The organism is Erwinia sp. QL-Z3, from assembly GCF_004551645.1.
GTDB classification, from domain to species: Bacteria; Pseudomonadota; Gammaproteobacteria; order Enterobacterales; family Enterobacteriaceae; genus Erwinia; species Erwinia billingiae.
In genome coordinates this window covers 1,959,192-2,015,428 of the sequence record NZ_CP037950.1, presented here as the reverse complement: position 1 = coordinate 2,015,428, position 56,237 = coordinate 1,959,192, and the positions used below count along the sequence as shown (strand labels likewise).

The 56,237-nt window shown below is 56.1% G+C and carries 57 protein-coding genes, 1 other RNA gene and 1 pseudogene (2 of these 59 cut by a window edge); 26 read left to right on the top strand and 33 right to left on the bottom strand.

What is annotated here, in order from left to right; genetic code table 11:
* On the top strand, positions 1-1,046 hold the 3' portion of the coding sequence (gene sstT, locus E2F51_RS09870) for a serine/threonine transporter SstT (RefSeq protein WP_041692199.1). It extends 187 nt beyond the left edge of the window; 1,046 of the gene's 1,233 nt are visible here — the last part of the coding sequence; its start codon lies off the left edge, out of view; it ends in the stop codon at positions 1,044-1,046.
* A gap of 48 nt (positions 1,047-1,094) precedes the next feature.
* Here the strand turns inward: sstT and E2F51_RS09865 are convergent, their stop codons facing one another.
* Together E2F51_RS09865 and E2F51_RS09860 are read right to left on the bottom strand one after the other, a co-directional pair.
* Positions 1,095-2,585 carry a UxaA family hydrolase gene (locus tag E2F51_RS09865; RefSeq protein WP_134823341.1) on the bottom strand — a complete coding sequence of 497 codons (1,491 nt, stop codon included), beginning with the start codon at positions 2,583-2,585 and terminating at the stop codon, positions 1,095-1,097.
* A gap of 11 nt (positions 2,586-2,596) precedes the next feature.
* Positions 2,597-4,045 carry a tagaturonate reductase gene (locus E2F51_RS09860; protein WP_134823340.1) on the bottom strand — a complete coding sequence of 483 codons (1,449 nt, stop codon included), beginning with the start codon at positions 4,043-4,045 and terminating at the stop codon, positions 2,597-2,599.
* A 458-nt stretch (positions 4,046-4,503) separates the two neighbouring features.
* Between E2F51_RS09860 and E2F51_RS09855 the strand changes: the two genes are divergently transcribed.
* From E2F51_RS09855 to E2F51_RS09820, 8 genes are all read left to right on the top strand, one after another.
* Positions 4,504-5,181: a DedA family protein gene (locus E2F51_RS09855; protein WP_013200547.1), complete on the top strand. Its 678-nt coding sequence runs from the start codon at positions 4,504-4,506 to the stop codon at positions 5,179-5,181.
* Entirely contained in the window at positions 5,181-5,567 is a 387-nt protein-coding gene (mzrA, locus tag E2F51_RS09850) for an EnvZ/OmpR regulon moderator MzrA (protein WP_013200546.1), read from the top strand. The genes E2F51_RS09855 and mzrA overlap by 1 nt, the downstream gene beginning before the upstream one ends.
* Positions 5,568-5,724: 157 nt before the next feature.
* Positions 5,725-6,099: a DUF1090 domain-containing protein gene (locus E2F51_RS09845; RefSeq protein WP_013200545.1), complete on the top strand. Its 375-nt coding sequence runs from the start codon at positions 5,725-5,727 to the stop codon at positions 6,097-6,099.
* A gap of 37 nt (positions 6,100-6,136) precedes the next feature.
* A complete protein-coding gene (locus E2F51_RS09840) occupies positions 6,137-6,442 on the top strand; it encodes a YqjD family protein (RefSeq protein WP_013200544.1) in 306 nt (101 codons plus the stop codon).
* 2 nt (positions 6,443-6,444) lie between these two features.
* Positions 6,445-6,837, top strand: coding sequence for a phage holin family protein (locus tag E2F51_RS09835; protein WP_134823339.1), 393 nt, complete (start codon positions 6,445-6,447; stop codon positions 6,835-6,837).
* Entirely contained in the window at positions 6,837-7,118 is a 282-nt protein-coding gene (locus tag E2F51_RS09830) for a YqjK-like family protein (RefSeq protein ID WP_013200542.1), read from the top strand. Before E2F51_RS09835 ends, E2F51_RS09830 begins: the two co-directional genes overlap by 1 nt.
* Before the next feature lie 247 nt (positions 7,119-7,365).
* Positions 7,366-7,758, top strand: a complete 393-nt coding sequence (locus tag E2F51_RS09825) for a DoxX family protein (RefSeq protein ID WP_013200541.1) — start codon at positions 7,366-7,368, stop codon at positions 7,756-7,758.
* 143 nt (positions 7,759-7,901) lie between these two features.
* Complete coding sequence (locus tag E2F51_RS09820) at positions 7,902-8,888, top strand: glutathione S-transferase family protein (RefSeq protein WP_134823338.1); 987 nt, start codon at positions 7,902-7,904, stop codon at positions 8,886-8,888.
* Between the two features lie 82 nt (positions 8,889-8,970).
* Here E2F51_RS09820 and E2F51_RS09815 read toward each other — a convergent pair whose 3' ends face one another.
* Positions 8,971-9,873 (bottom strand): LysR family transcriptional regulator, encoded by a 903-nt coding sequence (locus E2F51_RS09815; RefSeq protein WP_013200539.1) that lies wholly within the window; start codon positions 9,871-9,873, stop codon positions 8,971-8,973.
* A 125-nt stretch (positions 9,874-9,998) separates the two neighbouring features.
* Between E2F51_RS09815 and E2F51_RS09810 the strand changes: the two are divergent.
* Positions 9,999-10,703 (top strand): annotated as a pseudogene (locus E2F51_RS09810) (pirin family protein).
* A gap of 82 nt (positions 10,704-10,785) precedes the next feature.
* Here the strand turns inward: E2F51_RS09810 and E2F51_RS09805 are convergent.
* Together E2F51_RS09805 and E2F51_RS09800 are read right to left on the bottom strand one after the other, a co-directional pair.
* The gene (locus E2F51_RS09805; protein ID WP_134823337.1) at positions 10,786-11,355 is read right to left on the bottom strand and encodes a UPF0149 family protein; all 570 of its coding nucleotides are present in this window, start codon (positions 11,353-11,355) and stop codon (positions 10,786-10,788) included.
* A 107-nt stretch (positions 11,356-11,462) separates the two neighbouring features.
* Positions 11,463-12,272 (bottom strand): shikimate 5-dehydrogenase, encoded by an 810-nt coding sequence (locus tag E2F51_RS09800; RefSeq protein ID WP_106381827.1) that lies wholly within the window; start codon positions 12,270-12,272, stop codon positions 11,463-11,465.
* Between the two features lie 143 nt (positions 12,273-12,415).
* Between E2F51_RS09800 and E2F51_RS09795 the strand changes: the two genes are divergently transcribed.
* A complete protein-coding gene (locus E2F51_RS09795) occupies positions 12,416-12,880 on the top strand; it encodes a hypothetical protein (protein WP_134823336.1) in 465 nt (154 codons plus the stop codon).
* A 364-nt stretch (positions 12,881-13,244) separates the two neighbouring features.
* Here the strand turns inward: E2F51_RS09795 and rnpB are convergent.
* Positions 13,245-13,741: RNase P RNA component class A (gene rnpB, locus E2F51_RS09790), an RNA gene on the bottom strand.
* Positions 13,742-13,773: 32 nt separating this feature from the next.
* A complete protein-coding gene (gene rsmI / locus E2F51_RS09785; RefSeq protein WP_134823335.1) occupies positions 13,774-14,631 on the bottom strand; it encodes a 16S rRNA (cytidine(1402)-2'-O)-methyltransferase in 858 nt (285 codons plus the stop codon).
* A 62-nt stretch (positions 14,632-14,693) separates the two neighbouring features.
* On the opposite strand from rsmI, the gene E2F51_RS09780 reads away from it, so the two are divergent.
* Genes E2F51_RS09780 through dolP form a run of 4 tightly spaced genes read left to right on the top strand, consistent with a single transcriptional unit; the run spans position 14,694 to position 18,328 of the window.
* Positions 14,694-16,772 (top strand): penicillin-binding protein activator, encoded by a 2,079-nt coding sequence (locus E2F51_RS09780; RefSeq protein ID WP_134823334.1) that lies wholly within the window; start codon positions 14,694-14,696, stop codon positions 16,770-16,772.
* On the top strand, positions 16,730-17,122 hold the full coding sequence (locus tag E2F51_RS09775; RefSeq protein WP_134823333.1) for a YraN family protein: 393 nt from the start codon (positions 16,730-16,732) through the stop codon (positions 17,120-17,122). Before E2F51_RS09780 ends, E2F51_RS09775 begins: the two co-directional genes overlap by 43 nt.
* 32 nt (positions 17,123-17,154) lie before the next feature.
* Complete coding sequence (diaA, locus tag E2F51_RS09770) at positions 17,155-17,745, top strand: DnaA initiator-associating protein DiaA (protein WP_013200532.1); 591 nt, start codon at positions 17,155-17,157, stop codon at positions 17,743-17,745.
* A 10-nt stretch (positions 17,746-17,755) separates the two neighbouring features.
* On the top strand, positions 17,756-18,328 hold the full coding sequence (gene dolP, locus E2F51_RS09765) for a division/outer membrane stress-associated lipid-binding lipoprotein (RefSeq protein ID WP_013200531.1): 573 nt from the start codon (positions 17,756-17,758) through the stop codon (positions 18,326-18,328).
* Positions 18,329-18,387: 59 nt separating this feature from the next.
* Here dolP and E2F51_RS09760 read toward each other — a convergent pair whose 3' ends face one another.
* From E2F51_RS09760 to pmbA, 12 genes are all read right to left on the bottom strand, one after another.
* Positions 18,388-20,298: a transcription antiterminator gene (locus E2F51_RS09760; protein ID WP_134823332.1), complete on the bottom strand. Its 1,911-nt coding sequence runs from the start codon at positions 20,296-20,298 to the stop codon at positions 18,388-18,390.
* A 59-nt stretch (positions 20,299-20,357) separates the two neighbouring features.
* On the bottom strand, positions 20,358-21,503 hold the full coding sequence (locus E2F51_RS09755; protein ID WP_134823331.1) for a lactonase family protein: 1,146 nt from the start codon (positions 21,501-21,503) through the stop codon (positions 20,358-20,360).
* 21 nt (positions 21,504-21,524) lie between these two features.
* Positions 21,525-22,310 (bottom strand): KDGP aldolase family protein, encoded by a 786-nt coding sequence (locus E2F51_RS09750; protein ID WP_134823330.1) that lies wholly within the window; start codon positions 22,308-22,310, stop codon positions 21,525-21,527.
* 2 nt (positions 22,311-22,312) lie between these two features.
* Complete coding sequence (locus tag E2F51_RS09745) at positions 22,313-23,428, bottom strand: DgaE family pyridoxal phosphate-dependent ammonia lyase (protein WP_134823329.1); 1,116 nt, start codon at positions 23,426-23,428, stop codon at positions 22,313-22,315.
* Complete coding sequence (locus E2F51_RS09740; protein WP_134823328.1) at positions 23,412-24,545, bottom strand: amidohydrolase/deacetylase family metallohydrolase; 1,134 nt, start codon at positions 24,543-24,545, stop codon at positions 23,412-23,414. The genes E2F51_RS09745 and E2F51_RS09740 overlap by 17 nt, the downstream gene beginning before the upstream one ends.
* Positions 24,546-24,621: 76 nt before the next feature.
* On the bottom strand, positions 24,622-25,266 hold the full coding sequence (locus E2F51_RS09735) for a DUF4310 family protein (protein ID WP_013200525.1): 645 nt from the start codon (positions 25,264-25,266) through the stop codon (positions 24,622-24,624).
* 12 nt (positions 25,267-25,278) lie between these two features.
* Positions 25,279-26,055 (bottom strand): DUF4311 domain-containing protein, encoded by a 777-nt coding sequence (locus E2F51_RS09730; protein ID WP_134823327.1) that lies wholly within the window; start codon positions 26,053-26,055, stop codon positions 25,279-25,281.
* 67 nt (positions 26,056-26,122) lie between these two features.
* A complete protein-coding gene (locus E2F51_RS09725; protein ID WP_013200523.1) occupies positions 26,123-26,419 on the bottom strand; it encodes a DUF4312 family protein in 297 nt (98 codons plus the stop codon).
* Positions 26,420-26,422: 3 nt separating this feature from the next.
* Complete coding sequence (locus tag E2F51_RS09720) at positions 26,423-26,785, bottom strand: SFCGS family glycine-rich protein (RefSeq protein WP_013200522.1); 363 nt, start codon at positions 26,783-26,785, stop codon at positions 26,423-26,425.
* A gap of 55 nt (positions 26,786-26,840) precedes the next feature.
* Entirely contained in the window at positions 26,841-27,158 is a 318-nt protein-coding gene (locus E2F51_RS09715; protein ID WP_134823326.1) for a glycine dehydrogenase, read from the bottom strand.
* A gap of 444 nt (positions 27,159-27,602) precedes the next feature.
* Complete coding sequence (cybC, locus tag E2F51_RS09710; protein WP_013200520.1) at positions 27,603-27,986, bottom strand: cytochrome b562; 384 nt, start codon at positions 27,984-27,986, stop codon at positions 27,603-27,605.
* Between the two features lie 110 nt (positions 27,987-28,096).
* Positions 28,097-29,437 (bottom strand): metalloprotease PmbA, encoded by a 1,341-nt coding sequence (gene pmbA, locus E2F51_RS09705; RefSeq protein ID WP_134823325.1) that lies wholly within the window; start codon positions 29,435-29,437, stop codon positions 28,097-28,099.
* 164 nt (positions 29,438-29,601) lie between these two features.
* Here pmbA and yjgA point away from each other — a divergent pair, with 164 nt between their 5' ends.
* On the top strand, positions 29,602-30,147 hold the full coding sequence (yjgA, locus tag E2F51_RS09700; RefSeq protein ID WP_013200518.1) for a ribosome biogenesis factor YjgA: 546 nt from the start codon (positions 29,602-29,604) through the stop codon (positions 30,145-30,147).
* Between the two features lie 79 nt (positions 30,148-30,226).
* On the opposite strand, the gene mpl is transcribed toward yjgA, so the two are convergent.
* Positions 30,227-31,582, bottom strand: a complete 1,356-nt coding sequence (gene mpl, locus E2F51_RS09695; RefSeq protein WP_013200517.1) for a UDP-N-acetylmuramate:L-alanyl-gamma-D-glutamyl-meso-diaminopimelate ligase — start codon at positions 31,580-31,582, stop codon at positions 30,227-30,229.
* Positions 31,583-31,751: 169 nt separating this feature from the next.
* Here mpl and fbp point away from each other — a divergent pair, with 169 nt between their 5' ends.
* Entirely contained in the window at positions 31,752-32,750 is a 999-nt protein-coding gene (gene fbp / locus E2F51_RS09690; RefSeq protein WP_013200516.1) for a class 1 fructose-bisphosphatase, read from the top strand.
* A 71-nt stretch (positions 32,751-32,821) separates the two neighbouring features.
* Here fbp and E2F51_RS09685 read toward each other — a convergent pair whose 3' ends face one another.
* Complete coding sequence (locus E2F51_RS09685; RefSeq protein WP_134823324.1) at positions 32,822-34,384, bottom strand: methyl-accepting chemotaxis protein; 1,563 nt, start codon at positions 34,382-34,384, stop codon at positions 32,822-32,824.
* Between the two features lie 171 nt (positions 34,385-34,555).
* Between E2F51_RS09685 and E2F51_RS09680 the strand changes: the two genes are divergently transcribed.
* Entirely contained in the window at positions 34,556-34,957 is a 402-nt protein-coding gene (locus E2F51_RS09680; protein WP_134823323.1) for a lysozyme inhibitor LprI family protein, read from the top strand.
* 154 nt (positions 34,958-35,111) lie between these two features.
* Positions 35,112-35,642 carry an inorganic diphosphatase gene (ppa, locus tag E2F51_RS09675; RefSeq protein WP_013200513.1) on the top strand — a complete coding sequence of 177 codons (531 nt, stop codon included), beginning with the start codon at positions 35,112-35,114 and terminating at the stop codon, positions 35,640-35,642.
* Positions 35,643-35,704: 62 nt separating this feature from the next.
* Here ppa and E2F51_RS09670 read toward each other — a convergent pair whose 3' ends face one another.
* From E2F51_RS09670 to E2F51_RS09660, 3 genes are read right to left on the bottom strand one after another with little or no spacing between them, the layout of a single operon-like run.
* The gene (locus tag E2F51_RS09670) at positions 35,705-36,058 is read right to left on the bottom strand and encodes a gamma-glutamylcyclotransferase (RefSeq protein WP_013200512.1); all 354 of its coding nucleotides are present in this window, start codon (positions 36,056-36,058) and stop codon (positions 35,705-35,707) included.
* 2 nt (positions 36,059-36,060) lie between these two features.
* The gene (locus E2F51_RS09665; RefSeq protein WP_134823322.1) at positions 36,061-39,834 is read right to left on the bottom strand and encodes a translocation/assembly module TamB domain-containing protein; all 3,774 of its coding nucleotides are present in this window, start codon (positions 39,832-39,834) and stop codon (positions 36,061-36,063) included.
* Positions 39,831-41,546, bottom strand: coding sequence for an autotransporter assembly complex family protein (locus E2F51_RS09660; RefSeq protein ID WP_209215507.1), 1,716 nt, complete (start codon positions 41,544-41,546; stop codon positions 39,831-39,833). The genes E2F51_RS09665 and E2F51_RS09660 overlap by 4 nt, the downstream gene beginning before the upstream one ends.
* A 536-nt stretch (positions 41,547-42,082) precedes the next feature.
* On the opposite strand from E2F51_RS09660, the gene E2F51_RS09655 reads away from it, so the two are divergent.
* Entirely contained in the window at positions 42,083-43,414 is a 1,332-nt protein-coding gene (locus tag E2F51_RS09655; RefSeq protein ID WP_013200509.1) for a hemolysin family protein, read from the top strand.
* 45 nt (positions 43,415-43,459) lie between these two features.
* On the opposite strand, the gene E2F51_RS09650 is transcribed toward E2F51_RS09655, so the two are convergent.
* Positions 43,460-43,666 carry a DUF1107 domain-containing protein gene (locus tag E2F51_RS09650; protein WP_013200508.1) on the bottom strand — a complete coding sequence of 69 codons (207 nt, stop codon included), beginning with the start codon at positions 43,664-43,666 and terminating at the stop codon, positions 43,460-43,462.
* Between the two features lie 316 nt (positions 43,667-43,982).
* Between E2F51_RS09650 and E2F51_RS09645 the strand changes: the two genes are divergently transcribed.
* A complete protein-coding gene (locus tag E2F51_RS09645; RefSeq protein WP_134823320.1) occupies positions 43,983-44,540 on the top strand; it encodes a YtfJ family protein in 558 nt (185 codons plus the stop codon).
* A 606-nt stretch (positions 44,541-45,146) separates the two neighbouring features.
* Here the strand turns inward: E2F51_RS09645 and cysQ are convergent.
* Positions 45,147-45,887 (bottom strand): 3'(2'),5'-bisphosphate nucleotidase CysQ, encoded by a 741-nt coding sequence (gene cysQ / locus E2F51_RS09640; protein ID WP_134823319.1) that lies wholly within the window; start codon positions 45,885-45,887, stop codon positions 45,147-45,149.
* 343 nt (positions 45,888-46,230) lie between these two features.
* On the opposite strand from cysQ, the gene E2F51_RS09635 reads away from it, so the two are divergent.
* Positions 46,231-48,171 (top strand): bifunctional 2',3'-cyclic-nucleotide 2'-phosphodiesterase/3'-nucleotidase, encoded by a 1,941-nt coding sequence (locus E2F51_RS09635; RefSeq protein ID WP_134823318.1) that lies wholly within the window; start codon positions 46,231-46,233, stop codon positions 48,169-48,171.
* Positions 48,172-48,205: 34 nt separating this feature from the next.
* Here the strand turns inward: E2F51_RS09635 and fklB are convergent, their stop codons facing one another.
* Positions 48,206-48,826: an FKBP-type peptidyl-prolyl cis-trans isomerase gene (gene fklB / locus E2F51_RS09630; RefSeq protein WP_013200504.1), complete on the bottom strand. Its 621-nt coding sequence runs from the start codon at positions 48,824-48,826 to the stop codon at positions 48,206-48,208.
* A 300-nt stretch (positions 48,827-49,126) separates the two neighbouring features.
* Between fklB and E2F51_RS09625 the strand changes: the two genes are divergently transcribed.
* Positions 49,127-49,681, top strand: coding sequence for a LysM-like peptidoglycan-binding domain-containing protein (locus E2F51_RS09625; RefSeq protein ID WP_134823317.1), 555 nt, complete (start codon positions 49,127-49,129; stop codon positions 49,679-49,681).
* 65 nt (positions 49,682-49,746) lie between these two features.
* On the opposite strand, the gene rplI is transcribed toward E2F51_RS09625, so the two are convergent.
* From rplI to rpsF, 4 genes are read right to left on the bottom strand one after another with little or no spacing between them, the layout of a single operon-like run.
* Positions 49,747-50,199, bottom strand: coding sequence for a 50S ribosomal protein L9 (gene rplI / locus E2F51_RS09620; protein WP_013200502.1), 453 nt, complete (start codon positions 50,197-50,199; stop codon positions 49,747-49,749).
* A 41-nt stretch (positions 50,200-50,240) separates the two neighbouring features.
* Complete coding sequence (rpsR, locus tag E2F51_RS09615; protein ID WP_004392491.1) at positions 50,241-50,468, bottom strand: 30S ribosomal protein S18; 228 nt, start codon at positions 50,466-50,468, stop codon at positions 50,241-50,243.
* 4 nt (positions 50,469-50,472) lie between these two features.
* Positions 50,473-50,790, bottom strand: a complete 318-nt coding sequence (gene priB / locus E2F51_RS09610) for a primosomal replication protein N (RefSeq protein WP_071822094.1) — start codon at positions 50,788-50,790, stop codon at positions 50,473-50,475.
* Between the two features lie 6 nt (positions 50,791-50,796).
* Positions 50,797-51,192 (bottom strand): 30S ribosomal protein S6, encoded by a 396-nt coding sequence (gene rpsF / locus E2F51_RS09605; protein ID WP_013200501.1) that lies wholly within the window; start codon positions 51,190-51,192, stop codon positions 50,797-50,799.
* A gap of 366 nt (positions 51,193-51,558) precedes the next feature.
* On the opposite strand from rpsF, the gene E2F51_RS09600 reads away from it, so the two are divergent.
* Positions 51,559-51,768, top strand: a complete 210-nt coding sequence (locus tag E2F51_RS09600; protein ID WP_041691874.1) for a hypothetical protein — start codon at positions 51,559-51,561, stop codon at positions 51,766-51,768.
* Positions 51,769-51,803: 35 nt separating this feature from the next.
* On the opposite strand, the gene yjfP is transcribed toward E2F51_RS09600, so the two are convergent.
* On the bottom strand, positions 51,804-52,553 hold the full coding sequence (gene yjfP / locus E2F51_RS09595) for an esterase (RefSeq protein WP_134823316.1): 750 nt from the start codon (positions 52,551-52,553) through the stop codon (positions 51,804-51,806).
* Positions 52,554-52,719: 166 nt separating this feature from the next.
* Between yjfP and E2F51_RS09590 the strand changes: the two genes are divergently transcribed.
* Both E2F51_RS09590 and bsmA read left to right on the top strand, forming a co-directional pair.
* Positions 52,720-54,654, top strand: a complete 1,935-nt coding sequence (locus tag E2F51_RS09590; protein WP_134823315.1) for a methyl-accepting chemotaxis protein — start codon at positions 52,720-52,722, stop codon at positions 54,652-54,654.
* Positions 54,655-54,708: 54 nt separating this feature from the next.
* Positions 54,709-55,032 carry a biofilm peroxide resistance protein BsmA gene (gene bsmA, locus E2F51_RS09585; RefSeq protein WP_134823314.1) on the top strand — a complete coding sequence of 108 codons (324 nt, stop codon included), beginning with the start codon at positions 54,709-54,711 and terminating at the stop codon, positions 55,030-55,032.
* On the opposite strand, the gene E2F51_RS09580 is transcribed toward bsmA, so the two are convergent.
* On the bottom strand, positions 55,009-56,237 hold the 3' portion of the coding sequence (locus tag E2F51_RS09580; RefSeq protein WP_106381849.1) for an isovaleryl-CoA dehydrogenase. 400 nt of this gene lie beyond the right edge of the window; the window shows 1,229 of its 1,629 coding nt (coding positions 401-1,629); its start codon lies off the right edge, out of view; the stop codon is at positions 55,009-55,011. The genes bsmA and E2F51_RS09580 overlap by 24 nt on opposite strands.

The following is a 56,237-nucleotide window of genomic DNA, read 5'->3' as shown; positions in this document are numbered from 1 at the left end:
TGGTGATCTCCTCGATTGCAAACCATCAGCACGGCAGCAAAACCAGTATCCGCCCGATCGTCATTCTTTATCTGCTCAGCACGTTCTGTGCCGCCGTGGTGGCCGTCGTCTTCAGCCATCTACTGCCGCAAACCCTGACGCTGAGCGACGCTAACCAGCAGATCGTCCCGCCGTCCGGCATTCTGGAAGTGCTCAACGGCCTGTTGATGAGCATGGTGGCTAACCCGTTTGATGCGCTGATGCACGCCAACTATATCGGCATTCTGGTGTGGGCAATTGGCCTCGGCTTCGCCTTCCGTCACAGCAGCGACACCACCCGCACCTTCCTCAACGATGCCTCGAACGCCGTGACCTCGCTGGTACGGCTGGTGATCCGCTTTGCGCCGCTGGGCATTTTCGGACTGGTGGCCTCGATTCTGGCGACCACCGGCTTCTCCGCGCTGTGGGATTACGCGCATCTGCTGGGCCTGTTGTTGGGCTGTATGCTGCTGATGGCGCTGGTGTTCAATCCGCTGCTGGTGTACTGGAAAATCCGCCGCAACCCGTATCCGCTGGTGTTTACCTGCCTGCGTGAAAGCGGCGTGACCGCCTTCTTCACCCGCAGTTCCGCCGCCAATATTCCGGTGAATATGGCGCTGGCGAAGAAGCTGGGGCTGGATGAGGACACTTACTCGGTGTCGATCCCGGTGGGGGCGAATATCAGTATGGCGGGGGCTTCGATCACCATCACCGTGCTGACGCTGGCGGCGGTGAATACGCTGGGCATTCAGGTCGATGTCAGTACGGCGATCCTGCTGAGCCTGGTGGCGTCGATCTGTGCCTGTGGCGCATCCGGCGTGGCGGGCGGTTCGCTGCTGCTGATCCCGGTGGCCTGTAATATGTTTGGTATTCCAAATGAAGTGGCGATGCAGGTAGTGGCGGTCGGCTTTATTATCGGCGTACTGCAGGATTCGGCGGAAACCGCGCTGAACTCCTCAGCGGATATCCTGTTTACCGCGGCGGCCTGTATGGCCGACCAGCGTCAGGAAGAACAGCAACGCGCCTGATGGCGTTAACCGGCTCGCTGCCTGGCGAGCCGGTCCGTATTCCCTTCCCTACAGCGTCACCCCACTTTTGAAAATCGCCAGCTCGCGGAAGTCATTCAGCTCATTTTTGGTCTGACGGCCGTTGGCGATGTCCACCAGCGTATCGACAAAGTTCTCCAGCAACACCGACATGTCGGTTCCCTTGATCAACGCACCCGCATCGAAATCAATCCAGTGCGGCTTTTTCGCCGCCAGCTCGCTGTTGGTGGCCAGTTTTACCGTCGGCACAAAGCCGCCGTAAGGGGTGCCGCGTCCGGTACTGAACAGCACCATATGGCAGCCTGCGCCGGCCAGTGCGCTGGTGGCGACCGCATCATTCCCCGGTGCGCTAAGCAGGTTCAGACCCGGCTGATGCAGGCGCTCGCCGTATTTCAGCACGTCAACCACCTGGCTTTGCCCGGCTTTCTGCGTACAGCCCAGCGACTTCTCTTCCAGCGTGGTGATGCCGCCCGCTTTGTTGCCCGGCGACGGGTTCTCGTAGATAGGCTGCTGATGATCGATAAAGTAGCGTTTGAAGTCGTTGATCATGCTGACGGTTTTTTCAAAGGTCTGCTCATCGCGGCAGCGGCTCATCAGAATGCGCTCGGCACCGAACATTTCCGGCACTTCCGTCAGCACCGTGGTGCCGCCGTTGGCGATCATCTGGTCGGAGAAACGGCCCAGCAGCGGATTGGCGGTGATGCCGGACAGGCCGTCCGAGCCGCCGCATTCCAGACCGAACTTCAGCTCACTCAGCTTGCCCGGTTGGCGCTGGTCATCGCGCATGACGGCATACAGATGGCGCAGGTGTTCCAGCCCGGCTTCCACTTCATCATCATGCTGCTGCAACGCCATAAAGCTGACGCGATCGGCATCGTATTCGCCCAGCGTCTCGCGGAAGACATCCACCTGATTGTTTTCACAGCCCAGGCCAATCACCAGCACCGCGCCTGCGTTGGGATGACGCACCATATTCTGCAACATGGTGCGAGTGTTCTCGTGATCCTGGCCCAGCTGGGAGCAGCCGAAAGGATGGGTAAACAGATGCACGCCGTCGATGCCCGCCGCGTCGTCGCTCTCCTTCAGAAAACGGTTAACCATCTGTTTGGCGATACCGTTAACGCAGCCGACCGTGGGCAAAATCCACAGCTCGTTACGGATGCCCACATCGCCATTGCGGCGGCGGAACAGCTGCACCTCACGGTCAGCGGCCTGTGCCGGTAGCGTGGCGAAATCGGGCTGATAGCTGTACTCGTCCACATCGCTGAGATTGGTGCGGGTGTTGTGGGAATGCAGGATTTCACCTGGCGATACCGGCACCGTGGCGTGCCCAATCGGCAAACCGTATTTGATCACCAGTTCGCCCACCGCCAGCGGCAGCAGCGCAAATTTGTGGCCGCGCTCGACGGCCTGCTTCAGCACCACGTTCTGCTCGCCGACGCTGACGGTTTCCCCTTCGGCGAGTTCCGCGAGGGCAACCGCCACATTGTCGTTTGGATGGATTTTGATATAACGCTGCATGGTGGTGTTCCTCAGTTCAAATGCGTCAGTGCCTGGCGCATATCGCCGCCGACAATACGTTGCAGGTGTTCGGTGACGGCCGCGGTTAAGCCCGGTACCGTATTAAGATCGCAGCCCCAGTGAGCAGCGTCGCGGAAAACGGCGTCAACCAGCTGCTGCGGCGCCAGCTTGCCGCTGTCGACCTGCGGCCAGAGTTCGGCAAAGCGCGCCAGCCAGGCCGCGTCGTCCTGCAGGGAATAAACTTCGTCGCCGCGTTTACCGCGATAAAAGGCCAGCAGCGCCGCGAAGGCAAAGCTCAGACGCGGCGGAACCTCGCCGGTTTGCTGGCAGCTGGCCTGAATTTGCGGCAGCAAGCGGGTACGAAATTTGGTCATGCCGTTGAGGGCAATCGCCTGCAGCTGATGGCGGATAAACGGATTGCGGAAGCGGTTGAGCACCGCATCGGCAAAGGCATGTAATTCAGCCGGATCCTGCGACAGCGTGGGAATGATTTCCTGCCGCAGGGTGCGGTCGATAAACCCGGCGATATCGGCATCGGCCATCGCGTCACCCACCGTATCCAGCCCGGCGAGGTACGCCACCGGCACCATGGCGGTATGCGCGCCGTTCAGGATCGCCACCTTCTGCTCCTTAAACGGTTTAATGTCGTCAACCAGGCGGATATTCAGCGGATAGCGATCCAGACAGAGCGCCTGCTCCAGCCACGCCGGCCCCTGGATCGCCAGCAGGTAATAGACCTCACCCGCCACCAGATAGGCATCCTGATAGCCCAGTTCGGCTTCAATCGCACTAGCTTCCTGCGGATAGCCGGTGACGATGCGGTCGACCAGCGTCGAGCAGAAGGTATTTTCCTGCTCCAGCCACTGCATAAACGCCGCAGGCAGCTGCCACGCCTGCGCGTAACGCCGCACCAGCGCCTTCAGCGCCTCACCGTTGTCATCAATCAGCTCGCACGGCAACATCACCCAGCCGCTCCCTTTCGCGCCGGAGAAGTGCTGCCAGCGCGCGTACAGCAGTTGGGTTAGCTTTGCCGGGAAGCTGCTGGCAGGCTTATCGTCCAGCCGATCGGCCGGGTCATACTGGATGCCCGCTTCAGTGGTGTTGGAGAAGACGTAGCGAATCTCCGCTTCCCGCGCCAGCGCCAGAAACGCCTCGTGCTGCCGCCACGGATGAATTTCCTCATTCACCGAACGGATCAGCCGCGGTTCGCTGACCACTTCGCCGCGATCGTTAACGCCGCGGATCAGCGTGGTGTAGAGCCCGTCCTGGCTGTTAAGGCTGCGGGTGGTCTGGCTGTTACGCGGACGCACCACCACCACACCGGCGTTCAGCTCGGTATGTTCGTTTAACAGATCGATTTGCCAGTCAATGAAAGCACGCAGGAAGTTGCCTTCGCCAAACTGAATGATTTTTGTCGGGTGAGTCCGGCCAGCAAACTCCCTGCGATTGAGCGTCGACATTGCCAGATCCTTAATCGGGGTAACAAGCGAAGTCAGCCGCATCACGTGCGCTGACGAATGCCCTCATCTTTAAGAGGTATGGCAAGGGTTGTCCCTGCTGTCAGCGACTAATTGCCAGCCGGGTCACAAAATCAGGTTTTAATCCTGTATAAAAACCCGAAACGGTGGAAATGTAGCCATCACATATTCAATGTAAAATTGTGAAAGTGGTTAAAATCAGTCGGTCAGCCATTTTTCTGTCTCAATCGCCGATAAGTCGGATTTTTCTTGGCGTCACAGTGGCCCAGCAAGCCGCAGAAACAGTGCTATAATGTCAGCCTGTGTAAAGCTTCTTTTCCCTTCTCGCTTGCCCCTGTAAAACAACGTTGGCGACACGTTTCTCCTGTCTCATTCGCCGGTATTTTGTTACAGTTACGCGCCTTTTCTTACCGTTTGAGACGGTCTTAAGGGAATACCCTATGGATATTTTTAAAGCCCTAATCCACGCCCTCTGGCAACAAGATTTCGAAACCCTTTCAGACCCTACGTTGGTCTGGGCAATCTATTTTGTCCTGTTTATGATCCTTTTCCTGGAAAACGGCCTGCTTCCTGCCGCTTTCTTACCGGGTGACAGCCTGCTGGTATTGGTTGGCGTATTGATTGCCAAAGGCACGCTGAGCTTCCCGATGACGCTGTTTATTCTTACCACTGCGGCCAGTCTGGGCTGCTGGTGCAGTTATATTCAGGGCAAGTGGCTGGGCAATACCCCCACCGTGCAAAAATGGCTTTCGCACCTGCCCGCCCAGTATCACGTTCGCGCCCACCAGTTATTTCATAAGCATGGCCTTTCCGCGCTGCTGGTCGGCCGTTTTATCGCCTTTGTCCGAACGCTGTTGCCGACCATCGCGGGCCTTTCCGGCCTGAGCAATGCCCGTTTCCAGTTCTTTAACTGGGTAAGCGCGCTGCTCTGGGTATTAATCCTGACGGTTATCGGCTTTGCGCTCGGCAAAACCCCTATTTTTCGCAAATACGAAGATCAGATGATGTTCTGCCTGATGATGCTGCCGCTGGTGCTGCTGGTCTTTGGTTTGTTTGGCTCGTTGTTCGTGCTGTGGCGCAAAAAGCGCGGCGTGAACAATGAGAAAGGAAACTTATAATGCTCGCCCTACTCAGACCCTATCTCTCCACGCGGGTACTCTGCGTGCTGGTCGTGTGCTTCTCGGCATTGATGCTGGTGGCTTTTATCCCGACCCTGTTTCGCAACGATACCGCGCTGCAAATTCGCGCCTCCCGTCAGGGCACCACGCTGCCGGACGGGTTTTATGTCTATCAGCGCCTGAATGCGGAAGGGATCCGCATCAAAAGTATTACCCCGGATAACGACTCGCTGGTGATCCGTTTCGACACCGAAGAACAGAGCATGGCGGCGGAAAAAGTGCTGCATCAGTTGCTGCCGTATGGCTTTGATATTGGCCAGATGGATCCGTCGGGTTCTTCGCAGTTAATGAATCGCCTGAGCCTGCGCAAACAGTCCGTTGGTTGATTTTTATCCGGCTTTCCGGCGCTATCCCTAAGAATCTTCTCTCTTTTTGAGCTTTTTGGGATTTCTGTCTATGCTTACTATGCCAGTATCCCCGAAGACTGTTTACAGGATTAACGGGACGTCCTGCGGCCCAACACAACGGAAGGTAACGATTAGCATGAAAACCCGCACTCTCCTTGGACTCGCTCTGTTCTCGCTGACCACGTTTGCCCATGCGGCAGATTCGTTGTGCATGCAGAAAGAACAGGGGATCCAGCATGAAATTGAACTGGCGAAAAAGCATGACAACCAACGTCGTGTGACCGGTCTGGAGCGTGCATTAACGGAAGCGAAAGCGGGCTGTACCGACGAAAAGCTGAAGGCTCAGCATCAGGAAAAAATTGCTGCCCACAAGCAGCAGGTGGTTGAGCGTCAGAAAGAGCTGGAAAAGGAAAAAGCGGATGGCGATGACAGTAAAAAAATCGCTAAGCGTGAAGAAAAACTGGCAGAAGCAAAACATGAACTGAAAGAAGTCCAGGCCGCCCCTTACTGAGCCGGGCTCTAATTACTGAACATCAATGGAGTTTGTTATGTCAAAAGATACTACATCTGAACATCTGCGCGCTGAACTGAAAAACCTGGCCGATACGCTGGAAGAAGTGCTGAGCAACACCGGCGAGAAATCAAAGAATGAGCTGGATAAACTGCGCAGCAAAGCACAGAGCGCATTGAAAGACACGCGCGCCCGTCTGGGTGACTCTGGCGATCGTATTGCCAAAACCTCTCGCGAAGTGGCTGACCACGCTGATGTCTATGTGCGTGAAAATCCATGGACCAGCGTAGGTATCGGTGCCGCCATTGGTGTGGTACTGGGTGTCTTGCTGACGCGTCGTTAATAATGGCAGATTCTCAGCAAAGCCACGGCCCCGGCAAAGGGGTCATTAACATTGGACAGCGCATTGTCACCACCCTGGTGGGGATTGTGGAAACGCGCGTGCGGCTGGCAGTGGTTGAGCTTGAGGAAGAGAAGGCCAATCTGATACAGATGCTGTTGATGATTGGCCTTACCATGCTCTTTACCGCTTTTGGCTTGATGAGCCTGATGGTGTTAATCATCTGGGCTGGGGATGCGCAGTATCGTCTGATGGCGATCGGCATAACCACCGCAGTGCTGTTTGCCCTGGCGTTGATCTTCGGTCTGTGGACCCTGGCAAAATCACGTCGTTCCACCTTACTGAGCGCCACGCGTAAAGAACTGAAGTCTGACCGCCAGCTGTTGGAGGATGACTGATGAGCCGCGAGCGTGATGCACGTAAAGCCGAGCTGCTAGGCCAGATCCAGCAGCAGCGGCTTGACCTGAGTGCCGGTAAGAAGCGCTTTCTGGAAAGCACAGCCCGCTACGATCATGGCTGGCTGACGCTGATTGGTCTGCGTCGCTATGTCGCCGTCGGCAGCGGCCTGATGGCAATCTGGTCGGTGCGTAATCCGCGTCGCCTCTCACGCTGGGCCAAACGCGGTATCGGCGTGTGGAGCACCTGGCGGATGGTCCGCAACTATCTCCCTCGTCGCTAGCCCCTTCAGCCCTCGCTGACTGGGGCTTTTCTTTTGCCCGCCGTCTCACCACCCTCAGTTATTTCTGGTCCTACCCTTCCTGTTCAATTTTCCTGATAAACATCGACAGTTTATCTCGCTTACAATGATTCCGATTCGCGAATATTATCTTCTGCAACGAACGGTACTAAGCGCTTAAGACGCTTCAGGCCTGAACTTAATGCGGTGGGGAATGTTTCCTGCCAGATAAAACTTGTTAGGGTGAATCATGAAAAAATTAGAAGATATCGGCTTTTTGGTTGCGCGTATTTTGATGCCTGTGCTGTTCATCGTGGCGGGCTGGGGCAAAATCACCGGTTATGCCGGCACCCAGCAGTATATGGAGCACATGGGCGTCCCTGGCTTCTTGCTGCCACTGACCATCCTGCTTGAGTTTGGCGGCGGTCTGGCCATCCTGTTCGGTTTCCTGACGCGCTTTACCGCTATCGTGACCGTTATTTTCACCCTGATCACCGCGATGGTTTTCCACATCGATTTCTCGGTAGAAGGTAACTCGATCAACTTTATGAAAAACCTGAGCATCGCCGGTGGCTACCTGCTGTTGTTCATCACTGGCCCTGGCGCAATCAGCCTGGATCGCCTGCTGAATAAAAAGTGGTAAGAAACACCCGCTATACTCAGTAGCATCAAAGCGACGACGATGCTGATAGCCCTTAGATTTCGATTTGCAGGAAGGCAGCTAACGCCCCGGCAACGCGAGAACTAAGGGCTTTGTTGCTTTCTCACTTAGGGACTGGAGGAAATATGGGACAACTGATTGACGGTGTCTGGCACGATAACTGGTATGACACCAAATCCACCGGCGGCCGTTTTAAACGCTCTGAATCGGCCTTCCGTAACTGGGTCACCGCCGATGGCGAAGCGGGCCCGACCGGCCAAGGCGGCTTCCGTGCTGAGGCAGACCGTTATCATCTGTACGTTTCTCTTGCCTGCCCCTGGGCGCACCGCACGCTGATTATGCGCGCATTGAAAGGGCTGGAATCGATGATTTCCGTCTCCGTGGTGCATCCGCTGATGCTGGAAAACGGCTGGACCTTCGACGACGATTTCCCGGCGGCCACCGGCGACAGCCTGTATCAGAACGAATACCTGTATCAGCTCTATCTGCATGCCGATAATGCCTACACCGGCCGCGTCACCGTGCCGGTGCTGTGGGACAAGCAGCAAAACACCATCGTCAGCAATGAATCCGCCGATATCCTGCGCATGTTAAACAGTGCGTTTGATGCGGTGGGCGCACGGGCCGGGGATTATTATCCTGCCGATCTGCGCGAAAAAATTGATGAAGTGAACAGCTGGGTGTACGACACGGTGAACAACGGCGTCTACAAATCGGGCTTTGCCACCTCGCAACCGGCCTACGATGAGGCGGTGACCGCCCTGTTCAGCTCGCTGGACCGTCTGGAGCAGATGCTGGGGCAACATCGTTATCTGACCGGCGATCGTCTGACCGAAGCCGATCTGCGTCTGTGGACCACGCTGGTGCGCTTCGATCCGGTGTATGTCACCCATTTTAAATGCGATAAGCACCGCATCAGTGACTACCTGAACCTGAACGGTTTCCTGCGGGAGATTTATCAGATGCCGGGCCTGGCCGAAACCGTCGATCTGGCGCATATCCGCCATCACTACTATTGCAGCCACAAAACGATCAACCCGTCCGGGGTGATCTCGATCGGACCCGCCTTTAACTGGGACGAGCCGCACGGCCGTGACCTGCGTTTCCGCTAGTCGTCGCCTGCAGAAATAAAAACGGCCACCTCAGTGAGGGGCCGTTTTTTTTGCGCAGAACGCAGTGGAATGATGCCGCCGGTTAACTCTGGCGTTTAGCCATCAGTTTCGGGATTTCGCGCAGGCACCAGGCTTTCGCTTCGCCCATGCTGTCACGCCGCCACGCCATGATAATGTCAATTTCGCGGGTGTATTCCGGGCTGACCACCCGCAGGCGTCCTTCGGCGATATCCTTTTCCACCATCGGATACGGCATCGACGCCACGCCCAGTCCGGCCAGCAGGGCACGGTGTTTGTCTTCGATGGTGCTGACCGTCAGCCGCTGCTGTTTATCCAGCAGCTGCACGGTGAGCACCGGACGCTCGCGCGCGGTATCCGCCACCGCGATGCCACGGTATTTCACGCGGGTCACTTCTGACAGCGGTTCCGGCTCGTCATGAATCGGATGATCCGGGCTGGCGACAATCACGCTCATCATGCTGTACAGCTTGCGGGTGTTGATCTCCGACGAGGCGCGAAAATGCAGGTCCGGCGCGATCACGATGTCCGCTCTGCCCTGCTCCAGACGTTCCCAGGCACCGGCCAGCACTTCCGTCACCAGCGAAATCTGGGTATTGGCTTTATCGGCCAGCTTGCCGATCAGTGGGAACAGGTATTCGCTGGGGATCAGCGCTTCGGTGACAATGGTCAGGTGCGTTTCCCAGCCGCGCGCCAGCGCTTCGGCATCGGTTGTCAGCTTATCTGCCGCTTCCAACAGCACCCGGCCACGCTCTAACAGCATCCGGCCGACGTTAGTAAACTTGGTGCGGTGGCCGGAACGGTCAAACAGCACCACGTCCAGCTCCTCTTCCAGCTTCTGCATGGTGTAGCTGAGCGCGGAAGGCACCCGACCCAGTTCGTCCGCTGCGGCAGCAAAACTGCCGCGGCGATCGATAGCATCCATCACTCTCAGCGCTTCCAGCGTCAGGGCGCGGTCTTTAGCCATTGCGGTTCTCTGTCAGGAATTTTGAATATACCGAGCAGATTAACTGGCTAACAATCCGGCGTCCAGAAACTTACTATAGATGCAGAATAAACGGTCGGGTAAATCACATCGACCGGGGAGGATTTATGATTACCAGTCGCACCGCGCAAGAGTGTGGCAAGGCTGATTATGGCTGGTTACAAGCCCGCTATACCTTTTCCTTTGGCCACTATTTTGACCCCAAATTACTGGGCTACGCGTCGTTACGCGTGCTCAATCAGGAAGTGCTGGCACCAGGGGCTTCCTTCCAACCGAGAACCTAACCAAAGGTCGACGTACTGAATCTGATTTTGCAGGGCGAGGCAGAGTATCGCGACAGCGAGGGCAACCACGCATTCGCACAACAGGGCGAAGCGCTGCTGCTTTCGACGCAACCCGGCATCAGTTACAGCGAATTTAACGTCAGTAAAGAGCAGGAACTGACGCGTATGCAGCTCTGGCTGGATGCCTGTCCCGAGCGTGAGAACGCCGCGGTACAGCGCGTGAAGATGCCAGAAAACGCCCGTTATACGCTGCTGGCCTCGCCGGATGGCGCGGAAAACAGCCTGCAACTGCGTCAGCAGGTTTGGGTGCATCATGTGGTGCTTGAACCTGGCGAGACGCAGACCATTAAACTTCATGGGCCGCGCGCCTATTTGCAGTCGATTCACGGTGGCCTGAATGCGGTGACCGGAACGCAGGCAAAAGAAGCGTTGGTCTGCGGAGATGGCGCATTTATTCGTGAAGAAGTGAGCGTAACGCTGATGGCCGAGACGCCGCTGCGCGCGCTGGTAATTGATTTGCCTGTTTAATTTAAGCCGGCATCAGGGAAAGTCCTTAACCGCAAAACCCCGCCGAAGCGGGGTTTTCTGTTTCTGGCATCATCGTGAAGCGTTACTCAGGCGCGCGCTTCGCGGTCCAGTACTCATACAGCTTGAGCGCCGCCGGGCGGATCGCCTGCTGCGCCAGCACATATTCATCAGGCGTCATCTTTTCAAGCTTCGCAAACTGCTCTTCATCGCCGTGGACCGCAATCGCATCCAGCGACGGTTGCAGGCTGTCCGGTAAGCCGGACCAGTCATCCAGCGCCACGCCGCGCAGATAGCCAAAGCACCAGTCTTCGACAACTTCGTAATCTTCATCATCGATGGTGCTGAAGCCAAACAGCGGTTCAAACTGGTCTGGCGCGGTCGCAAGACGTTCAGCCGTGTCATTGAGATGCTGGAAGATCAGGTCGTTGAAGCGGTTTTCCTCCACATCGCTCGGCCACAGAGGGATCTGCTGTTCGCCGCCCCACAGCGCGGTTAACCAGACTGAAGAAGGCAGTTTAGTCGGGCCTGACAGGATGGCGGTAAACATGCCGTCCAGTTCGGAGATATCCAGCACGGAATTCTCACTGCCGTGATTCATCAGCGCCTCATCCAGCCACTCCAGCTCTTCTTCGTTTAGCGGTCCACTGTTCATGCTGTTCTCCTCAGATCCTTCAATTTTTGCGGCGATAATCGCTCAAGCTTACCAGAAAAGACCCTTTGCTGACGGAAAGGTTCAGGCAGCGGTGCTGAGCGCTGGGCTCAGGAACGTGAGAAGGCCGACGCTTCCAGCATCAAGGCTTCATCGGGACGCACGCCGGTATACAGGGCGAATTGTTCCAGCGCCTGCAGGGCGATCACTTCCGCACCCGTCACCACAGTTTTGCCATATTCCCGGGCCAGCACGATCAGCGGCGTTTCTGCCGGGAAGGCCACCACGTCAAAGACAAAAGTAGCGGCCTGCACGTCCTCTTTGCTGAATGCCAGCTGATCCTGTTCTGCGCCACCGCTCATGCCAACCGGCGTGACGTTGACCAGGATATCGGCTTGCTCGCCGGTAGGCGTTTTGCTCCAGCGGAAGCCATATTTGTTGGCCAGCGCGGCGCCTTTCTCTTCATTGCGCGCCAGCACCGTCACCTGGCTAAAGCCACTGTCGCGGAACGCTGCCACCACCGCTTTCGCCATGCCGCCGCTGCCCTGAATAATCACCGTCTGGTTGCTGTCCGGGAAGTTCTTCTCAATCAGCGTTTTCACCGCAATATAGTCGGTGTTGTACGCCGTCAGATGCCCATTGTCATTGACGATGGTGTTGACCGAATCAATGGCTTTGACCGAGTCGGACAGCGTGTCGAGGAAGGGAATACAGCTCTCTTTAAACGGCATGGAGACTGAACAGCCACGGATCCCCAACGCCTGAACGCCTTTCACTGCATGTTCAATATCCTGGGTGGAGAACGCTTTGTAGATAAAGTCCAGATCAAGCTTTTGATACAGGTAGTTATGAAAGCGGGTACCGATGTTGCTGGGCCGGGCGGAAAGGGAAATACAGAGTTGGGTGTCTTTGTTGAGCATAACCATGTCCTTATTAAAATCTGCTGCCAGTGTACCCACCATGATAGTTGAAGCTGGGGGTTAAATCAGGAACCTGCCTGCCATTTCACTCCGGGATCATCTGCTGATAATATGCTTGCCTTGGTTTTGATAGGGATCATCAAATGCCTCTTAATGAATTTGGCGTTGTCGGGTCTCCCAACAGCGCGATAGCCCATCCTGACGGGCTTGAATGTTATGGTAGGATTCCCGAAATTAATACGCAGGGTGATGTTATTCCTGCCGGTGAGATTTTCCTGCGTGCTGGCAGGCATACCGGCCCCAACAGAGGGTTTGGCGTTCGTCACATATGGGCTGAGCATCAAACTGAACTGACCCGATTAGGCTATACCACCGTTGACGATGTGGTGCGTTTTGTACGGGATATCATCCGGCCCGGTTCAGCAATTTATTGTGAGTTTAATCATCCTGGTGGGAAACACAGGCCGACAGTTTTGAAGTCATCATTAGGTATTGTGATACTTGAACCCAGAGAGGCACCTGAGACTGATTCAGGGTGGATTTATGTTGTGGTGACGGCGTACACAAGCCGGAGAGCACACGGGGTATTGATTGGCACACTTAAATAAAAAAGGCGCTAAAAGCGCCTTTAGAGGAATGTGTTGGTAGCCGCAGCATTTCCTTAGCACACAGGGTTCAGAAACCGACTGACGTCGTAACTACCCGGCAGATGACCAGTCATCTGACTGCCCGGCACAGAAGGCCAATTACTGGTTGACGCCCCCTGCGAATGCTCTTGCAGTACGCTTATTCTATAGGGTTGCCTAAGCGCATTCAACCTGAGGTTGAGTAAACACTAAACCTGGGGGTTTAGTGTTTACTCAAAACTGACTTCCTCCTTAAGCCGCTTTCTTTTCATAAAAAGCGTCGTGGACAGTCATTCATCGGCCACAAAGCAAAAAAACCCGCCGAAGCGGGGTTTTTATTTGAATGAGTTGAAGCTGACCGTTAAGCCGGGTTCTGTCGTGGACAGTCATTCATCTAGGCCAGCAATCGCTCACTGGCTCAAGCAGCCTACCCGGGTTCAGTACGGGCCGTACCTGGTGAACCCCTATTTGGCCTTGCTCCGGGTGGAGTTTACCGTGCCACGAACTGTTACCAGCCGCGCGGTGCGCTCTTACCGCACCCTTTCACCCTTACCTGATCCCACATCCCCTGCATCTTTCAGGCCGCTGCTGCGTTAGCTTCTCGCTTTCACCCCAGTCACTTAGTTACCTAAGCTCCTGAGGACTCAAGCGATTGCTGCCTTGCTGCAACCTGAAATCTATTGGGGGGGCCATCGGCGGTTTGCTCTCTGTTGCACTGGTCGTGGGCTTGCGCCCCCCAGGCGTTACCTGGCACCCTGCCCTATGGAGCCCGGACTTTCCTCCCCTCTGTCTGTCTCCCCCGAAGGAGGACGGCAACAAAGCGGCGACTGCCTGGTCAGCTTCGGCGCGGATAATAGGGGATCCCGCGCGATTTGTCACCCCTCTTGCTGCTCCAGAGCGTATTTATACAGCGCATTTTTTTTCACAGCGTGGATTTCGGCGGTTAATTGCGCGGCTTTTTTCAGCGGAAGCTCCTTCTGCAACAGCGCCAGGGTGCGCAGTGCTTCCGGCGGCAGCGCGTCTTCCTCGGCGTGGAAACCTTCGACAATCAATACCATCTCGCCTTTACGGCGGTTTTCATCTTCCAGAACCCAGGCCAGCAGCTCGCCCACCGGCGCGCCTTGAATGCTTTCCCAGGTTTTAGTGATCTCGCGGGCCAGCACAACATAGCGATCCGGTCCCCAAACCGTCACCATATCCTGTAGACTCTCCAGCAGACGGTGGGTGGAGTCGTAAAAGATCAGCGTGCGCGGTTCCTGTTCCAGCTCGCGAAGCGTATCGCAACGTCCTTTGCTTTTGGCCGGAAGAAATCCTTCGTAACAGAATCGATCGGACGGTAACCCCGCTGCGCTTAATGCTGTGATCGCGGCGCAGGCGCCAGGCAGTGGAACGACGCGGATACCGGCTTCACGGCAACGACGCACCAGATGGTAGCCAGGATCGTTGATTAACGGCGTGCCGGCATCGGAAACTAAGGCGATGCTTTGGCCTTCCTGCAGCTTGGCAATCAACGTTTCGGCTTTGTACTGTTCGTTATGATCGTGCAATGCGAACAGGCGCGCATTGATGGCGAAATGTTGTAGCAACAGTCCGGTATGACGTGTATCTTCCGCTGCGATCAGATCGACGCCCGCAAGCACCGTCAGCGCACGCTGGGTGATATCGCCCAGATTACCGATCGGGGTTGGAACGATATAGAGCGTGCTGGCAGAAATATCATCGCGTTGTTTCATTGTGTGATCCGAATTGCCGATTTAATATTGAGCATCTTGAAAAAAACATCACTGGATACAGTATGCTTCCTTCGAAAGTCATTCATAACAAAGCAGGACGCTGCATGCCTGTTCTACTGGCCGCCCTGTTCTTTGCGGGGTGTTCAAGCCAGGGTCCGCAAACGCCAGAGGCGAATGTGCAAGGCGCAGCTACAGGCACCTCTGACTATTATCTGCAGCAAATGCAGCAAAGTTCAGATGATAACAAGGTTGACTGGCAATTACTCGTAATCAAAGCGCTGCTCAACGAAGGGAAGTTCCCTCAGGCCAACGACCAGCTTTCCAGTCTGCCGCAGACGTTAAACGATACCCAACGTCAGGAAGCGCTGCTGTTACAGGCGCAGGTTAAGCTGACTCAGCAGGACGTGAATGGCGCGGCGGGCCTGTTAAAACAGGTGGATGTTAGCGCGTTATCGAAAGAGCAGCAGGCCCGTTACTACCAGCTGCAGATTGCTGCGAACCAGGGTCGTCCTTCGCTGGACGTGCTGCGTGCATACATCGCGCAAGAGCCGTTGTTGACCAATCCGGCCGACAAACAGAAGAACATTGATGCCACCTGGCAGACGCTGGTGCAGATGTCGCCTGCTCAGGTCAGCAACATGGTGATCAACGCTGACGAGAATACGCTGCAAGGCTGGCTGGATTTGCTGAGCGTGTATAAGGCCAACAGCAACGATCCCGACATGCTGAAAGCCGGTCTGAAGGACTGGCAGACCCGCTACCCGGTTAACCCAGCGGCGAAAATGCTGCCAACGGCATTGAGCCAGGTGCAGAATTTTCAGCAGTCGACAACCGGTAAAATTGCCCTGCTGCTGCCATTAAGCGGTCAGGCGCAGATCTTTGCCAACGCCATTCAGAAAGGCTTTAACGACGCGAAAAACGGCGTGCTGACCCAAGCGGCCGCCCCGGCACCTGCCGCGGCCAGCACACCAACCGCCGATGGCAGCGCACAGCCGGCGGCGGCGACCAATCCAGCCGATCCGGCCGCGGCGGTCAGCCCATCCGCAGCGCCAGTGGAAGCCAATCAGAACGCCAGTGCGACGCCAGACGCCAATGCCGCTCAGGCGCAGCCTGCTGCTCAGTCCGGCAACGTCGCGCAAACCGCGCCACCGTCCAGCGCAACTCAGGTCCAGGTGTATGACACCAGCACCCAGCCGATTGACCAGGTGCTGGCGCAGGCACAGAAAGATGGCGCCACGCTGGTGGTCGGCCCGTTGATCAAAAGCAACGTCGAGAAGCTCTCTTCACTGCAAACCCCGCTGAATATCCTTGCGCTGAACGAGCCGGAGACGGTACAGAACCATCCGAATCTTTGCTACTTTGCGCTTTCTCCTGAAGACGAAGCCCGTGATGCCGCTCATCATATGTGGGATCAGGGCAAGCGCTCGCCACTGCTGATGGTGCCACGCAGCTCGCTGGGTGACCGCGTCAGCAAGGCGTTCGCCACCGAATGGCAGAAGCTGGGCGGCAGCACCGTGCTGCAACAGCAGTTTGGCTCGACCGGTGAACTGAAGCAGGGCATCAATAGCGGTGCAGGCCTGCAACTGACCGGCACGCCAATTACCACCGAACCGACTCAGCCGCAGGGTGTGACCATTGCCGGGCTGACCATTCCGGCACCGACGCAGCCCGAGCCAGTGGCGGCAACGTCGGGCAATGGCGGCAGCGTCGACGCGGTCTACATTGTGGCCACCGAAGGTGAAATGGCGCTGATCAAACCGATGATCTCAATGCGCGTCAGCAGCCGCAGCATGGTGCAGATGTATGCCAGCTCCCGCAGCTTCCAGGCCGGTTCCGGCCCGGACTACCGTCTGGAGATGGAAGGTCTGCAGTTCAGCGATGCGCCGCTGCTGTCCGGTTCAAACCCGGCCCTGCTGCAGCAGGCCGCTAAAAACTTCAACAACGATTACTCGTTGGTTCGTTTGTATGCCATGGGCGTGGATGCCTGGACACTGGCAAACCACTTTAACGAAATGCGCCAGCTGCCAGGCTTCCAGGTGAAAGGGGAAACCGGCAACCTGAGCGCAACTCAGGACTGTGTTATCAACAGGAAGTTGACATGGAACCAGTATCGCCAGGGGCAAATCGTTCCGGCAAACTGAGTCGCCAGCAAACGGGGGCGGGCTATGAGCTTCAGGCCCGCCGCCTGCTGGAGCACGCAGGGTTAACCTTTGTGGCGGCCAACGTCCGCTATCGCGTCGGGGAAATTGACCTGATTATGCGCGACCGGCTGACGTGGGTGTTTGTCGAGGTGCGGTATCGTCGTAGCGATGCGTTTGGTGGCGCCGCCGCCAGCGTGACCCGCAGCAAGCAGCGTAAGCTGCTGCGCGCCGCAGCGATGTGGCTTCGGGGACGCAACAGCAGCCTGGATAGCGCAGACTGCCGTTTTGATGTGATTGCGATAACCGGCACCCAGGTTGACTGGTTACCCAATGCCTTTTCGGCGGAGTAGACACTCCACCAACGACTGACCAGGTGAATGAAGTGCTGGAAAGAATAAAAGTATGTTTTACCGAAAGTATTCAGACGCAGATTGCCGCGGCAGAAGCGCTTCCGGATGCCATCTCCAATGCAGCGATGACCATGGTTCAGTCGCTGTTGAACGGCAACAAAATTCTGAGCTGTGGCAATGGAACCTCAAGCGCCAATGCCCAGCATTTTGCCGCCAGCATGATCAACCGTTATGAAACGGAGCGGCCAAGCCTGCCGGCGATCGCGCTGAGTGCGGATAACGTGCTGCTGACGGCCATCGGTAACGATCGTCTGCATGAAGAGATTTACGCCAAACAGGTCCGGGCGTTGGGCCAGGCGGGCGACATTCTGCTGGCCATCTCAACCCGCGGCAACAGCCGTGATATTGTGAAGGCCGTAGAAGCAGCGGTAACGCGCGACATGACCATCATCGCGCTTACCGGTTATGACGGCGGCGAGCTCGCCGGTTTACTGGGACCACAGGATGTGGAAATTCGCATCCCCTCGCACCGAAGCGCGAGGATTCAGGAAATGCACATGTTAACCGTGAATTGCCTGTGCGATTTAATCGATAACACCTTGTTTCCCCACCAGGACGTTTAAAGGAGCTTAAATGAAGGTATTACCAACTCTGGCCGTAGTACTGACCGCGCTGATGTTACAGGGCTGTGTGGCTGCGGTGATTGGCAGTGCAGCGGTAGCGACCAAATCCGCCACTGACCCACGTACCGTTGGGACTCAGGTAGACGACAGCACGCTCGAGCTGCGCGTCAGCAATGCGCTTGGCAAAGACCAGCAGATTAAAAATGACGCCCATATCGTCGCCACGGCCTATCAGGGCAAAGTGCTGCTGACCGGCCAGTCGCCAACGGCGGATATCGCCAGCCGTGCGAAGCAGATCACCATGGGTGTCGACGGCGCGAATGAGGTGTATAACGAAATCCGTACCGGCGACAAAGCCAGCTTCGGCACCGCCTCTTCGGATACCTGGATCACCACCAAGGTGCGCTCGCAGTTGCTGTCCAGCGACCAGGTGAAATCGTCCAATGTGAAGGTGACCACCGAGAACGGCGAAGTGTTCCTGCTGGGGCTGGTGACCGACACTGAAGCGAAAAGCGCGGCTGATATTGCCAGCCGGGTGAGCGGCGTGAAGCACGTCACCACCGCCTTTACTATTCTGAAGTAAGCGCTAACCGCCCGTGCAACCCTCTGCACGGGCGGACTTTATTCCTGCCTTCCTTGCCGCTACAACCGACTTAAACAGTCCATCGCCACCGCTTTAAAACTGGCAAAATCGCCACTGTCCCGCAGCCGGGTCATCGCCCTTTCGCGCATAAAAGTGACGAACAGATCGTAGATCGCCATTGCCTCTTCGTATTCCGTTTTGCTGATCGCCAGCAGAAAAATGACGTGGGCGGTCTCTTCTCCCCAGGCAATGCCCTGTGGGGCCAGCACGGTGTACACCACGGTTTTCTTCGCCAGCAGGCCAAGGGAGTGCGGCAGCGCGATGCCCTCGCCCAGCATGGTGCTGACGATCGCTTCACGCTCTTCCACCGACGGCCAGAAATCGCTGTCGACCACCCCTTCCTGCTCCAGCTGTTGGCACAGGGTCTGGAACAGTTCGGCCTGGGTCATCGGCTGGTCGATGATGCGGAAGTGGCTGGCATCGAAGTATTTTTCCAGCATATAGGGCCGGGTACGATCCACCAGCACCAGCTTACCAATCTGCTCCAGCTGGTAATCCGTCGGGAACGGCGACATCACCACCACCGGCTTATCTTTCTCGGTCAGCCGCGCGGTAGAAATGACAAAATCTTCCTCGATGCTCTGCTTCTGCTCGTACTCCCGCAGCGAGACGATATGACTGAGGACGATTTGCGGATATTTCCGCGTCAGCATCGCCTGGATCATCCGCACCGTCGAATTGCCGGTGTCGCACACCAGAAGGATCTGCGGATGCCGCTGATAGCCGACGTTGTAATGCCGCTCCAGACCGACGCCGATATGCAGCACCAGGAAGCCAATCTCGTTTTCGCTGATCACATAAGGCGTGTACTTGCCCCAGCTGGAGACCGCAGCCAGCGTGACGTCATACGCCATCGGGTAATGCTGTTTGATATTGGCCAACAGCGGATTCGGAATATTTATCTGATAGCGAACGCGGGTGATCATGGTTTTGATGTGCGTCAGCAGGTCTGCGCGGAGTTGGGGATCGTTCTGCAGGTTGAAATTGTAGTGGCTGTTGATGTAGCTGAGGATGTAATCCACCAGCGCCTCACCGTCGTCCGGGCTGATGGCGCTGGGCGCAATCTCCTCGACGCGCCGTGCCGCGATATTCACCCGCAGGTAGGCCTCTTCCGACGGCGAGATCGCCTTGCCGGTGATTGGCCGCATCAGGTTGATGATATGCCGCGCCGCATCGCGCACGTCTTCATCGACGTCTTCCGCGCTGAAGTCAGACAGCGGATAGCCTTCGCTGATGCGCCTGACCGCGACCGCGCAATACAGCCGCAGATAGAACTCGCTGTCATCGGTCATGCGGATATGGAAGCGGCTGAAGCACTGATGCAGCAACGGCTGAAGCGTGCCTAACATGCCGCTGTTCAGCGCTTCCAGATTCAACAGCGGATCTTCGCTGTCTTCCTGGGCGATTTTATACAGCAGATCGGTCAGGCAGGTGCGCATCGCCACTTCGCTGCCAAACAGCTTCATGCCGTAACGCGGCTTGGTTTCAATCGCCAGCTGGTAACGCCCCAGCCACTCTCTCACTTCAGCCATATCACTTTGTAGCGTGGCGCGGCTGACAAACCACTCATCAGCCAGATCTTCCAGCTTCAGGGAAAAAGCTGAAGTGAGAAAACGGGTTAACAGATAGTGTACGCGGGCGGCGGAGGTGCGCGGCACGCGGAGATGTGACGGTGACTGATCCTGCAGCTGGCGGTAAAGCGCCTCATCATCCACTTTCAGCTGATAGCCCTCGCCCCGGTTTAACACCAGACGGACGCCGTGATCGGCCAGCAGCTCATTCAGGGTGGTGATATCGGTGCGGACGGTGCGGGTGGAAACGTCAAAACGTCGCGCCAGTTCATCCTGAGGCAACGTCTCGTTTTGAAGCAGATCGAACAGTTGGGCAAGGCGTTGGTTTGGGAATCTCACTCTTTATCCTGTGATTGCGGGGCGAAGCAGAGGGCCGAACAGCGTCGGCCCCTGAATAATTACGGCGTTAACACCAGTTGAGACGGAGCCCCAACCGCGGTGTAGTCGTTGGTAAACGACAGGGCGCCATTCGCGGGATCCACCTTGAAACGGGTGATGTTATCGCTGCGCTGATTCATGGCATACAGAGTCTTACCATCTGGAGACAGCGTCAAGGTGCGCGTGTAATCGCCGCGCGTCCAGACATCGTCTTTCTGCGTCAGCGTGCCGTTGGCCTCGATGGCGAAATGCGCAATGCTGTTATGCAGGCGATTAGCGACATAGAGGTTTTTCCCGGCCTTATCGATCACAAGGCCAGCGGCAAAGCTGGTGCCCTTGTAGCCCGCAGGCAGCGCCGGGACGGTCGCCGCTTCGCTAAGCGTACCCGTTTTGCGGTTCAGCAGATAGTGAGTCAGCGTCGAGGCTTCTTCGTTGATCAAATAAACCGAATGACCGTCGGGATGGAAGACAAAGTGGCGGGGTCCGGCACCGGCTGACGAAGCCGGGATCCAGGCCGGCGTATTCGGCTGCAGCTTGCCATCGGCACTGAGTCGGTACTGATAGATACGATCCAGCCCCAGATCGGTAGAGAAGACAAACTTACCGCTCAGATCGGTGGCGATCATATGGGCATGCGGGCCGTTATGATCGCTGACCGCAAAGCTGCCCTCAACGGCGGCTGCCGGTTTGGCGGCGCCTGCCGGTCCCTGATCCTGCTGCGTGTCGCTGGCCTCCGCCAGGCGACCATCGGCCAGCACCGGCAGCACAGCTTTGCTGCCGCTGACGTAGTTGGCGACCAGCAGGAATTTACCGTCCGGCGTCAGCGACAGGTAAACCGGTCCTGCACCGTGGGTACTGATTTCATTCAGCTTGCTCAGACTGCCATCTGCGGCAATGGCATACGCCACTACCACGCCCTTCTCGCTCTCGCTGGCAACATACAGCGTCTTGCCTTTGGCATCCGCCGTCAGCTGCGCCGGATTAGCCAGCTGGCTGACCAACGTTTTGCCACTCAGCGCGCCGTCGGCCGGGTTAACCTGGAAGCGGTAAAGGCCTTCACCATTGGGACTATAGGTGCCGACCCAGGCAAACTGCGCCTGTGCCACCAGGGGAACCGTCGCCATCAACGCGACAGACACGGCAGAGATCAAAGACCAGTTACGCATGGTGTTCCTCGCAAAGAAATGTCAGGGGACTACAGAAGCGGCGGGCAGAACGCCCGCCGTGAGCACATAACCGACCAACTTTTTGGTCATCGCCAGCAGCGTGCTGACATCGGCCGGACGGGTATTACCGCTCTCTTTATCGATGATTGAGCTGTAAATATGCGGAATGATCTTCGGCACGCCGGCATCCAGCGCGATCTGCAGGATCGCTTCGTAGTTCTCCAGATCGATGCCGCCGGTCGGCTCCAGCCAGAAGTCCTGTTCTGCACAGGCTTTAGCAACCGCCTTGAATTCGTCGATCGATTTCAGGCCGCCCATCGGGAAGTATTTTACCGAGCTGGCACCCATATCTTTTAGCAGGGCGATGGCGGTTTCTACCGGGACAATCGCATCGGCGGCTTTGGAACTCAGCGGGCCGGTGGAGATTTTGACCAAGCCGACCTTGCCGGTGGGCGAGATCAGCGCGTTGACCACGGTCTGATCCTGTCCCAGCAAGGCGCGGCTGGTGGCAGCACCGGTGAACACCTGATTCACGTGCTGCGGCTGGATCTCAGCGGAGATGGCACTGACCATCGCCGACTGGTTCGGATCGCCGGCACCCAGCCCCACCGACAGCGCGTTATCGATCAGCGCCGCGTACTCACGCATATCGCTCACCGCGCTGGCCACGCTGTCGTAGTTTTTGGACAGTACGCCCACCAGCACATGGCCTTCCGCCGCCTGCCAGATCTCACGGGCATTCTCTTTCGAACCGGCCAGCACGTTCAGACATACGCGGTCTTTATAAAATTTCGGGGTCAGCGTCATGCTTATTTCTCTCCTGCTAATAGGGCTTTAATGCACAGATAGATGGTGTTGAGCTGCTCTGGCGAGACGCTGCGCACATCCACTTCGACGATGCCTTCGTTGGCCTTATAGCCGCGGAAGTAGATGGCGATGACGCCGGTTTTCAGCGCCTGCACCAGCTCGCCGGTGGTGTGGCCAATCACCGCCTCATCGAAATGAATTTCGGTACGGGCGATATCACGGCCCGCCGCATCCCAGACCACGCGCGAAGTGATGCCATTCAGCGAGTTCAGGCTGTTGATAAACGGCGTCATTTTTTCCACCATCTGCGCACCCGAGACTTTCTCGTTAACCAGATAGTTTTCAATCGCCTGGGTCAGGCCAAGAATGCCCTCTTTGCCGACCTTCATCGCGCGGCCGATCCCCATCGACTGGCGTTTAACCCACTCAACGTACTGCTTACGGCCCATCACCAGGCCGCTGGTTGGCCCTTCAATCGCTTTCGCACCGCTGTAAATCACCAGATCGGCACCGTACTGGTAGTAGCACTGCAAATCTTCTTCGGCGGCGGCATCCACAATCAGCGGAACCCCGTGTTTACGGGCGACGACGGCTGCCTGCTCAACGCTGAGATGGCTCTTCTGCACGCAGTGGTGAGACTTGATATACATAATGGCCGCGGTCTGTGGCGTGATCGCCGCAGAAAGCTGATCGGCGGAGCATTCGTTCGCCCAGCCAGCCTCCACCAGGCGTCCACCGCCCATCGCCACCATGGTGCCTACCGGCGCACCGAAATTGACGTTATGGCCCTTCGGCACCACGATGTCGTGCGGCACAATCAGCGGCATGGCGTGCAGGTTTTCCAGCAGCCAGTCGTCGTCTTTCACGATCACTGCCGCCACGGACTGCGCGATCCCGGCAGAGGCGCAGGAGACCACCACGGCATCTTCACAGCCGAGCAGGTTGGCAATGTAAGCCCCGGTTTTGTTCACCAGGTCTTTCATTTCGAAATAGTGATTCAGGCCATAGTTGACCGTCTCAACCACGTCGGCACTGGGCGTAGACACCCCGAGGATAGTCATGCGGCCAGAGGCGTTAATGACCTGCTTTAAGCCGTATTTTTCATAAATCGAAGACATGATTCTTTTTCCCTTCGTCGGTAATGAACCACTGACCGCCAACCACGGCGGCCAGTGGTACCAGCTGCTTCTCACCCGAAACTGACTGCCCTTCGGAGTCCGTAAACAGGCAAGTTTCCTCTTTGACGTCAAAAATAGTCAGGTCGGCATCCCTTCCCACTTCCAGCCGCCCTTTACTGTGCAGACGCAGGCCTTCCGCCGCGTTAACGGTCACACAGTCGATAATCTGCGGCAGGGTCATGCCGACGTTAAAGAATTTGGACATCACGTGGGCCAGGCTATACACCGGGCCGTTCAGGCGGTTGCGGCAATAGATATCGGAGCTGATGCTGTGCGGCAAAATGCCCCGTGCAATCGCCACGCGGGCCACGTCAAAGCTGAAGCTGGCGCTGCCGTGGCCGACATCCAGACGCACGCCGCGTTGGATGGCGCGGCTGACCGACGCACGCAGCTCGCCGGCCGGGGTCAGGATGCGGTTTGGCTTGCCGTTGTAGCAGTGGGTGATGATGTCGCCACGGGTCAGCAGATCGGCGATTTCATCCAGATCGGGCGGATTGTTGCCGATATGCACCATCAGCGGCAGATCGCCAATCTCATGCTGGATCTCTTTGGCGCGGAGCAAGGGCTTGATGCCGTTGGCACCGACCACGCTGCTGCTCATACGCGCCTTAATACCGATGATGAAAGCCGGTAAACGCTGCACCGCATCGCGCACGCCAACCTTATCAATCTGGGTCATATCGGCCAGTTCGTTTTGCGTCACAATGCCGGTGCGGGCAATGTTCAGCAAGGCATACACCTGGGTATTGGCGCTGCGGGTCAGGCGGTAAAATTCGTCGACATCGTCAGCGCCGGTGCTGCCGGCATCAACGACGGTGGTGACGCCGGTATCAACGCCAATGCGGTCCGCTTCGTCATGATAAATCGGGGATTTCGGGTAGCAGTGAACGTGGGAATCAATCCAGCCTGCGCTCAGCCAGTAACGTCCGGCCAGATCGCGCTCGGCAGTGGCCGTGCCCGTCACCTCCCCCAGCGCGGCGATTTTGCCGTCCTGCAGGGCGATATCCGTCACGCTGCCATCGGCAAGGCGTGCACGGCGAATAATCAGGTCATACATAACAAACTCCTTCTTGCACCGGATGGGATGACATCCGATTAAGCGGTTTACCCGAGATGGGTAAACCGCCGTTACATCAGAGCGCGACCGGGAAAATTGCACCCAGCAGCATGGCGCCGAGGATCGCGCCACCGGTAATCGGTTTGTTCCAGAGATAGAACAACAGTGCGCCGACCAGCGAACCCAGACCGATTGGAATCGATGCGGTCATTGCCGACAGGATGATCAGCGGCCCAAGGAAACGACCTGAGGAGTTACCCGCGCCCATCATCACGTCGGCACCGTAAGTGGAGTCGCTGTTGTTGATGGTGAACTTACGCGCGAGGATAATCAGGTAGCCAATCGCCACGCCAATCACCAGGCCTGTCACCAGCGAGGCGGCAAAGTTGGCGACCGGATAGACGATCCCGGCACCCAGCAGCAGCGCCGGCACGCCGAGGCCGACGCCGGTCTGAATGGCACCGCCGATATCGAGGATCCCGACCAGCGAACCTTCAATGATGCGGGCAAACAGGAAGCTGGCACCGAAGGCCGCTACCGCGCCATACACGCCGGTTTCCATGCCGGAACGCAGCATTGAAACGAAGGCCACTTCGTTAAACGCGCCCAGGCCATAGGTGTAGTACATGTGCGTTCCCGCAAACACCCCGGCTGACAGCAACCCGACGAAAATCGGGAAAGACCAGTCGGCATACCAGAAACCGCTTTTTGACTCTTCCATTGACCGTTCCTCTTATTTGCCGCCCAGGGAGTTGTGGATCATATCCAGCCAGCCTGGGACGCCCAGTTGGAAGGACTGCAGCACTTTCATATCGAAGCCGCGGAAGAAGCCGCTCAGCACGAACAGCAGCACAATCGCCGCCATCATCACCTTGGTGACTTTGTTCCAGCCGGCTTCTTCGACGCCTTTACCGATCAGGATACCCAGCACCAGGCCAGGGACGGCGTTACCCATGATCAGCTGCGCCAGGCCGCCGAAGATGGTGGCCCAGAAGCCCGATTTTTTGCCGGCATCGATCGCCGCCAGCCAGAAGATCACCGGCATCACGGTGTTCACCAGCAGGTTAGCCGCAGGCACCAGCACTTTCACTGCGGTCACCTGCAGCGCGGCCGGCACCGCTGAGGCGGTAGAGTTGAGGAAGGCCACCACGATCATGCCGATGATGCCGCAGGCAATCGCCATTTTTTTCGGGTCGTGCAGGGTTTCTGCCACGTTGCGGTTTTTCACCATCAGTGCCGCCGCGCCCCAGTGTGGGATGATGCGGTGGTCAACGTCCTGGGTGAAAGAACCGGCTGCAACGGACGATGCCCAGGCGTTGAAGAAGAAGCCCAGGCCAAAGGAGAAGTGAGAAGCAGGATCGCCTTCACAGGAATTCAGTTCACCCAGTGTACGAAATGCCCCCATCCCCTGCGTTGTTGGCGCGTGGAACATGCGCGCCGCACCGGCGCCAACGCCCACACCGACAAGACCGCCGATAATAAGTGACTTAAAGAGAATAATTAAAAACATCAGTCTTCCTTTCAGGCTTTCGCCAACGTTTTTAAATCAGGTTATTGCTGCCCTTACAGGCAGTGCTTTATTGCGAAACGAAACTGACTTTGTCAGTGTCGATCACCGTTACGTTGACGGTAATATCCAGCTCGACGCTGTAACTCCGCCGTTGTCTTGCCAGAAAGAAGAACAAAAACTTCTCCTGCCTGACACTCTCCCGGGCCTGAACCACCTTCACATCCTCTGGTTCAATCCGCAGCAGAACCTTGTTGGTCGATTTCAGCACGGTGTTCTGAACCCGGCTTAGCGCATCGGCAAAGGCGCGCTCTTTGCTGTCGCCTTTGCCGCTGACGTTCACCGTGGTAGTGAATTGTTCCTTCATCGATCAGCTACCGTGCTTCTTGTTCCACGCCTGAACCAGACGCTCGCCCAACTCTTCTTTGTCCATAAAGCCGAAGCCCAGTACGGTGGCACCTTCGTTGATGGCGGTAACGCCTTCGTCGACGGAACGCATACCGTGCTTCGCCTTGTAGCCATATTTGTTCTGTGCGGTGATCGCACCCGCGCCGCCGCTGCCGCAGAAGGAGATGCCGAAAGAAGCGCCTTCCGCTTTCATCACGTCGCCCAGCTTCATATCTGCCGCCACGCCAGGCACAACCACGGCTTTCCCGCCCGCTTTCTCAACGCCTGCCGCCACTTTCTGGCCTTTACCTAAACGATCGCCGATTACTACGATGACTTGTGACATGGTGAATTCCTCAATGTTGAATTTTTAGCGGACCTGGCTGGCAGGCCCTGCGGGATTAGTCGTTTTCTTTCGCCACTTCAAAGTGGACGGAGAGCAGCCAGGCCTCTTCTTTTGGCAAATTGCCAAACAGATCGACCACCTGTTGCGCCAGAGCCATGGATTCCGGGGAGATATCTTCAAACAGCTCCTCTTCCACTTCAGGCAGCGGCTCGCCGGTCAGTGAGCGCAGCGCCATGGCCTTAACATGCGACGCCAGCATCTGCTGCTGTACAGCGTTAGGGACGATAGCTTTTGCCGCAAAGAGGTCGGCAATCTGCGCCATCACTTTGCCTGCCAGCGCCTGAATAGCCTGATCGTCGTCGGTCGTGCTCACGGATACCGCTCCATTATTCACTCTCTGCTCCTCATGTTCCGCTCGGACTCTGGCCTGAAACGGGGTTTATTCGCGTTACAAACAAATTAGTCCTCCGGCAGGCAACTGTGTAGACCGACTTTTTCCACTTCGAAGTGGAAATAGCACCGAGCGGTGTGGCTTGTGCCACAGAATCGTTAATTCATGCATAAAAGAGGAGGAAATGAGAGGAAAGTCACAGAACAGGGCTTGTATTCGCTAAGCCAATGCATTGACGGGAATTTTTTGCAGCGAAAAATGCGTCTGAAGAGGTCAGTGATATAGGAAAAACTTATCTCAGGGATATTTCAGCCATCGTTCAGCAGGAAAATGGCGCGATGCGGGAGAATATCGGCAGGATAAAAGGCGTTATTTACAGGTGTGCAGTCACAGCGTAAATAAATGGGCTCCTGAGAGCCCGGGAAATTAACGAAACTTTTTGTGGTTCTCATTACGGGTGGCGGTAAATTTCTTCGCTTCCGCTTTCGCACCGGCCAGATCGCCGGCGTCGGCCAGCTTCATGCTGCTGTCAATCTGACCAATCAGCGTGTCGAGGCCCGCGTGGTAATCTTTGATTTCGGCACTGTCCGCGGGTTTGCCTTTCAGCTTATCCGGGGTTTGCGTTTTGGCATCTTCCGCCGCACCGCGCATGCTGGTCAGGGCTTTTTTGAACTCACCGACATCGTCGGTTTTACTGACGGTATGTAAACCCGCATTCAGGGTATCCATATCGTCTTCCAGGCTGGCCATCGCCGACACGCTGGAGAATAACAGGGAGGCGGTCATCACGGCTAATAAGGCTCTACGCATTGCTCATTTCCTTCTTGTTATATGAGAAGTAAGACAATTTTTATTTGAAAAGCACGACAAAAAAGGGTGACCCAAAGGCCACCCCATAATAATACGCAAAAATGACGAAATTACTGCCCGGCGATTTTCATTTCTGGCAGCAGCACCGATCCACACTGGATGTTACTGCGCAGTTCAATATCGCTGCCGACGGTGACCATGTTCATCCACATGTCTTTGGGGTTGCCCGCGATGGTCACTTCGCTGACCGGATACTGAATCTCGCCGTTTTCAACCCAGAAGCCAGCCGCCCCGCGAGAATAATCGCCGGTCATGCCGCTCACGCCCTGCCCCATCAGCTCGGTGACCACCAGGCCGGTGCCCATTTTCTTCAGCAGCTGATCGAAGCTGTCGCCCTGACCGGCGATGCGCCAGTTATGGATGCCGCCGGCGTGACCGGTGCTTTGCAGCCCCAGTTTGCGCGCCGAGTAGCTGGTTAACAGCCAGTTTTGCAGCACGCCATCTTTGACGATGTCACGCTGCCGGGTGCGCACGCCTTCGCTGTCGAACGGCGTCGAGGCCAGCCCTTTCAGCAGATGCGGCTGTTCCTGAATGGTCAGCCACTCCGGCAGGATCTGCTGGCCCATTGAATCGAGCAGGAAGGGGGATTTGCGGTAGACGCTGCCGCCGCTGATGGCCCCCACAAGGTGACCAAACAGGCCGGTGGCCACTTCCGCAGCAAACAGCACCGGTGCTTTCATGGTGGACAGCTTGCGCGGAGAAAGACGGGACAGGGTGCGACGGGCGCACTCTTCACCGACCCACTCCGGGGATTTCAAATCTTCAATCGCGCGGCCAATGGTATAGGCATAATCGCGTTCCATATCGCCATTGGCTTCAGCAATCACGCTGCTGGAGATCGAGTGGCGGCTGGAGGAGTATCCCTGGATCATGCCGTGGCTGTTACCAAACACCTTCATGCCGATATGGCTGTTAAAGCTGCCGCCTTCGGTGTTGGTGATGCGCTTGTCGGCCTTCAGCGCGGCCTGCTCTGCGCGGGCCGCCAGTTCGATCGCCCGATCCGGATCGAGATCGGTCGGATGGAACAGATCGAGATCCGGCGCGTCGAAGGCCAGCAGCTCACGATCCGCCGGACCGGCAAACGGATCCGCGGTGGTGAATTTGGCGATATCAATGGCGGCCTGCACGGTGCGTTTGATCGCATCCGGGCTAAGATCGGTAGAGGACGCGCTGCCCTTGCGGTTCTGATGATAGACGGTGATGCCGAGGGCACCATCGCTGTTGAATTCTACGTTTTCCACTTCGCCAAAGCGCGTGCTGACGCTGATGCCGGTGGTTTTGGTCACGGCGACTTCCGCTCCATCGGTGCTGACTTTTGCCAGTTCGAGTGCTGTTGCTACCGCCTGTTCGAGGGTTTTACGCTGTTCTGCAACTTGGGAGAGTAATTTCATCGACCTACCATATAATTAACAGAGGGCTTTTCTGGAGCGGGTAAAACGCCAGATTGCCTGACTCTTTAGTGATTAAGGTTCATTTGAGTCTAACAGACTCAGAGAACAATTTCGCAGTAGCCACGTAACCTGATAGCATGAGCCTCTTTTTTAGGGAGCCCCCAATGACCAAACAGCCTGACGACTGGCTTGATGATGTACCAGATGACAAAGAAGAAGAAGACGAAGAGATTATCTGGGTCAGTAAAAGTGAAATCAAACGTGACGCCGAGGAGCTTAAGCGCCTGGGTTTAGAATTGATGGAACTGAGCAAAAACTCGCTGGATAAAATCCCGCTGGATGAAGACCTGCGCACCGCCATTGAGCTGGCTCAGAAGATCAAGAAAGAAGCGCGTCGCCGTCAGCTTCAGCTGATCGGTAAAATGCTGCGCTCCCGCGATGAAGAGCCGATCCGCCTGGCGCTGGATAAGCTGAAGAACCGTCACAACCAGCAGGTTGCGCTGTTCCATAAGCTGGAAGTGCTGCGCGATCGTCTGGTTGCCGAAGGCGATGAGGTGGTGCCGGACGTGCTGGCGCTCTATCCGGAGGCCGACCGTCAGCAGCTGCGTGCGATGATCCGCAATGCGCAGAAAGAGAAAGCCGCTAATAAACCGCCAAAAGCCTTCCGCCAGATCTTCCAGTATCTGCGTGAGCTTGCCGAAGCCAAATAAACCGGGCGGAAACCGTTCCGCCCTTTTGTTGCGCTTCTGAACTCTGGCAAGAGACTTTCCTGCCAGGGTTTTCGCCTGATTACTTCGCCAGTCTGTCCAGCAGCTTCTGATGAATGCCACCAAAGCCACCGTTGCTCATCACCAGAATGGTGTCGCCCGGCTGCGCCACTTTCACAATCATCTCAACCAGCACATCCACATCCGGGCTCCAGTGCGCCGGCTGCGAGCAGGCTTCCGCCACTTCTGAAACCTGCCACGGAATATGGTGCGGCTGCAGCAGGAACACTTCATCCGCACGCGCCAGCGCCGGCGCCAGGTCGTCCTTGCTGATGCCCATTTTCATGGTGTTGGAACGCGGTTCAAGTACGGCCAGAATACGGGCGGTGCCGCCAACCTTGCTGCGTAAGGCGGTCATGGTAGCGAGGATCGCCGTTGGGTGGTGGGCAAAGTCGTCATAGACTTTGACGCCGTTGGCTTCACCGCGCAGTTCCAGGCGGCGACGGGCGTTGATAAAGTCGTTCAGCGCCAGACCGGCATCCTCCGGTTTAATGCCGACGTGACGTGCGGCGGCGATCGCCATCATGCCGTTATGCATGTTGTGTTCGCCCACCAGCGCCCAGTTCACTTCCGCCACGCGTTCACCGTCCAGCCAGACTTCCCAACGTGAGGCGTCCGGCGTCAGCTTTTTCGCCTGCCAGTGACCGGAATCGCCAACGGTTTCCTGTTCGCTCCAGCAGCCCATCGCCATCACCTGCTTGATATTGACGTCGTGATCCGGCATCAGGATTTTGCCCTGGCCCGGAACGATCCGCACCAGATGGTGGAACTGGCGCTGGATCGCTTTCAGATCGTCAAAAATATCCGCGTGATCAAACTCAAGGTTGTTGAGGATCAGCGTGCGCGGGCAGTAATGCACGAATTTGGAACGCTTGTCGAAGAAGGCGCAGTCATATTCGTCGGCTTCAATCACGAAGAATGGGCTTTTTCCTAAAGTTGCCGAGACATCGAAGTTTCCCGGCACGCCCCCGATCACGAAGCCCGGTTCGAGGCCGCACGCCTGTAAAATCCATGCCGCCATCCCCGCCGTGGTGGTTTTTCCATGGGTTCCGGCCACCGCGATGACCCAACGGTCACGCAGCACGAAATCATGCAGCCATTGCGGGCCAGAGAGGTAAGGAATGTTGCGCTCGAGTACCGCTTCAACACAGGCATTTCCGCGCGTCATCGCATTACCGATGATCACTAAATCCGGCGCAGGATCGAGCTGGGAAGCATCATAACCCTGAATTAAATCAATACCTTGCTTTTCAAGCAGCGTGCTCATCGGCGGATAAACGTTCGCATCTGAACCCGTCACTTCATGGCCCAGTGCCCGGGCCAGTACGGCCAGGCCACCCATGAAGGTGCCACAGATACCGAGGATATGAATACGCATAAAATGATCCGTTAACAGGAAAGTCCGGCGCACAGTGTAGCGTCCTCATCGCGAGGAAGAAACGGATTTGCCCTATGTTCTTTAGTGTCCAATCGGCTAGACTGCTTACGCATACGTTGGCAGTTTGTAAATCAGGCTGCTGTTCAACCGCAGATTCAGGGATAGTGTTATGAAAACGTTAGGCGAATTCATCGTCGAGAAGCAACACGACTTTCCTCACGCCACAGGTGAACTGACGGCGCTGATTTCAGCCATCAAACTGGGCGCGAAGATTATCCACCGTGATATCAACAAAGCCGGTCTGGTGGATATTCTCGGCGCCTCCGGCGTAGAGAACATCCAGGGCGAGCAGCAGATGAAGCTCGATCTGTTTGCCAATGAAAAACTCAAAGCAGCATTGAAAGCGCGCGGGATCGTTGCCGGTATCGCCTCCGAAGAAGAAGATGAGATCGTGATCTTCGAAGGTGTCGAGAACGGCAAGTACGTGGTGCTGATGGATCCGCTGGATGGCTCGTCAAACATCGACGTTAACGTCTCTGTGGGCACCATCTTCTCCATCTACCGTCGTATCACCCCAGCCGGCACGCCAGTCACGGAAGAAGACTTCCTGCAGCCGGGTAACCAGCAGGTTGCTGCGGGTTATGTGGTTTACGGTTCGTCCACCATGCTGGTTTACACCACCGGCTGTGGCGTTCACGCCTTCACCTACGACCCGTCACTGGGCGTATTCTGCCTTAGCGCGGAAAAAATGGAGTTCCCGGAAGCGGGCTACACCTACTCCATTAACGAAGGAAACTACATCCGTTTCCCTCAGGGCGTGAAGAAATACCTGAAGTTCTGTCAGGAAGAAGACGTTGCCACGCATCGTCCGTATACCTCACGTTACATCGGTTCTCTGGTTGCAGACTTCCACCGCAACCTGCTGAAAGGCGGCATCTACCTCTACCCAAGCACCGCCAGCCACCCGAAAGGCAAGCTGCGCCTGCTGTATGAGTGCAACCCGATGGCCTTCCTGGCCGAGCAGGCCGGCGGTAAAGCCAGCGACGGTAAAAACCGTATTCTGGATCTGACCCCGGAAACCCTGCACGAGCGTTCACCGTTCTTCGTCGGTAATACCGCGATGGTGGAAGATCAGGAACGTTTCCTGCGCGAATTCCCGGACGCGTAACGCCTCCTGCGAGCCAGATAAAAAAAGGGCGATCTGACGATCGCCCTTTTTATTTCCCGTCTTAAAGCCTGTCAGGCTGGGCTGACCTTAAACACCGCCATTGATTGCACCAGCTGCTGCGACTGCTCCTCCAGCGACTGGGTGGCGGCCATCGCCTGCTCGACCAGCGCGGCATTCTGCTGTGCCACCTCATCCATCTGCGTCACCGCCTGGTTCACCTGCTCGATGCCATGACTCTGCTCCTGAGACGCGCTGGAAATCTCCTTCATCAGCGTGGTCACCCGCATCACTTCGCTGGCGATTTCGTCCATGGTCGCTCCGGCTTTGGTCGCCATCTCCGAACCTTCGCTGACCCGGCTTTGCGATTCAGCGATCAGCGTGCGGATCTCTTTCGCCGCCGTCGCACTGCGCTGCGCCAGGTTGCGCACCTCGCTGGCGACCACGGCAAAGCCTCTGCCCTGTTCTCCGGCGCGTGCAGCCTCTACAGAGGCGTTCAGCGCGAGGATGTTGGTCTGGAAGGCGATGCCGTCAATCACGCCGAGGATGTCGCCAATGCGCTTAGAGCTGTTGGAGATCTCCTGCATCTTATCCATCACGTAGCTCACCACTTCGCTGCCACGATCGGCGCTGTCAGAAACCGACCTTGCCAGCTGATGCGCCTGGCTGGCGTTATCGGCATTCAGCTTCACCGTCGCCGTCAGCTGCTCCATGCTGGCGGCAGTTTGCTCCAGCGACGCCGCAGACTCCTCGGTGCGTTGAGAGAGGTTGATGTTGCCGGAAGAGAGTTCACGGCTGCCGATATCAATTTGCAGGCTGGCATCGCGCACCCGGCTGACCGAGAGCTGCAGAGAGCTCTGCATCGCCGCCAGCGCCGCGTTCAGTCGTCCCAGCTCATTGTTGCCACTTTCCGGCAGCGCCTGGGTTAAATCGCCTGCGGCGACGAATTCCAGATGCCCGATGGCGGACTCGAGCGGTTTCAGCAGGATCGCCCGCAACAGCAGCCAGGCGACGGAAAGCAGGATCACCGTCAGAACGCCGCAGCACAGGATCAAAAGGGTCAGCATTTTCTGGTTGTGAGCGGCCTCCGCCAGCTGCGCATCCGTCACCTGATTGGCATAGACGTTGAAAGCATCAGCAGCTTTGGTAAAGGTGCTATTTAACGCGGTGAGTTTTTCTTCCAGAACGGTGTAATAACCGTCGGTGTTTTGCTTTTGCAGCGCATCCAGCATCGGCATGATGCCCTGCTGCAGATAGACGTCATAACTGGCGACAATGTCATCGGAGAGCTTTTTGCCATGCGCGGTCACCGTGCCGGCATCCACAAAGGTTTTTAAGCCTTTTTTTGAGAGTTCGATATAGGCACTGACCCGCTGAGTGGCAAGGGTGGCCTCATCAATCATCCCTATTTCCATCTTCCTTACCGATAACGCTGCCGTGGTGCGCGCATGAAGCAGGCTGTTATTGGTAAGCGATAAGCTGTTTAACTCGATACCCTGAATGCGGTTGACCACCTCCAGCGATCGATTCCCTTTGTTAATGGCAACGATGCCCATCAGGCTAACGCCCAGTAGCATCAACGTCATCAGCGCTAACAACACTAATAACCCCGTTCGAATCGAAATTTTTCTAAGCATGATTTTGTGTGACCCTCGAAAAAGCAAATAGTCCAGGAACCCAAAAAGCGAAGAAGGTATCGGCAGGGTCGCGGGCAATCTTTAGCGCTGATGAAGTGAAAAGGATTGACGACTGCGGCTGACTTGATAAGGATCAATTTTTGCCCATGACCCTACAGAAGGAATTGTCCGATGAAAAAAACCATTGCGATTACAGGCCTGTTAATGGCGTTTTACAGCCACGCAGACGTGAGCCCGATTGATACCGCCCAGCAACAATGCCTGGATAAAGCCTCTACCACCGTGGCCATGCAGCAGTGTTTTAGCGCAGCGAATCAGGCCTGGGACAGTGAAATGAATCAGCAATACGGCAAACTGACAGCCACGCTAAACAGTGAGCAGAAAGCCAAATTACGCACCGCACAGCGTGCCTGGCTGAAATACCGCGACAGCTGGCTGGATGCCACCAAAGCCCGGCTGAGCGATGGCGGCACCATGGCGTCATTACAGGTGGGCGCGCAGAGCGTAAGCCTGGTAAAAAACCAGGCCTTAGTGCTGAAATCGTTGGCGGATGGCAACAGCGGCAACCCTTAACAAGGGGCCATCCGCGCATCGAAGGGGAAGATTCTCCCTACAGGCCGTAAGGCCAGTACTGGAGCATTCCTAAAGGGCAAAAAGGGGGGATACTTTCCAACTCAGTTGGCTATAATGAGCGTCACTTGTTTAAGGCTGAATGAAGGAATTGACCATGAGTTTGACCCAGGTTCCAGCGGGCAAAGACCTGCCAGAAGATATCTATGTTGTTATTGAGATCCCGGCCAATGCCGATCCGATCAAATATGAAGTCGACAAAGATACCGGTGCCCTGTTCGTTGACCGCTTTATGTCTACCGCGATGTTCTATCCGTGCAACTACGGTTACATCAACCACACCCTGTCTTTAGACGGTGACCCGGTAGATGTACTGGTCCCTACCGCCTATCCGCTGCAGCCGGGCTCGGTTATCCGTTGCCGTCCTGTTGGCGTGCTGAAAATGACCGACGAATCTGGCGAAGATGCCAAGGTTGTTGCCGTTCCGCACAGCAAGCTGACCAAAGAATACGATCACATCAAAGATGTGAACGACCTGCCAGAACTGCTGCGTGCGCAGATCACTCACTTCTTCGAGCAATACAAAGCGCTGGAAAAAGGCAAATGGGTGAAAGTTGAAGGCTGGGACGACGCGGCCGCAGCGAAAGCTGAAATCGTGACCTCTTTCGAGCGCGCTGCGAAGAAGTAATTCTCGCAACGAAGACGAAAAAAAACACCGCTCACTGAGCGGTGTTTTTATTTGCAGCAACCTCAGGTGGGTTTGGGTGCATTTTGTTGCAGCCAGTCGCCGCTGACAATATGCTCTCTCCCGACAATCGAACGCTGATACACATAGAGCCAGGCGCTGCCGTAAGGCGTTTGCACCAGCTCACGCTTGTACTCCCCGCCTTTGGTTCTGAGTGCATCGAGCTCGCCCAGTGTGGACGCATCGATACGGTAAACTTCACAGGCAACCTGCCCGCTACCCGCAACAACGCCGGGGTAAAGACCTAAACTATAAAGCGCGTAGCCGTCGATCTTATGATCGCCCAGCCACTGCCCGTTGGTCATCCAATGACTGTTGCCTTGCTTCCGTCTTAAGGTGCCGTAGACAATTATTCGCATTGCTAGAACTCAAACTGATAAAGCAAATCCAGGGCCTGGTCGAGACCAGACACTGCTTCCAAATAGAGCTTGGGCATCAGGCGATAACGCAGGGTTAAGGTCGCCAGTGAATCAAATATGCCAACACCGTATTTTACCTGTAGACCCGGCAGAACGTAGCCACTGACCTGGACCTGCTGGCTGTCACCGACGCCAGCCGTATCCAGGGCGAGATTGCTTACGCCGAAGGTCTCCCCGATTTTACCCACAACCTGACCACTTTGTGCAAGCCCCAATCCCACTAATGCTGAGGTTACTGCACTGCTGTCGCTGCCATTCGAGTCCAGACCCTGTCCGCGAAGCAGGTAGGACAAGGCTTCCTGCTGTGACATCGCCGGATCGGAGAACACTTCCACCTTCGGCTCATCGGCCAGCCCGGTGACGCGCACGCCGGCGGTAACATCATTTTCCGTCGCTTCCGGGTTACGGATCGCTTCAATATTCAGGTACGGCTGATCCGCCGGACCGGAGAATTGCAGCTCACCTTTGCGCACAATCAGATCCTGTCCGTAAGCATGGAAGCGGCCGGAAGGAATGTTGATCTGGCCGTTCAGGCCCAGGCCACGACGGTCCTGCACCATTTTCAGATCGCCATTCAGCTTGGCTTTCAGACCAAAGGCGCTGATGCGCACATCGTCACCGACGTGGATCACCAGGTTGCTGTTGATCGGAATAGCGGTCGATTTCGGCGCGATAGGCTGCAGATTTTTATCCAGCAGCACTTCATCCGACGACACGCCCACCGCGCTCTCCGGCACTTCCTGCACGTTGATACGCGCCCACGGAATATCAACGCGACCATCGAGGTTGAACATTTGCGGCGTCGCTTCAAAGACCAGATCCGGCGAGACGTCCATCCGCACCATCGGCGGCACCGTCACGCGGATTTTATCGCCCTTGGCGGCGATCCGCGCCCGCCAGGCATCCAGCACACTCCAGTCCGCGCCACCGCTTAAGGTCAGCTGCCCTTTCGAGGTCTGAATCAGCCCTTCCAGCGTCGAGCTCATGCCGTTGAACACCATATTAAGGTTGGCGCTGGTCAGGTCGACCGGCATAAAGCTGCCGTCGACATCCACGTTCTTCAGCCCAAGCTGACCGAACACCTGCGGTTTCTGCAGGCTGCCGCCCAGACGAAGGTTGGAACTGACGATCCCCGCGACCTTTTCGCCTCTCATCAACGCCGGGTTCAGCAGCGCCAGCGACAGGTTAGCGATATTCACATTGCCTGACAGCGTGCGCTTGCCCTCGGGATCGGCAATTTGTACGTTGCCATCCAGCTGACCGTTATTGGCAATGCGGATCAGCCAGTCCAGCTGAGCGCGGCCATTGCGCATCGCGGCATTCAGGTTCAGCGTGTCGAACGCAATCGGCAACGTGTTGCCCTGCACGTTCTGCTCGACCTTCACGCCGTTGCCTTTCAGCGAGACGCGACCCTGCGGTAAACCACCGCCGGCGGTCCAGCTGACGTCCGCATCACCGCTGAACACGCCGCGAAGCTGGGTGTCTTCCGTGAGGAACGGCTTGGCCATCGCCAGGTCGAAGCGATTGAGCTGCACTTTGGCGTGGCCGGAAGGCCCGGCTTCAATGGTTTGCGGCACGCAGAGCTCGGCATTCGGATTGAGCCAGCAGTGCGGCCCGATGCTGACGGTCTGCTTGCTGTTGAGATAATCCAGCGTGATTGGGCGCGTCAGGCGCCATTCACCGACCGGGGTATCGAAGCGGGTGTTGTTGAGCGTGCCTTTCCAGCGCTGCTCAGCCCGGTCAAAACTGCCGTTCAGCGCCAGCTGGCCCGAGACCGGCTTGCCGTCGATATTCAGCTTCAGCTGATGCTGTTTTTCGCTGCCGCTGGCATCCAGAGTGATTTGCGAGATATCCAGCGCATCCTGCTTCAGTCGATCGACCTTCAGCGTCAGCTTACCCTGAACCTGCTCGCCGGAACTGACGTCGCCGTTCAGCGCAACGCGGGCAATGGTCAGCGCCTGCCAGCGCAGTCCCGTCGCGGTCAGATCCGCCAGCAGCTGCGGCTTTTTCAGATCGCCACGGGCTTTGATGGTGCCTTTCGCCACGCCGCCAAGGCCTGGCAACGCGTTGTCCAGATGCTGCGCATCAATATCGGCATCCAGGTTGAGCTTGTCGCCCAGCGATCCCTTCAGGTTGATATTGTTGCGGCCCAGCACCAGCTTCAGGCCCGGAATATCCCACTGGTTATAGCTGTTGCCGTATAGGGAACCGTCTGCGGTGACCGCGTTCTGCTTGACGTTGCCGCGCAGTTTCAGTTCCGGCACGCGCATCTGCCAACTGCCGCCATACAGGCTGCCGCGCGTGGAGATGTGACCTTCCAGCTTCGCCGGCCAGTCAGGATATTGCTTCGCGGTATTGATGCCAGACAGCGTCAGATCGCTGCGCCAGCTGATTGCCTTGCTCCAGTCCACCAGCGCCGTCAGGTCAATATTGCCTTCCAGCGCCGCGAGACGCAGTTTATCCAGCGAGAACTGCTCGATATTGCCTTTGCCGTCCAGCGCTACCGTGGCAGGCGGAATGCCCTGCCCTTTCAGCGCGGCCTTCAGCGACATCGCGTAATCCGTCGCTTTGCCTTTAAAGCTGAAGTTGAAATTATCTGCTTCGTACTGAATTTCACCGGTCAGCGGCCAGCGCAGCTGCGGGCTTTTCACATTCATTGCCAGCGGCAGGCCCACGTCGGCCAGGCGGGTATTGGCGTCCATCTGCACCTGAACCGGACCAGACAGATTCAACGCCATATTGAGCTGCTCGCGCAGGCCCCCGTCCAGCGTCATTTTGATCTTCTCGCCTTTGATCGGATCGACGTTGACGGTGCTGTTGAGCGTGAAGTTCACCGGCCAGTTGTCAGACAGCGTCGCTTGTCCCTGGGCGTTCAGCTGTCCCTGCGGCGAGTCAACATCCAGCGTCTCCAGATGCAGCAGTTTGTCCTGCGTTTTCGCTTTCACTAACAGGCGATTAACGGTGATATCGGTATCGCCGGTGATGCGCAGCTGTTCGCCAAGGATCTGTTGCACATCGACATCCAGCGGCATCTTGAAATCGGGCAGGTCCGGCAGCAACGGTTTGGCGAACATCGCTTTCAGCGTTTCGCCCAGCGGCGGTTCGTCGGCCTTCGGCTGCTGCACTTTTGGCTGCACGACCTGTTCATCGGCCACTTTCGCCGCCTTTGGCAGTGCGATCAGCAGCCCCTGAATATGGGTAGGATTCAGCGTCAGCGCGCGGCCCTGCCAGCTGATGCCGGAGGTGAAGTCGGCGAGGGAAATCGCCGTGTCATCCACCTTCACATTGATATTGTGCAGCGCAAGCTGACGCAAGGTGATCGGATACGGCGTGCTGAGATCGCCCGAGGACGGCTCTTCTTCCGCCGGTGCAGGTGCCGCCGGCGCCATTTTCTTGCTGTCGACCACCACATTCACATCTTTCAGCGACAGGTCGTTGACGCAGAACGCACTGTGTTTCAGGCAGCCCAACTGTACCGCGAGGTGGAACTCGCCGGCGTTAACCGTGACGCCCGGCATTTCATACTGCACGCCGGTCAGCGTCAGGTTTCGCCAGCCGCCCTCGACCTGTTTGATTTGCAGCCCCGGAACCCAGCGCGCGGCACCGTTAAGCAGCAGATGCAGGCCGGGCGTGGTGCCAATTAAAAAGGCGATGCCGCCCAGCAGCACCAGCAGGAAGATCAGGATTCCAATAAGGACCTTTTTCCAACGACTCATAGTTCAGGCCCCAATCCGATATAAAACTGTACGTCATGATGTTCGTCATCGCCGATAGGACGGGCGATATCCAGCTTGACCGGGCCGACCGGCGACTGCCAGCGCACGCCAAAACCGGCGCCGGTTTTCAGATCGGTCTGTTTGATGTCATTCACCGCTTCGCCGGAGTCGACGAACACCGCGCCCCACCATTTGCCGGTCACATTGTATTGATATTCCAGCGAGCCGGTCGCCAGCTTGGACGCACCGGTCAGCTTGCCATCGTCATCGCGCGGCGAGATGCCTTTGTATTTATAACCACGAATGCTGCGATCGCCACCGGCGAAGAAACGCAGGTCCGGCGGCACTTTGTCGAAGTCGTTGGTTTCAATCCAGCCGAGGTTGCCACGGGCCACAAAGCGGTGTTTATCTGCCAGCGTACGGATCCAGACGTTCTGGGCCTGCACCACCGCGAAGTCGATATCCGATCCCCACGTGGTGTCAGAGACATCTAACGAGTAACGCTGCGAATCGCCCCAGGTCGGCATCAGTCCGCCACGTGAGCGGGTGCGGTTAACGCTGACGCCAGGGTAGATCAGCATGGTGGTGTTGGTGACGTTACCCTGAGTAAAGTGATCGAGGCTCCAGCGCAGGTTAATCGCGCGCTGCCAGCCGGAAGACGAGTCCCAGTAACGGGAGGCCGCCAGCGTGGAGGAGTCGGATTTGGTGTCGTTGAGGTCGGTTTTTTTCAGGCCGCCCTGCAGCAGGTAGTACTGCTCAATGGGATTTTTCAGCAGCGGGATTTTATAGCTGAAATCCAGCTGCTGTTCCGGGGCGGAGATATTGGCACTGGTGGTCAGGCTGTGGCCGTAGCTGTTGACCCACGGCTTTTTCCAGGTGGCTTTCACCCGAGGCCCGACATCGGTGGAGTAGCCGACACCGGTTTCAATGGTGTTCTCGGTGCGTGGGCTGACGACGCCATGCAGCGGCAGAATTTTGGTTTTGCGCGATTTACTGAATTCTGGTGCCACCACCACCGAGTTAAACCAGCCTGTGGCGGATAAACGGCGGTTCAGTTCCGCCAGGTCGCGAGAGCTGTAATAGTCGCCCTTTTTAAACGGCACCAGGTTTTGCAGATACTCTTCACGAATTTGCGATCCTTCAAAGCTGACATCGCCAAAGCGGTAACGCTGGCCGCTGTCGTAATCGATATCCCAGAAGGCCTCACGGCGCTCTACAGAGACACCCAGCTGACTTTTGGTGTAGTCACCATCGAAGTAGCCTTTGCGCAGCGCCATGTTGCTGAGAGAGCTTTTAAAGCCGTCATAATCACTGTGGTTCAGTACGCCGCCGATTTTGCCACGGCCATTTTTGACCAGCGCCAGGTAATCTTTATCGGTGCGGGCTTCGCCTCGCAGGACCACCGTTTCACCGGCCAGCTTCACCGGTTCGCCGGCGGTGACTTTCGCCACCAGCACCGGCCTTTTACCGCCCGCCGGCGGCGGCTGAAGATCGAACTCGATGGTTGGTTCGTAATAGCCCAGCGCTTTCAGGCCTTCTTTTACCGCATCACTGACACGGGCACGGAAACGGCCATCTGCCGAGACTTCATCGCTCGAAATGGTGGACAACCGCGCACGGACGTTCTTTTGTAACTCCCCCGATAACCCCGTCACCTGCAAACGCACGGTCGCTGCTTCAGCGAACGGTGCAGCAGCTAAAAGACCTAACATGCAATAAACATGAATTCGTGGCACGCTGACTCCTGATTATGATGCCGGCCCTTATTCCAGTTGGGCACAACGCTTTCTTTACGTTCTTTCCAGGCGCGGGATCCTGTAAGCATGGCAACTTTTTGCCGCTTATGGCCCTCTATTTGCCCGTAAAGCCAAATTTATTAACTTATTGTGTGCAAAGTATCGACACGTTACAACACAGGATCGTGATCGAATGTTACTTCGGCACTCTCCTCAACCAGACTCGGATTAATCTCACCCAGCCCATCGCCGCAATTGTAAGCATGCGGCGGCACGGCTATAATCCTTTGCACAAGTCGTCTGACGGCTTGTTGACTGACTTCTGCCCCGGCAATCTTGCCGAACAGGCGCAGACATTTTTGGCACGGATAGCCGAGCTCTTATCACGGGACAGGATGTCCGCAGATCCTCAAACGCTGCCCAGGCCAAAAATGACAAGTAATTAAACTCAAGGCCGGTTCCGGGCACTTTCACCTGATCGTTACTGAATCGAGCCATTTTATGGATGTTTTATGTTAGACAGTTTGCTTGTCATCGTACTGCTGATTGCGATCAGCTCATTTTTCTCATTGTCAGAAATCTCGTTGGCTGCAGCCCGTAAAATCAAGCTGAAGCTGCTGGCGGATACCGGCAATATCAACGCGCAACGCGTGTTGAAGATGCAGGAAACACCCGGGATGTTTTTCACCGTGGTGCAAATCGGCCTGAACGCCGTGGCTATTTTAGGCGGTATTGTGGGCGACGCCGCCTTCTCTCCGGCATTTCGTTCTCTTTTTCTACGCTTCACCTCCCCGGAGCTGGCCGAGCAGCTGAGTTTTATCTGTTCATTCACCGTGGTGACCAGCCTGTTTATCCTGTTTGCTGACCTGTTCCCAAAACGTCTGGGGATGATCGCGCCAGAGCAAGTCGCGCTGAAGATCATCAACCCGATGCGTTTTTGTCTGTTTATCTTCCGTCCGCTGGTGTGGTTCTTTAACGGCGGCGCTAACATCATTTTCCGCCTGTTTAAAATCCCGCTGGTGCGTAAAGACGACATCACTTCCGATGATATCTACGCCATTGTGGAAGCGGGTGCGCTGGCTGGCGTGTTGCGTAAGCAGGAGCATGAGCTGATTGAAAACGTGTTTGAGCTGGAGTCACGCACCGTACCTTCTTCGATGACTTCCCGTGAGAACATCGTTTGGTTCAATTTGCACGAAGACGAAGACAGCCTGAAGGAAAAAATCGCTAATCATCCGCACTCCAAGTTCCTGGTGTGTAATGAAGATATTGACCATATCGTCGGCTATGTCGATTCGAAGGAGCTGCTGTTAAGGGTGCTGGGCCATCAGAGCATGGCGTTGAACAGCGGCGTGCAGATCCGTTCCGCGCTGATCGTGCCGGATACGTTAACGCTGTCAGAAGCGCTGGAAAGTTTCAAAACCGCCGGCGAAGACTTCGCGGTGATCATGAATGAGTACGCACTGGTGGTCGGCATTATCACGCTAAACGACGTGATGACCACTCTGATGGGCGATTTGGTCGGTCAGGGTATGGAAGAGCAGATTGTGGCCCGTGACGAGAATTCGTGGCTGGTTGAAGGCGGCACGCCGATTGATGACGTGATGCGCGTGCTGCATATCGATGAGTTCCCGCAGTCCGGTAACTACGAGACCATTGGCGGCTTTATGATGTTTATGCTGCGCAAGATCCCGAAACGCACCGACTTTGTGAAGTTCCACGGCTATAAGTTCGAAGTGGTGGATATCGACAGCTATCGTATCGATCAGCTGTTGGTGACGCGGATTGATGCCCGTCCAACCACGGCGGCGTCGGTGTTAACGCCGGTGCCGGAAGAGTCGTAGCGGGAAGCAGGAAACAGAAAGGCGCGAGAATTCGCGCCTTATTTTTTAGTTAAATTCGGTTTGTAATCGCAGTACCTGGCGGTTCACTTCTGACATCACGCTGTAATGCTGTTTATCTTTAACGCGTGGGATCAAGATTTTGCCTTTATCGAACTCAAATGCGCCTACGTCTTTGATGTATATCCTGCCGCGAAACAGTGTTTTTACGTATTTGGCCACCTGCAGCGGATTATATCGCTGAAAGATCTTCATGCTGGTAATACTCCTGAAAAAGATATGTGCGCTGCGTCGTGTCCAATTTCGGTACGAATCCTTGCAGCGCAAAGTGGATTCACTATAGACCAACATCGCCTTCCTGAAGTCCGAAAACCGACTTTTTTTCCTGTTTTTACACATCATGACAGTACAGACTGCCTGCAGGTTATGTCGAAACAGTATAAACCTTCAATTGAAAGGGATTTGTGCTGTGTGTTGCAAAGATGTTATTCCGATGCGACAGCAGCATCTTCTGCGCTTATTATTGCAGGAACATGACTAACTGGTCGGATCACATCAAAAGGTCGAGTCCATGAATACCGTTCGCTTATTTTTTGTTCTTATCGCGCTGTGTTTCTCCTCATTTGCCGGCGCACATGGTTTTGCAGAAGGGCAACGCGTGCCTGCCGTGGGCATCACGGATAAAGGTGAGCTGGTGTTGAAGCAGGAGGATTTCAGTTATCAGAACTGGAACAGTGCAAAGCTGCCGGGCAAGGTGCGGGTGATCCAGCATATTGCCGGGCGCTCTTCTTCCAAGGAGAAGAATGCGGCGTTGATTGAAGCCATTAAGTCGGCGAAGTTTCCGCATGATCGTTATCAGACCACCACCATCGTCAACACCGACGATGCGATCCCCGGCACCGGGATGTTCGTTCGCAGCAGCATCGAGAACAACAAGAAGCAGTTTCCGTGGTCGCAGTTCATCGTCGACAGCAACGGCGTGGCCAAAAAGGCCTGGCAGTTGGATGATGCCGGATCGGCGATTGTGGTGTTGGATAAATACGGCAAGGTACGCTTCGCCAAAGACGGTGCGCTGACGCAGGATGAAGTGAAGAACGTGGTGGCACTGGTACATAAGTTATTGGAGTGAGGCGCGGGTTAAGTCAAAACCGGCTTAGTGGTCAGGCGTCAGCATAGAGCGCGTTGTTCAGGTCAAAACCGGCTCAGTGGTATGGCGTCAGCATAGAGCGCGTTGTTCAGGTCAAAACCGGCTCAGTGGTAAGGCGTCAGCATAGAGCACGTTGTTCAGGTCAAAGGCTGCTCGGGTGGTAAGGCGTCAGCATAGAGCGCGTTATCCGAGACGCCGTGAATCCATCCCTGGAGGCTTGGCTGCGGCATCCCTGCCGCAGACACTCGGCTAACGCGCTCTATGCCGCCACCCAATAGCATTGGTGTCGTTGAGTGGCTTGGTGGACGCACACGTCAAAAGCAGGTTGTTGGGTGGGTTTTGAAGTCTGTTGCCCGATAAGAACAGGCAACGCTGAAGCTTTGGGGAAGGGAGAGAAGGTTGATAGCGAGTCTTCGGCGACAGGTATGTCGCCGCTGAGCCCCCAGGGATGGGTTTACGGCGTCTTTGCGTTCAACCTTCTCTCCCTGAGCTTGCCACAAGTTTCCACAGACGACTTGCTATCTCCCTGCGACAAACTCAGCTGAACCTACCGCCAGAACATCCAGATGACTCGCGCAATAACACCAATCAGAACAGCGAAACGCGGAAGCCTAGGTTGAGGAAGGATTCGCGCGGCGTGTAGTCGAGTGTTTTGCCCTTCCAGTCATGCACGTAAGCACCGGCAGCGATGGCGACCGCGTGACCGGCGCCGGTGTCCCAGATATTGGTTGGTCCGAAGCGGGGATAAAGCTGCGCTTTGCCTTCTGCCACCAGGCAGAACTTCAGCGAGGAGCCGATGGCCGTGGTCTGGTGCTCACCTAACTGGCTTAAATAGTCTTCCAGCTCGGTGTCTGAATGGGAGCGGCTGACGACCACCAGAGGCGGATGCGCTTCACGCACCTGAATCTGCTCGTGATGACCGCCCTCATCTTTCCATGCCTTACCGTCAGCAGCGGAATACATTACCTGCAGCACCGGCGCGTACACCACACCCAGCACCGGCTTGCCGTTTTCGATTAGCGCGATATTGACGGTAAACTCGCCGTTGCGCTTAATGAATTCCTTGGTGCCGTCCAGCGGATCCACCAGCCAGTAACGCTGCCAGTGCTGACGCTCATCCCAACCCGCCGGATCTTCTTCCGACAGTATCGGGATTTCCGGGGAGAGGTCGGTCAGCCCCTGAACAATCACGTTATGAGCTGCAATATCCGCCGCCGTCACCGGCGAATCATCGGACTTGTGAGCCACATCCATCGGTGCCTGTCCGTCATACACCTTCATGATTGCATCGCCTGCTTCCCTGGCCAGCTGGCAAATTTTGTCTAACATTTTCCACCTCTTGATTAGCATCTTGATGCCGGACTCTGCCGGCAGGTGTTACGTATCAGGCCGCCTTTTTTACAGCTAAAAACCTCTACTGATCATAGCAGCTGAATTTTAGCCGCCTGTCGCGCTGCGGGCCAGGCCCGCTGATTTCGACAGATTAGGTAAAAAGTTGACCTTATTTATCAACAGCATAATTCATTTTCTCTCGCGGAACCCCCTGTTTATCCCGCCAGGGTCATAAGAGGTAAATATTTGTGGCAGATCACAGTTATGTGAGACACACGTAACAGTTTCATAAAAATTTGAGATGTTAGGGAGTGATGGCATCGAAATTTACGGAGAAATGATGATTAAGCCTGTTTATACCCTCGCAGCATTGCTGGTTGCGACCTCACTGCATGCGGCCACGGTGGATTTTCGCCTGCTGGAAACCACCGATTTGCACAGCAATATGATGGACTTTGACTATTACAAAGACACGCCCACCGAGAAATTTGGCCTGGTGCGAACCGCTACGCTGATTGACGCCGCGCGCAAAGAAGCAACCAACAGCGTGCTGGTTGACAACGGCGATATTATTCAGGGAAGTCCGCTTGGCGATTATATGGCGGCTAAAGGCCTGCAGCAGGGTGAAGTGCATCCGGTGTATAAAGCGATGAATACCCTCGATTATACCGTCGGCAACCTTGGAAACCACGAATTCAACTATGGCCTGGACTACCTGCATAAAGCGATTAGCGGCGCGCGGTTCCCGTATATCAACGCCAACATCATTGATGTCAAAACCGGCAAGCCGCTGTTCACCCCTTATTTGATTAAGGAGGTCGAGGTCACGGACCGTGACGGGAAAAAACATACGCTGAAGGTCGGCTATATCGGCTTTGTGCCGCCGCAAATTATGGTCTGGGACAAAACCAACCTGACCGGTAAAGTCACGGTGAATGACATTACCGAAACCGCCCGCAAGTGGGTGCCGGAAATGCGCAAAGCCGGTGCCGATCTGGTCGTCGCGATTCCGCACTCCGGACTGTCTGGCGATCCGTATAAGGCGATGGCCGAAAACTCCGTCTACTACCTCAGCCAGGTGCCGGGGATTGATGCAATCCTGTTTGGTCATGCGCATGCGGTGTTCCCGAGCGCCGACTTTGCCAGCATTAAAGGCGCTGACATCAAACAGGGGACGCTGAACGGCATTCCAGCCGTCATGCCCGGCATGTGGGGCGATCACCTCGGTGTGGTCGATCTGGTGCTGGATAATCAGCAGGGGCACTGGCAGGTCAGCAGCGCGAAGGCCGAAGCGCGCCCGATTTACGACAAGACAGCGAAAAAATCGCTGGCGGCGGAAGATCAGGCCTTGCTGAAGGTGATGAAGCACGATCACGATGCCACCCGCGAGTTTGTCAGCAAGCCTATCGGCAAGTCGGCGGATGTGATGTACAGCTATCTGTCACTGGTGCAGGACGATCCGACCGTGCAGATTGTGAATAACGCCCAGCGCGACTACGTGCAGCGCTATATTCAGGGCGATCCGGATCTGGCTAACCTGCCGGTACTGACGGCAGCCGCGCCGTTTAAAGCCGGTGGCCGCAAGAACGATCCCGCCAGTTATGTGGAAGTGGAAAAAGGACAGCTGACCTTCCGTAATGCCGCCGATCTGTATCTTTATCCTAATACGCTGGTCGTGATGAAAGTCAGTGGCAAAGAGGTTAAAGAGTGGCTGGAGTGCTCCGCCGGCCAGTTCAATCAGATTGATAGCCACAGCAGCAAACCGCAGTCGCTGATTAACTGGGATTTCCGCACCTATAACTTTGATGTGATTGATGGCGTTAATTACCGCATTGATGTCACCCAACCGGCGAAATACGACGCCGAGTGTCAGCCGCTCAATGCCGATGCCTCACGTATCAAAGATCTGACCTACAACGGCAAAGCCATCGATCCGCAGGCGACGTTCCTGGTGGCCACCAATAACTACCGCGCGTATGGCGGCAAGTTCGCCGGAACCGGTGAAAGCCATATTGCCTTCGCCTCGCCGGATGAGAACCGCTCGGTAGTGGCGGCGTATATCAGCGCGCAGACCAAAGCGCAGGGAGAAGTGAAACCGCAGGCGGATAATAACTGGAAGCTGGCGCACATTGAGAGTGCCACGCCGCTGGATATTCGCTTTGAAACCTCACCAGGTGAGAAAGCCGCTCAGTTTATTCGCGAGCACGCGCAGTATCCGTTACAGCAGAAAGGGACTGATGAGGTGGGGTTTGCCGTTTATCAGCTAGATTTGCAGAAATAATGATGAGTGGGCCAGGCGTCCCTGGCCCGAAATCTTACAGGATTTCTAACAACTCAACTTCAAATACCAGGGTGCTGAATGGCGGGATAGAGGCACCCGCACCACGCTCACCGTAAGCCAGCTCATGAGGGATAACCAGCTCCCATTTGGAACCCACTGGCATCAGCGTCAGCGCTTCAATCCAGCCTGGGATAACGCCGCTAACCGGGAACTCAGCCGGCTCGCCACGCTGTACAGAGCTGTCGAACACGCTGCCATCGATCAGTTTACCGGTGTAATGCACGCGTACGCGATCCTGACGGGATGGGATAGCACCCTCGCCCTGCGCAATCACGCTGAACTGTAAACCAGACTCGGTGCTGCTCACGCCTTCACGCTTGATATTGTCTTGCAGGAATTTCTGACCTTCTACTGCCATTTCCTGCTGGCGCTCACGACGCACGGCATCAGCACGCTCATGAACTTCACGCAGCGCACGGTGAACAACGTCAACAGGTACAGCAGGGGCGTTCCCTTCCAGCGCATCGCGCAGGCCTGCCAGCAATGCTTCTGGCTGCAGACCCTGCAGTCCAGATTCCAGCAGCTGCTGGCCAACCTGTAAACCGATACCGTAACTTGCTTGCGCTTCTACGCTGTCAAAAGAAGGGGTAGTCATGGAATTTCCTTTCATCATTGATAAAAACAGAAGACGAAGCATAACAGCGCAGGCAACGGGCGTAAAATGGCATCTTCTTCAGGTGACTTTTGCTGGCTAAAAGGAAACAATACGCGGATCCCACGGGCGGAATAAACTCCGCACGCACAATGCGTTATCAGCTATATTTTAGTCGAGGTCAAAATGGGCCATCTTGCCCGCAGGCGAAGGAAAAGCCAGTCGCTTTCTCTAAACGGGTGGTTTCACCGGATAGCAAAAAGCTCACTATTTGCGCGTGGTTCGCGCCAGGAGGATGACGCAATGCCCAAAGCGTCTTCAGCATCACGAGTACCCCACGTCTTCCGCCAGATCTGGCACCTGCCGGATTCCGTCCGCTGGATGGACCCGCTGCCGCCGGGCCATCGTCGGGGGATCGTTCTCGCTATCATTTTGATATTACTGGCGTTCCTCTGGCCAGCGCCCTCGCCTGTGCAGCCGCAAAGGCCCATCACGGCTGACTCGTCGTCCGGAACAGAGGTGCCGATGCAGGCGGAGATTAACGACCAGCAGCCGGAAACGCCTCAGGCGCCGGCGAAAACCAGCAATGATTCTCAGGGCACCTGGCACAGCTATCAAATCGCATCCGGCCAGACGCTGGCGCAGCTGTTCCGCGACAATAATTTAGCCGTGAATGATGTGTTCGCGATGGCGCGGGTGGAAGGCGACGATAAGCCGCTGAGTAATCTGAAAACCGGTCAGGCAGTGCGTGTGCGTCAGAATGCGCAGGGCGTGGTGAATGGATTAACGGTAGATACGGATAACGGGCAGATTTTGTTTACCCGCCAGCCAGACGGATCCTTTATTCGCGCGCAATAAAGCCCGATCGACAAAAACAAAAACGCCGGCACGTGGCCGGCGTTTTTATGCGGTAGCGTTAGCGATTAAGCTGCTGAAACCACGTTTACAATCAGTTTTGCCAGCACATCGCTGTGAACCTGGAACTCAACTTCATGCTCACCGGTAGTACGCAGAACGCCGTTCGCCAGGCGAACTTCGCTCTTGTTCACTTCAACGCCAGCTGCAGTAACTGCATCAGCGATGTCGCGAGCACCGATGGAACCGAACAGTTTACCTTCGTCGCCTGCTTTAGACGCGATGGTAACGTTGCCCAGTGCGTTGATTTTCTCAGCACGTGCATTAGATGCAGCCAGAACGTCAGCTTGTTTAGCTTCCAGTTCTGCACGACGTGTTTCGAAGAACTCAACGTTTTTCTTGGTAGCAGGAACAGCTTTGCCCTGTGGTACCAGGAAGTTACGAGCGTAGCCCGCTTTAACGTTAACCTGGTCACCCAGGTTACCGAGGTTTGCTACTTTATCAAGCAGAATAACTTGCATTACCTTATCCTCTTAAAGTCGTTAATAGACAGCGGCCGATATTACTGATGACGATCAGTGTATGGCAGCAGGGACAAGTAGCGAGCGCGCTTGATGCAGCGGGCCAGCTGACGCTGGTATTTTGCACGAGTACCGGTAATACGGCTCGGGACAATTTTACCACTTTCGGTAACGTAGTTTTTCAGCGTAGCGATATCTTTGTAATCAATCTCTACAACGCCTTCCGCGGTGAAACGGCAGAACTTGCGACGACGGAAATAACGTGCCATTAGGCTAGTCTCCAGAATCTATCAATTCAATCTGCTCGGCATGCAACACCGTCTTATTCAGTCCATTACGCCCTTGATGGCTGCTAATGAAACCTGAAACGGTGAGAGGCGTGCCGACCGTTATACTTTGAGTAATGTGCTGATGCGCTTTGCCGCTAATAATGACCGGCATACGACACCAGGCTTGCCGGGTAAAACCGGCTTCCACCTGCTCGGAACGGTGCTCAAGCACGAACTGGCAATGTGGAATACCTGACGGGCTCACTTTACGCGTCGGTGTCTTGCACACGGTGCCAGACAACGTCAGCCGATTAGCCGTCACGGTAAATTACTCTTCAGAATCCCCAGCATCTGCATCATCAGAGGTTTCGTTAGCAAAATCTTCGCGACGATCACGACGCTCATCTTTCGCTTTAACCATCGGAGATGCTTCAGTTACCGCGTGCTTAACGCGCATAACCATGCTGCGGATAACGGCGTCGTTGAAGCGGAAGTTAGTTTCCAGCTCATCGATCACTTCCTGCGGAGCTTCTACGTTCAGCAGAACGTAATGTGCTTTGTGCAGTTTGTTGATCGGGTAAGCCAGCTGACGACGGCCCCAGTCTTCCAGACGGTGAATCGTGCCTTCTGCACCAGTGATAGCACCAGTGTAACGCTCGATCATGCCAGGAACCTGTTCGCTCTGGTCAGGGTGTACCATAAATACGATTTCGTAATGACGCATCGAATTTGCTCCTTACGGATTATTCAGCCTCCTGTCAGGGTCAGCCGCGGCCCATGGAAGCAAGGAACGTGTATGTTTGAGCGGCTGAAAAAATTGACGCGTAATCATACTGGCGGGGCCGGAAAAACTCAAGGTAATGTCGGGGCGGGGAGTAAATAATTTGTCAATTTCGCGGCCAGGCACAGGGGCATTCTGTGCTAACTGAATAAGATCATCAGCTTAACCGAAAAGTCGTTCAAAAAAGTTGATCTAAAACAGCAAGAATTACTAATACCTTTTAAGTTGCGGTGGGCTAAACTATACAGGTTGCTTATGACACGACCCTGACGTCCGCGTCAGACGGTATTACCAGATTGTGGAGTTATTATGAAAACCATCGCAATCGCCTCCTTACTAGGTCTCTTCCTTTCCACATCCGCCTTTGCCATTTCGACCGGCACCGAGCAGCAGGTGAAAAGCTACACCAGCAATGCGGCGAACAGTTATGTCTATATTAACCGGATACCTTCTCCGTTAGACAAAACATCGCATAAAGCCCCAACTACCGCAGCAGAGCGACTGTCCAAACAGTTGTAGCGGTGAAGGGTCCCGGGCTTCCCCGGGGACTTGCCTTATAAATGATGCTTAAAAAACGCCGCTATCGCTGTCAGTGCTGGCGGAGTGATGCGATGCCCGATGCCGCTTTCAACGATATACGTCAGATTCGCATCGAGCTTCGCTTCGCGCATCGCTTTTTCTAACCTGACGCTCTCTGCGGCAGGCACCACCTCATCCGCTTCGCCATGCCAGACCAGCAACGGTCGGTTAGCCAGTTTTTCCAGCTGCCCGCTGACGTCATACTCCGCTAACGGCGCCAGTCGGTCTGCCAGTTCCTTTTTCTGCTCGGCGGTTTTGGCCACCAGCGGCGGGAACAGCGTGTGCGACAACGACATAAAATAGCCCGATCCCATCATGCAGGCGACGCAGGCAATCTGGTCGTAACGGGCCATCGATCCCAGCGCGGTCATGCCGCCCATCGAGGCGCCGGCCACCGCAAACTTGCCCTCTTCAATCAGATGCTGCTGGCGTAATGCCGCCTCAATCCGTGGCACCTCATCAATATTGCTTTTCAGGATCTCCCAAAAACGGGTCAGCCGGAATTCCGTGTCGCCGTTATACCGCGCACCGTGCATATCAGCATCCGGCATCACCACCCGGAAACCGGCCTTAGCCAGCTCGACGGCAAAATAGGCGTACACCTCTTTTGAAGAGGTGAAGCCATGCCAGAACAAAATGGTCGGTAAGGGCGTGTGGCGTTTACCGGCGGGCGTGGCGTGCAAACAGTCGATGCCGGCAAAAGATTCGGTAGCAATCTCAATCATTAAGCCTCCATGGAAAACAGGGTGGACTGACAGGGCGCCAGCGGATTGCGATGGAATTTGAGTTTATTATCTAAACCGTTAGCCTGCTCACAAAATTAAAAACTAAATGTTTCAGGTCTGTTGCCGTTAACCGATGCAAGCCCCTTAAACCTTCAACAGGCCTCCCATGAAAAAACTCTCATTCAGGCGCTGGAGCCTTGGCGTCAAGCTCTCGGTGATCACCTCATTCAGTGTCGCCATATTGTTCCTGATCCTGACGCTGGCGCTGACCCACAATGCGGCAAAACAGCTGCAGGCGTTGACCCAGGAAAATATGGATAACCAGGTCAGCGGCATTGGCGATATGGCGTCGATGTTTGACAGTACGCTTAGCGAAGAAGTCGCCAATTACACCGCGCTGTTCCAGAGCTTCTTACCGAAGCGTTTTTCCGTGGACGACAGCCAGCAAATCACCGTTGGCACAGAGCAGACCCCTACGTTACGCGCCGGGCTGAAAACCCTTAACCTCGATCAGGTGCTGGTTGATGATTTCCAGCAGCGTACCGGCGCCATCTCCACCATTTTTGTGCGCATGGGCGACGACTTTATGCGTATTTCCACTTCTCTGCGTAAGCAGGACGGCGAACGGGCGATCGGCACCCGGCTGGATCACACCAGCCCGGCCTGGAAGCTGATGCAGAAAGGAGAAATCTATCAGGGCGTAAGCATGCTGTTCGGCAAGCGCTATATCACCCAGTATCAGCCGGTAAAAGACAGCGAAGGCAAGGTGATTGCCATCCTGTTTGTCGGCGTGGACATTACCAAGCAGTATGCCGAAATTCGCCAGAAGGTGCTTGCCAAGAAACTGGGCGAAACCGGCCATTTTGTGGTGCTGGACAATGCGGCCGGTAAAAATCACGGCAACTTCGTGTTCCACCCAACGGAGGAAGGCAAGCAGCCACGCTGGTCAGACGCGGTTCAGCAGCAGCTGTTAACGCAGGATAAGGGCACGCTGGAAGCGGAAGGCGAAGATGGCAGCCGCCAAATCATGACCTGGCGCCATCTGCCGGAGTGGAACTGGGTGATCCTCGGCGAAGTGAACAAGGCCAGCCTGCTGGCGCCGATCGATCAGACCCGCGATCTGTTCCTGCTGATTGGCGCTGCGCTGGTGCTGCTATTTGCCCTCGGCTTTGTGATCACTACCCGCCACTGGCTGAGCAAGCCGCTGCAGGAAGTGATCGAACTGGCGCGTCATTATTCGGCAGGCAACCTGCAGGCGACGCTGACCACCCAACGCCATGATGAAGTCGGTCAGCTGATCCTGGCCATCAATGGTATTGGCGACGGGCTGGAGCGGATTGTTTCGCAGGTCCGCGCAGCCGCAGAAGAGATCAGCAGCGGGACGGATGCCATTGCGCTGAGCAGCGAGAACATCAGCGAACAGATCTCCCGCCAGGCCAGCAGCGTGGAAGAAACCTCTGCCAGCATGGAGCAGTTAAGTGCGACCGTGGCGCAGAACGCCGCTAACGTCTCTGAGGCGCTGACGCTGGTCGATGAAGCCTCTGCGGTGGTGCAAAACGGCGGCGAGACCGTGTCGCGCTCCGTAGTCACCATGACGGATATTAAAAGCGCCTCGCAGAGCATTGCCGACATCACCCACGTGATTGAATCGATTGCCTTCCAGACCAATATCCTGGCGCTGAACGCGGCGGTGGAAGCGGCACGGGCGGGTGAGCATGGCAAAGGTTTTGCGGTGGTGGCGGCCGAAGTGCGTGCGCTGGCACAACGCAGTGCGCATGCGGCGAAAGAGATCGACGGACTGATTGAAAACTCGCTAAGCAAAGTGGTTCAGGGGCACGATCTTTCTGAGCAGACCCGCAAGGCGATGGAGGATATCGTGGGTCGCATTGGTCAGGTGAAGGTGCTGATGAGTGAGATTAATATCGCCTCGAAAGAGCAGTCCGCCGGAATTGGTCAGGTCAACATTGCCATGAACCAGATCGGTCAGGCGACGCACCAGAACACCGAGCTGGTGTCGACCTCTGAACAGACCGCCCACGAACTGAGCCGCAAAGGGCACCATCTGACTCAGCTGGTGAGTGTATTTACGCTGAAAGGCTAATAATCACGGTGGGATAGCTTACACTATGAGCTATCCCACTGCTGAGATCGCATTATGAGCCGGTTACTGACAATCCTTTTGGTTTTGCTGACCGTTGGCTGTAGCCAGTTACAAACCCAACCTAAACCACCACCCCCGCCCACTTCACACGCGCAGGAAGTCACGCGCGCGCAAAGCCTTAACCTGCGAAAAATCGGCACCATCAGCGTCAATGAGCGCGGTTCCCCGGATGATGCGCAACGCGCGATTGCCGCGAAGGCCAATGCAGCGGGGGCAACCTATTACTATATCCAGCTGGTCAGTGAGACGATAATGCCTGGGCTCTGGTACTCCAGCGCGATCCTTTATGGCCCTTCAGCCACCGCTGGCGCGCAATAACAGCCGTTCCGCCACCGTTTCGGGCAGCCGGGAAAACCCTCTGCGATCCAGCATCTGGCGGCACCAGGCATCCGCCAGCGCAGGTTCCAGCTGGGTCATCACCTGTACGCCGCATGCCAGCGCGAATAAGCCTTCAGTCAGGTTGCGTGCCTGCGCTTCCTGCGGTTTGCCGGCAGCAAGCTTGATCTGACGCCATAAGCTGTCGAAGTGGCGGTTCTGCCCTTTCACCGCGTCGAATTCTGCTGACAGCATCTCCCGGACGCCAGGCTGTTTGCTCAGCACCCTGAGCACATCAAGGCACATCACGTTTCCCGAACCTTCCCAGATGCTATTCACCGGCATTTCACGGTAGATGCGCGGTAGCTCGCTCTCTTCGCAATAGCCAATACCGCCGAGCACTTCCATCGACTCGGCCACAAAGCCGATGCCGCGTTTGCAGACGACATATTTGGCAGCAGGCGTAAAAAGCCGGCTGAAAAGTTTCTCCGACGCCGTGGCTTGATGGGACCAGGCCCGCGCCAGCCGCATCAGCATCGCCGTTTGTCCTTCCAGCACCAGCGCCTGGGAAGCTAACAGCTGCCGCATCAGCGGTTGATCAACGAGGTTTTTCCCCAACACCTGACGATGATGCGCGTGATACAGCGCGACCGAGAAGGCGCGGCGCATCATGGCGTGGCTGCCTAACGCGCAGTCAAAACGGGTATAGCCGCCCATTTTCAGGATCTGCCTGATGCCTTCGCCCTCTTCACCAATCAACCAGCCGCTGGCGGCCAAAAATTCCACTTCACTGCTGGCATTGGAGCGATTGCCGAGCTTTTCTTTCAGCCGTTCGATATGCACCGCATTTTTCTCGCCACCCGGTAGCAGTCGCGGCAGGAAAAAGCAGGATAGCCCGCCTTTTGCCTGCGCCAGAACCAGATGCGCGTCGCTTTGCGGCACCGAGAAAAACCATTTATGGCCGGTGAGTCGATAGCATTCTCCGCTCCCGCGTGAGGCGACGGGCTCAGCGCGCGTGGTATTGCTGAGCACATCGGTGCCGCCTTGTTTTTCGGTCATTCCCATGCCGATCAGCAGCCCTCTTTTCAGCGGCGCCTCTTTGATGTGCGCATCATAACGATCGGACAGTAAGGGCGGCAGCCAGTCGGCAAAGGCCGCTGGCAGGTGTTTCTGTAATAACGGAATGGCACCGAAGGTCATGGTAACCG

Coding starts and splice junctions, on each gene's coding strand:
- E2F51_RS09865 (WP_134823341.1), bottom strand. CDS start 2,585: ATGCAGCGTTATATCAAAATCCATCCAAACGACAATGTGGCGGTTGCC.
- E2F51_RS09860 (WP_134823340.1), bottom strand. CDS start 4,045: ATGTCGACGCTCAATCGCAGGGAGTTTGCTGGCCGGACTCACCCGACA.
- E2F51_RS09855 (WP_013200547.1), top strand. CDS start 4,504: ATGGATATTTTTAAAGCCCTAATCCACGCCCTCTGGCAACAAGATTTC.
- mzrA (WP_013200546.1), top strand. CDS start 5,181: ATGCTCGCCCTACTCAGACCCTATCTCTCCACGCGGGTACTCTGCGTG.
- E2F51_RS09845 (WP_013200545.1), top strand. CDS start 5,725: ATGAAAACCCGCACTCTCCTTGGACTCGCTCTGTTCTCGCTGACCACG.
- E2F51_RS09840 (WP_013200544.1), top strand. CDS start 6,137: ATGTCAAAAGATACTACATCTGAACATCTGCGCGCTGAACTGAAAAAC.
- E2F51_RS09835 (WP_134823339.1), top strand. CDS start 6,445: ATGGCAGATTCTCAGCAAAGCCACGGCCCCGGCAAAGGGGTCATTAAC.
- E2F51_RS09830 (WP_013200542.1), top strand. CDS start 6,837: ATGAGCCGCGAGCGTGATGCACGTAAAGCCGAGCTGCTAGGCCAGATC.
- E2F51_RS09825 (WP_013200541.1), top strand. CDS start 7,366: ATGAAAAAATTAGAAGATATCGGCTTTTTGGTTGCGCGTATTTTGATG.
- E2F51_RS09820 (WP_134823338.1), top strand. CDS start 7,902: ATGGGACAACTGATTGACGGTGTCTGGCACGATAACTGGTATGACACC.
- E2F51_RS09815 (WP_013200539.1), bottom strand. CDS start 9,873: ATGGCTAAAGACCGCGCCCTGACGCTGGAAGCGCTGAGAGTGATGGAT.
- E2F51_RS09805 (WP_134823337.1), bottom strand. CDS start 11,355: ATGAACAGTGGACCGCTAAACGAAGAAGAGCTGGAGTGGCTGGATGAG.
- E2F51_RS09800 (WP_106381827.1), bottom strand. CDS start 12,272: ATGCTCAACAAAGACACCCAACTCTGTATTTCCCTTTCCGCCCGGCCC.
- E2F51_RS09795 (WP_134823336.1), top strand. CDS start 12,416: ATGCCTCTTAATGAATTTGGCGTTGTCGGGTCTCCCAACAGCGCGATA.
- rsmI (WP_134823335.1), bottom strand. CDS start 14,631: ATGAAACAACGCGATGATATTTCTGCCAGCACGCTCTATATCGTTCCA.
- E2F51_RS09780 (WP_134823334.1), top strand. CDS start 14,694: ATGCTTCCTTCGAAAGTCATTCATAACAAAGCAGGACGCTGCATGCCT.
- E2F51_RS09775 (WP_134823333.1), top strand. CDS start 16,730: ATGGAACCAGTATCGCCAGGGGCAAATCGTTCCGGCAAACTGAGTCGC.
- dolP (WP_013200531.1), top strand. CDS start 17,756: ATGAAGGTATTACCAACTCTGGCCGTAGTACTGACCGCGCTGATGTTA.
- E2F51_RS09755 (WP_134823331.1), bottom strand. CDS start 21,503: ATGCGTAACTGGTCTTTGATCTCTGCCGTGTCTGTCGCGTTGATGGCG.
- E2F51_RS09750 (WP_134823330.1), bottom strand. CDS start 22,310: ATGACGCTGACCCCGAAATTTTATAAAGACCGCGTATGTCTGAACGTG.
- E2F51_RS09745 (WP_134823329.1), bottom strand. CDS start 23,428: ATGTCTTCGATTTATGAAAAATACGGCTTAAAGCAGGTCATTAACGCC.
- E2F51_RS09740 (WP_134823328.1), bottom strand. CDS start 24,545: ATGTATGACCTGATTATTCGCCGTGCACGCCTTGCCGATGGCAGCGTG.
- E2F51_RS09735 (WP_013200525.1), bottom strand. CDS start 25,266: ATGGAAGAGTCAAAAAGCGGTTTCTGGTATGCCGACTGGTCTTTCCCG.
- E2F51_RS09730 (WP_134823327.1), bottom strand. CDS start 26,055: ATGTTTTTAATTATTCTCTTTAAGTCACTTATTATCGGCGGTCTTGTC.
- E2F51_RS09725 (WP_013200523.1), bottom strand. CDS start 26,419: ATGAAGGAACAATTCACTACCACGGTGAACGTCAGCGGCAAAGGCGAC.
- E2F51_RS09720 (WP_013200522.1), bottom strand. CDS start 26,785: ATGTCACAAGTCATCGTAGTAATCGGCGATCGTTTAGGTAAAGGCCAG.
- cybC (WP_013200520.1), bottom strand. CDS start 27,986: ATGCGTAGAGCCTTATTAGCCGTGATGACCGCCTCCCTGTTATTCTCC.
- pmbA (WP_134823325.1), bottom strand. CDS start 29,437: ATGAAATTACTCTCCCAAGTTGCAGAACAGCGTAAAACCCTCGAACAG.
- yjgA (WP_013200518.1), top strand. CDS start 29,602: ATGACCAAACAGCCTGACGACTGGCTTGATGATGTACCAGATGACAAA.
- mpl (WP_013200517.1), bottom strand. CDS start 31,582: ATGCGTATTCATATCCTCGGTATCTGTGGCACCTTCATGGGTGGCCTG.
- fbp (WP_013200516.1), top strand. CDS start 31,752: ATGAAAACGTTAGGCGAATTCATCGTCGAGAAGCAACACGACTTTCCT.
- E2F51_RS09685 (WP_134823324.1), bottom strand. CDS start 34,384: ATGCTTAGAAAAATTTCGATTCGAACGGGGTTATTAGTGTTGTTAGCG.
- E2F51_RS09680 (WP_134823323.1), top strand. CDS start 34,556: ATGAAAAAAACCATTGCGATTACAGGCCTGTTAATGGCGTTTTACAGC.
- ppa (WP_013200513.1), top strand. CDS start 35,112: ATGAGTTTGACCCAGGTTCCAGCGGGCAAAGACCTGCCAGAAGATATC.
- E2F51_RS09670 (WP_013200512.1), bottom strand. CDS start 36,058: ATGCGAATAATTGTCTACGGCACCTTAAGACGGAAGCAAGGCAACAGT.
- E2F51_RS09665 (WP_134823322.1), bottom strand. CDS start 39,834: ATGAGTCGTTGGAAAAAGGTCCTTATTGGAATCCTGATCTTCCTGCTG.
- E2F51_RS09660 (WP_209215507.1), bottom strand. CDS start 41,546: ATGTTAGGTCTTTTAGCTGCTGCACCGTTCGCTGAAGCAGCGACCGTG.
- E2F51_RS09655 (WP_013200509.1), top strand. CDS start 42,083: ATGTTAGACAGTTTGCTTGTCATCGTACTGCTGATTGCGATCAGCTCA.
- E2F51_RS09650 (WP_013200508.1), bottom strand. CDS start 43,666: ATGAAGATCTTTCAGCGATATAATCCGCTGCAGGTGGCCAAATACGTA.
- E2F51_RS09645 (WP_134823320.1), top strand. CDS start 43,983: ATGAATACCGTTCGCTTATTTTTTGTTCTTATCGCGCTGTGTTTCTCC.
- cysQ (WP_134823319.1), bottom strand. CDS start 45,887: ATGTTAGACAAAATTTGCCAGCTGGCCAGGGAAGCAGGCGATGCAATC.
- E2F51_RS09635 (WP_134823318.1), top strand. CDS start 46,231: ATGATTAAGCCTGTTTATACCCTCGCAGCATTGCTGGTTGCGACCTCA.
- fklB (WP_013200504.1), bottom strand. CDS start 48,826: ATGACTACCCCTTCTTTTGACAGCGTAGAAGCGCAAGCAAGTTACGGT.
- E2F51_RS09625 (WP_134823317.1), top strand. CDS start 49,127: ATGCCCAAAGCGTCTTCAGCATCACGAGTACCCCACGTCTTCCGCCAG.
- rplI (WP_013200502.1), bottom strand. CDS start 50,199: ATGCAAGTTATTCTGCTTGATAAAGTAGCAAACCTCGGTAACCTGGGT.
- rpsR (WP_004392491.1), bottom strand. CDS start 50,468: ATGGCACGTTATTTCCGTCGTCGCAAGTTCTGCCGTTTCACCGCGGAA.
- rpsF (WP_013200501.1), bottom strand. CDS start 51,192: ATGCGTCATTACGAAATCGTATTTATGGTACACCCTGACCAGAGCGAA.
- E2F51_RS09600 (WP_041691874.1), top strand. CDS start 51,559: ATGAAAACCATCGCAATCGCCTCCTTACTAGGTCTCTTCCTTTCCACA.
- yjfP (WP_134823316.1), bottom strand. CDS start 52,553: ATGATTGAGATTGCTACCGAATCTTTTGCCGGCATCGACTGTTTGCAC.
- E2F51_RS09590 (WP_134823315.1), top strand. CDS start 52,720: ATGAAAAAACTCTCATTCAGGCGCTGGAGCCTTGGCGTCAAGCTCTCG.
- bsmA (WP_134823314.1), top strand. CDS start 54,709: ATGAGCCGGTTACTGACAATCCTTTTGGTTTTGCTGACCGTTGGCTGT.